49 protein-coding genes and 1 pseudogene (1 of these 50 cut by a window edge) are annotated in these 56,929 nt (G+C 63.7%); 27 read left to right on the top strand and 23 right to left on the bottom strand.

Annotation, left to right across the window (positions count from 1 at the left end):
• Window positions 1-260, bottom strand: partial view of a phosphoenolpyruvate--protein phosphotransferase gene (ptsP, locus tag ACIQTZ_RS20840; protein WP_402983599.1) — the 5' end (the start) only. The gene continues 1,441 nt to the left of window position 1, outside the view; 260 of the gene's 1,701 nt are visible here — the first part of the coding sequence; the start codon lies at window positions 258-260; its stop codon lies beyond the left edge, outside the window.
• 130 nt (window positions 261-390) lie between these two features.
• On the opposite strand from ptsP, the gene ACIQTZ_RS20835 reads away from it, so the two are divergent.
• The 3 genes from ACIQTZ_RS20835 (at window position 391) to ACIQTZ_RS20825 (ending at window position 4,346) form a co-directional block, all read left to right on the top strand.
• On the top strand, window positions 391-1,113 hold the full coding sequence (locus ACIQTZ_RS20835; RefSeq protein WP_397324597.1) for a TetR/AcrR family transcriptional regulator: 723 nt from the start codon (window positions 391-393) through the stop codon (window positions 1,111-1,113).
• Between the two features lie 66 nt (window positions 1,114-1,179).
• Entirely contained in the window at window positions 1,180-3,198 is a 2,019-nt protein-coding gene (locus ACIQTZ_RS20830) for a PTS mannitol transporter subunit IICBA (protein ID WP_402983596.1), read from the top strand.
• Window positions 3,198-4,346 (top strand): mannitol-1-phosphate 5-dehydrogenase, encoded by a 1,149-nt coding sequence (locus tag ACIQTZ_RS20825; RefSeq protein ID WP_402983593.1) that lies wholly within the window; start codon window positions 3,198-3,200, stop codon window positions 4,344-4,346. Before ACIQTZ_RS20830 ends, ACIQTZ_RS20825 begins: the two co-directional genes overlap by 1 nt.
• Window positions 4,347-4,491: 145 nt before the next feature.
• Here ACIQTZ_RS20825 and cycA read toward each other — a convergent pair whose 3' ends face one another.
• The 5 genes from cycA to ACIQTZ_RS20800 form a co-directional block, all read right to left on the bottom strand.
• Entirely contained in the window at window positions 4,492-5,952 is a 1,461-nt protein-coding gene (gene cycA / locus ACIQTZ_RS20820) for a D-serine/D-alanine/glycine transporter (protein ID WP_402983590.1), read from the bottom strand.
• Window positions 5,953-6,124: 172 nt separating this feature from the next.
• Complete coding sequence (locus ACIQTZ_RS20815) at window positions 6,125-6,886, bottom strand: ABC transporter permease (protein WP_402947946.1); 762 nt, start codon at window positions 6,884-6,886, stop codon at window positions 6,125-6,127.
• Window positions 6,883-7,689 carry an ABC transporter ATP-binding protein gene (locus ACIQTZ_RS20810; protein WP_402983587.1) on the bottom strand — a complete coding sequence of 269 codons (807 nt, stop codon included), beginning with the start codon at window positions 7,687-7,689 and terminating at the stop codon, window positions 6,883-6,885. The genes ACIQTZ_RS20815 and ACIQTZ_RS20810 overlap by 4 nt, the downstream gene beginning before the upstream one ends.
• A complete protein-coding gene (locus ACIQTZ_RS20805; RefSeq protein WP_400333408.1) occupies window positions 7,686-8,051 on the bottom strand; it encodes a DUF1048 domain-containing protein in 366 nt (121 codons plus the stop codon). The genes ACIQTZ_RS20810 and ACIQTZ_RS20805 overlap by 4 nt, the downstream gene beginning before the upstream one ends.
• 1 nt (window position 8,052) lies before the next feature.
• Window positions 8,053-8,382: a PadR family transcriptional regulator gene (locus ACIQTZ_RS20800; protein WP_400333410.1), complete on the bottom strand. Its 330-nt coding sequence runs from the start codon at window positions 8,380-8,382 to the stop codon at window positions 8,053-8,055.
• A gap of 105 nt (window positions 8,383-8,487) precedes the next feature.
• Here ACIQTZ_RS20800 and ACIQTZ_RS20795 point away from each other — a divergent pair, with 105 nt between their 5' ends.
• The 3 genes from ACIQTZ_RS20795 to ACIQTZ_RS20785 all read left to right on the top strand — a co-directional run bounded on the left by ACIQTZ_RS20795 (window position 8,488) and on the right by ACIQTZ_RS20785 (window position 10,795).
• Window positions 8,488-8,991, top strand: a complete 504-nt coding sequence (locus tag ACIQTZ_RS20795) for a GNAT family N-acetyltransferase (protein ID WP_402983584.1) — start codon at window positions 8,488-8,490, stop codon at window positions 8,989-8,991.
• Window positions 8,992-9,107: 116 nt separating this feature from the next.
• On the top strand, window positions 9,108-9,551 hold the full coding sequence (locus ACIQTZ_RS20790) for a MarR family winged helix-turn-helix transcriptional regulator (protein WP_402983581.1): 444 nt from the start codon (window positions 9,108-9,110) through the stop codon (window positions 9,549-9,551).
• 20 nt (window positions 9,552-9,571) lie between these two features.
• Window positions 9,572-10,795 (top strand): MFS transporter, encoded by a 1,224-nt coding sequence (locus tag ACIQTZ_RS20785; RefSeq protein WP_402947935.1) that lies wholly within the window; start codon window positions 9,572-9,574, stop codon window positions 10,793-10,795.
• Window positions 10,796-10,852: 57 nt separating this feature from the next.
• On the opposite strand, the gene ACIQTZ_RS20780 is transcribed toward ACIQTZ_RS20785, so the two are convergent.
• Window positions 10,853-12,319, bottom strand: coding sequence for a sugar porter family MFS transporter (locus tag ACIQTZ_RS20780; RefSeq protein WP_402983578.1), 1,467 nt, complete (start codon window positions 12,317-12,319; stop codon window positions 10,853-10,855).
• 399 nt (window positions 12,320-12,718) lie between these two features.
• Here ACIQTZ_RS20780 and ACIQTZ_RS20775 point away from each other — a divergent pair, with 399 nt between their 5' ends.
• The 7 genes from ACIQTZ_RS20775 to ACIQTZ_RS20745 all read left to right on the top strand — a co-directional run bounded on the left by ACIQTZ_RS20775 (window position 12,719) and on the right by ACIQTZ_RS20745 (window position 20,506).
• The gene (locus ACIQTZ_RS20775) at window positions 12,719-13,402 is read left to right on the top strand and encodes an IclR family transcriptional regulator (protein WP_402983575.1); all 684 of its coding nucleotides are present in this window, start codon (window positions 12,719-12,721) and stop codon (window positions 13,400-13,402) included.
• Window positions 13,399-14,505, top strand: coding sequence for an ABC transporter ATP-binding protein (locus tag ACIQTZ_RS20770; protein ID WP_402983572.1), 1,107 nt, complete (start codon window positions 13,399-13,401; stop codon window positions 14,503-14,505). The genes ACIQTZ_RS20775 and ACIQTZ_RS20770 overlap by 4 nt, the downstream gene beginning before the upstream one ends.
• Window positions 14,502-15,152 (top strand): ABC transporter permease, encoded by a 651-nt coding sequence (locus ACIQTZ_RS20765; RefSeq protein WP_402983569.1) that lies wholly within the window; start codon window positions 14,502-14,504, stop codon window positions 15,150-15,152. The genes ACIQTZ_RS20770 and ACIQTZ_RS20765 overlap by 4 nt, the downstream gene beginning before the upstream one ends.
• Window positions 15,113-15,865 carry an ABC transporter permease gene (locus tag ACIQTZ_RS20760; protein WP_402983566.1) on the top strand — a complete coding sequence of 251 codons (753 nt, stop codon included), beginning with the start codon at window positions 15,113-15,115 and terminating at the stop codon, window positions 15,863-15,865. The genes ACIQTZ_RS20765 and ACIQTZ_RS20760 overlap by 40 nt, the downstream gene beginning before the upstream one ends.
• A gap of 78 nt (window positions 15,866-15,943) precedes the next feature.
• Window positions 15,944-16,858, top strand: coding sequence for an ABC transporter substrate-binding protein (locus tag ACIQTZ_RS20755; protein WP_402983563.1), 915 nt, complete (start codon window positions 15,944-15,946; stop codon window positions 16,856-16,858).
• A 46-nt stretch (window positions 16,859-16,904) separates the two neighbouring features.
• The gene (locus tag ACIQTZ_RS20750; RefSeq protein WP_402983560.1) at window positions 16,905-18,683 is read left to right on the top strand and encodes a urocanate hydratase; all 1,779 of its coding nucleotides are present in this window, start codon (window positions 16,905-16,907) and stop codon (window positions 18,681-18,683) included.
• A gap of 374 nt (window positions 18,684-19,057) precedes the next feature.
• The gene (locus ACIQTZ_RS20745) at window positions 19,058-20,506 is read left to right on the top strand and encodes an aromatic amino acid lyase (protein ID WP_402983557.1); all 1,449 of its coding nucleotides are present in this window, start codon (window positions 19,058-19,060) and stop codon (window positions 20,504-20,506) included.
• 206 nt (window positions 20,507-20,712) lie between these two features.
• On the opposite strand, the gene ACIQTZ_RS20740 is transcribed toward ACIQTZ_RS20745, so the two are convergent.
• Window positions 20,713-22,365 (bottom strand): MDR family MFS transporter, encoded by a 1,653-nt coding sequence (locus ACIQTZ_RS20740; protein WP_402947929.1) that lies wholly within the window; start codon window positions 22,363-22,365, stop codon window positions 20,713-20,715.
• A gap of 131 nt (window positions 22,366-22,496) precedes the next feature.
• Window positions 22,497-22,970 carry a ribonuclease E activity regulator RraA gene (gene rraA / locus ACIQTZ_RS20735; protein WP_402983554.1) on the bottom strand — a complete coding sequence of 158 codons (474 nt, stop codon included), beginning with the start codon at window positions 22,968-22,970 and terminating at the stop codon, window positions 22,497-22,499.
• A gap of 156 nt (window positions 22,971-23,126) precedes the next feature.
• On the opposite strand from rraA, the gene ACIQTZ_RS20730 reads away from it, so the two are divergent.
• On the top strand, window positions 23,127-24,431 hold the full coding sequence (locus ACIQTZ_RS20730; RefSeq protein ID WP_402983551.1) for an MFS transporter: 1,305 nt from the start codon (window positions 23,127-23,129) through the stop codon (window positions 24,429-24,431).
• Window positions 24,432-24,436: 5 nt separating this feature from the next.
• Here ACIQTZ_RS20730 and ACIQTZ_RS20725 read toward each other — a convergent pair whose 3' ends face one another.
• From ACIQTZ_RS20725 to ACIQTZ_RS20695, 7 genes are all read right to left on the bottom strand, one after another.
• Entirely contained in the window at window positions 24,437-25,660 is a 1,224-nt protein-coding gene (locus tag ACIQTZ_RS20725; protein WP_402983548.1) for an FG-GAP repeat domain-containing protein, read from the bottom strand.
• Window positions 25,661-25,737: 77 nt separating this feature from the next.
• Window positions 25,738-26,802, bottom strand: a complete 1,065-nt coding sequence (locus ACIQTZ_RS20720; RefSeq protein WP_402983545.1) for an FG-GAP-like repeat-containing protein — start codon at window positions 26,800-26,802, stop codon at window positions 25,738-25,740.
• 286 nt (window positions 26,803-27,088) lie between these two features.
• Window positions 27,089-28,378, bottom strand: a complete 1,290-nt coding sequence (locus ACIQTZ_RS20715; RefSeq protein WP_402983542.1) for an FG-GAP repeat domain-containing protein — start codon at window positions 28,376-28,378, stop codon at window positions 27,089-27,091.
• A 65-nt stretch (window positions 28,379-28,443) separates the two neighbouring features.
• Entirely contained in the window at window positions 28,444-30,291 is a 1,848-nt protein-coding gene (locus ACIQTZ_RS20710) for an FG-GAP repeat domain-containing protein (RefSeq protein ID WP_402983539.1), read from the bottom strand.
• A gap of 39 nt (window positions 30,292-30,330) precedes the next feature.
• The gene (locus tag ACIQTZ_RS20705) at window positions 30,331-32,550 is read right to left on the bottom strand and encodes an FG-GAP-like repeat-containing protein (RefSeq protein WP_402983536.1); all 2,220 of its coding nucleotides are present in this window, start codon (window positions 32,548-32,550) and stop codon (window positions 30,331-30,333) included.
• A 142-nt stretch (window positions 32,551-32,692) separates the two neighbouring features.
• Window positions 32,693-33,835, bottom strand: coding sequence for an FG-GAP repeat domain-containing protein (locus tag ACIQTZ_RS20700; RefSeq protein WP_402983533.1), 1,143 nt, complete (start codon window positions 33,833-33,835; stop codon window positions 32,693-32,695).
• 51 nt (window positions 33,836-33,886) lie between these two features.
• On the bottom strand, window positions 33,887-35,050 hold the full coding sequence (locus ACIQTZ_RS20695; protein ID WP_402983530.1) for an FG-GAP repeat domain-containing protein: 1,164 nt from the start codon (window positions 35,048-35,050) through the stop codon (window positions 33,887-33,889).
• Between the two features lie 206 nt (window positions 35,051-35,256).
• On the opposite strand from ACIQTZ_RS20695, the gene ACIQTZ_RS20690 reads away from it, so the two are divergent.
• Window positions 35,257-35,862, top strand: coding sequence for a TetR/AcrR family transcriptional regulator (locus ACIQTZ_RS20690; protein ID WP_397324630.1), 606 nt, complete (start codon window positions 35,257-35,259; stop codon window positions 35,860-35,862).
• Window positions 35,863-35,877: 15 nt separating this feature from the next.
• Here the strand turns inward: ACIQTZ_RS20690 and ACIQTZ_RS20685 are convergent, their stop codons facing one another.
• Window positions 35,878-36,738, bottom strand: a complete 861-nt coding sequence (locus ACIQTZ_RS20685; RefSeq protein WP_402983527.1) for an alpha/beta fold hydrolase — start codon at window positions 36,736-36,738, stop codon at window positions 35,878-35,880.
• A 328-nt stretch (window positions 36,739-37,066) separates the two neighbouring features.
• On the opposite strand from ACIQTZ_RS20685, the gene ACIQTZ_RS20680 reads away from it, so the two are divergent.
• The 4 genes and pseudogenes from ACIQTZ_RS20680 to ACIQTZ_RS20665 all read left to right on the top strand — a co-directional run bounded on the left by ACIQTZ_RS20680 (window position 37,067) and on the right by ACIQTZ_RS20665 (window position 40,952).
• The gene (locus ACIQTZ_RS20680) at window positions 37,067-38,254 is read left to right on the top strand and encodes an NADP-dependent malic enzyme (protein WP_402983524.1); all 1,188 of its coding nucleotides are present in this window, start codon (window positions 37,067-37,069) and stop codon (window positions 38,252-38,254) included.
• A 168-nt stretch (window positions 38,255-38,422) separates the two neighbouring features.
• Window positions 38,423-38,923: a DUF456 domain-containing protein gene (locus ACIQTZ_RS20675; protein WP_402983521.1), complete on the top strand. Its 501-nt coding sequence runs from the start codon at window positions 38,423-38,425 to the stop codon at window positions 38,921-38,923.
• 27 nt (window positions 38,924-38,950) lie between these two features.
• A pseudogene (locus ACIQTZ_RS20670) lies at window positions 38,951-39,085 on the top strand (guanylate kinase); the annotation flags it as partial.
• Window positions 39,086-39,182: 97 nt separating this feature from the next.
• Window positions 39,183-40,952, top strand: coding sequence for an HNH endonuclease (locus tag ACIQTZ_RS20665; RefSeq protein WP_402983518.1), 1,770 nt, complete (start codon window positions 39,183-39,185; stop codon window positions 40,950-40,952).
• 62 nt (window positions 40,953-41,014) lie between these two features.
• Here ACIQTZ_RS20665 and ACIQTZ_RS20660 read toward each other — a convergent pair whose 3' ends face one another.
• Window positions 41,015-41,998, bottom strand: coding sequence for a polysaccharide deacetylase (locus ACIQTZ_RS20660; RefSeq protein ID WP_402983515.1), 984 nt, complete (start codon window positions 41,996-41,998; stop codon window positions 41,015-41,017).
• 19 nt (window positions 41,999-42,017) lie between these two features.
• Complete coding sequence (locus tag ACIQTZ_RS20655) at window positions 42,018-43,559, bottom strand: purine-cytosine permease family protein (RefSeq protein WP_402947896.1); 1,542 nt, start codon at window positions 43,557-43,559, stop codon at window positions 42,018-42,020.
• A gap of 107 nt (window positions 43,560-43,666) precedes the next feature.
• On the opposite strand from ACIQTZ_RS20655, the gene ACIQTZ_RS20650 reads away from it, so the two are divergent.
• Entirely contained in the window at window positions 43,667-45,136 is a 1,470-nt protein-coding gene (locus ACIQTZ_RS20650; protein WP_402983512.1) for a PucR family transcriptional regulator, read from the top strand.
• An 85-nt stretch (window positions 45,137-45,221) separates the two neighbouring features.
• Here the strand turns inward: ACIQTZ_RS20650 and ACIQTZ_RS20645 are convergent, their stop codons facing one another.
• The gene (locus ACIQTZ_RS20645; protein ID WP_402983509.1) at window positions 45,222-46,652 is read right to left on the bottom strand and encodes an MFS transporter; all 1,431 of its coding nucleotides are present in this window, start codon (window positions 46,650-46,652) and stop codon (window positions 45,222-45,224) included.
• A gap of 117 nt (window positions 46,653-46,769) precedes the next feature.
• A complete protein-coding gene (locus ACIQTZ_RS20640) occupies window positions 46,770-47,393 on the bottom strand; it encodes a GntR family transcriptional regulator (protein ID WP_400333465.1) in 624 nt (207 codons plus the stop codon).
• Between the two features lie 191 nt (window positions 47,394-47,584).
• Here ACIQTZ_RS20640 and ACIQTZ_RS20635 point away from each other — a divergent pair, with 191 nt between their 5' ends.
• The 7 genes from ACIQTZ_RS20635 (at window position 47,585) to ACIQTZ_RS20605 (ending at window position 55,378) form a co-directional block, all read left to right on the top strand.
• Window positions 47,585-48,361 (top strand): FadR/GntR family transcriptional regulator, encoded by a 777-nt coding sequence (locus tag ACIQTZ_RS20635; RefSeq protein ID WP_400333468.1) that lies wholly within the window; start codon window positions 47,585-47,587, stop codon window positions 48,359-48,361.
• A 1-nt stretch (window position 48,362) separates the two neighbouring features.
• A complete protein-coding gene (locus ACIQTZ_RS20630) occupies window positions 48,363-49,085 on the top strand; it encodes a cache domain-containing protein (protein WP_400333470.1) in 723 nt (240 codons plus the stop codon).
• A gap of 238 nt (window positions 49,086-49,323) precedes the next feature.
• Window positions 49,324-50,709 carry a protoporphyrinogen/coproporphyrinogen oxidase gene (locus ACIQTZ_RS20625; RefSeq protein ID WP_400333473.1) on the top strand — a complete coding sequence of 462 codons (1,386 nt, stop codon included), beginning with the start codon at window positions 49,324-49,326 and terminating at the stop codon, window positions 50,707-50,709.
• Between the two features lie 42 nt (window positions 50,710-50,751).
• Window positions 50,752-51,654 (top strand): 4-hydroxy-tetrahydrodipicolinate synthase, encoded by a 903-nt coding sequence (gene dapA / locus ACIQTZ_RS20620; RefSeq protein ID WP_402983505.1) that lies wholly within the window; start codon window positions 50,752-50,754, stop codon window positions 51,652-51,654.
• Between the two features lie 3 nt (window positions 51,655-51,657).
• The gene (locus ACIQTZ_RS20615) at window positions 51,658-53,145 is read left to right on the top strand and encodes an alanine/glycine:cation symporter family protein (RefSeq protein WP_402983502.1); all 1,488 of its coding nucleotides are present in this window, start codon (window positions 51,658-51,660) and stop codon (window positions 53,143-53,145) included.
• 27 nt (window positions 53,146-53,172) lie between these two features.
• Complete coding sequence (locus ACIQTZ_RS20610) at window positions 53,173-54,660, top strand: aldehyde dehydrogenase family protein (protein WP_402983499.1); 1,488 nt, start codon at window positions 53,173-53,175, stop codon at window positions 54,658-54,660.
• 85 nt (window positions 54,661-54,745) lie between these two features.
• Window positions 54,746-55,378, top strand: a complete 633-nt coding sequence (locus ACIQTZ_RS20605) for a LysE family translocator (protein ID WP_402983496.1) — start codon at window positions 54,746-54,748, stop codon at window positions 55,376-55,378.
• 94 nt (window positions 55,379-55,472) lie between these two features.
• On the opposite strand, the gene ACIQTZ_RS20600 is transcribed toward ACIQTZ_RS20605, so the two are convergent.
• Both ACIQTZ_RS20600 and ACIQTZ_RS20595 read right to left on the bottom strand, forming a co-directional pair.
• Window positions 55,473-56,342 carry a substrate-binding periplasmic protein gene (locus ACIQTZ_RS20600; protein ID WP_402983493.1) on the bottom strand — a complete coding sequence of 290 codons (870 nt, stop codon included), beginning with the start codon at window positions 56,340-56,342 and terminating at the stop codon, window positions 55,473-55,475.
• 80 nt (window positions 56,343-56,422) lie between these two features.
• The coding region (locus ACIQTZ_RS20595) for an ABC transporter permease subunit (protein ID WP_402983490.1) at window positions 56,423-56,929 on the bottom strand (507 nt) is incomplete at its 5' end.

The following is a 56,929-nucleotide window of genomic DNA, read 5'->3' as shown; positions in this document are numbered from 1 at the left end:
TTCAGCAGCATGGTGTCCTTGGCCATGAGGGCCGTGGCTTCGAGGACTGCCTTGCCGTCGCCGGTGGCGATGTCCGCGCGGCCCTTCAGTTCGTCGTGGACGGACTGTGCGGCGGCCTTCAGACCCGCGACGGCGTCTTCCGGACTGGTGTCCGCGGCGAGCCGCTCGCCCGACGGCGGTTCGCTCACCGGCTTGGGCATCTGACGGACGGAACCGATGATGCGTCCAGGGCTTACCCCTACTCCTTGGAAATTCTGCACTGAATCCTCTGTTCCCTGCTTGTTGGATCGGACCCACCGGCAACGGCACCTTGGGCCTGTGGAAATAGCCTACAAAATTCTGTTGTGAGCCACTTCATATAGCAACGCTATAGGTGCTAGGGTAGCGGTTATGAGTTTCGATGACCAGCTTCCGCCGAAAATTCGGTTGCTTCGCGCAGCTGCCGAATTGCTGGCGAATTCGGAGGGGTCAGCGGTCTCAACGCGCCAGATCACCAAGCTTGCGGGGGTTACGGCGCCCACGCTCTACCACCACTTTGGCGACAAGGAAGGCCTGTTCGACGCTGTCGTTTCGGCCGGCTTTGAAGAGTACGTGGCAGGGGAGCGCGATTTTGCACCGTCCGGGGAACCCTTGGAGGACGTGCGGCGGATGTGGGACAACCACGTCCAGTTCGGCCTCACCCAGCCCCATCTGTACCTGGTGATGTTCGGCAATATCCGTCCGGAGAGCCGCCCAGCCATCGTGGCCGATGCTGAAGCACTCCTCGAGGAAATGCTGAACAAGGCCGCCATCTCAGGTCAGATCAATGTGCCGCCCCGCGAGGCGGCACGCAGTATCCTCGCGGCCAACGTGGGCGTCACGCTCATGCTTATCGCCGAACCGGTGGAAGACCGGAACCTGGAGCTCTCAACCATGACCCGGGATTCCATGATTTTCGCCGTCTCCACGGACACAGCCCGTGGCGCCGCAGCGGAGGACTCCGGTAAGTCCTCCGTGGTTGTTGCGGCAATCGCCCTGAACGCGGCACTGCAGGCCTCGCATTCAGATCAACTGTCCAGCTCTGAACTGAAGCTCTTCCTTGAGTGGCTTCACCGCATTTCCAGCAGCTCCTAAAGCTGTCCTCTCTCGATCTATATCGACTGACCCCGCGCCGCCGCGGGACACACGTTAGGAATTCACATGGCAACAGAGACCGTTGCGAAGCCCCGCACCAGCCTGCGCGTTGGCGTCCAAAAGTTCGGAACCTTCCTGTCCGGCATGATCATGCCCAACATCGGGGCATTCATCGCCTGGGGCCTCATCACGGCCCTCTTCATTGAGAAGGGCTACATCCCCGTGCCCCAGCTCGGAGGCTTCGGCACCAACGCCGAGGGTGTTGCCAATGTGGGCCTGGTTGGCCCGATGATCACGTACCTGCTGCCGCTGCTGATTGCCTACACCGGCGGCAAGATGGTCTACGACGTCCGTGGCGGCGTGGTGGGTGCCATCGGAACCATGGGTGTGATCGTCGGTGCCGGTATTCCGATGTTCATCGGCGCCATGATCATGGGGCCGCTGGGTGGCTGGACCATCAAGCAACTCGACCGCCTGTGGGACGGCAAGATCCGCCCGGGCTTCGAGATGCTGGTCAACAACTTCTCCGCCGGTATCTGGGGAGCGGCCCTGGCCCTTCTCGGGTTCTACGGCATTTCGCCGCTGGTCTCCGGATTCAGCAAGGGCGCCGGCAACGTGGTCCAGTTCCTGGTGGACAACGGCCTCCTGCCCCTGACCAGCATTTTCATCGAGCCCGCCAAGGTCTTGTTCCTCAACAACGCCATCAACCACGGCGTGCTGACACCGCTCGGTGTCCAGCAGTCCCTGGAGCAGGGCAAGTCCATCCTGTTCCTGCTCGAAGCCAACCCCGGCCCTGGCTTGGGCATCCTGCTGGCCTACATGTTCTTTGGCCGCGGTGCCGCCCGGGCTTCGGCTCCGGGTGCCGCCATCATCCACTTCCTCGGCGGTATCCACGAGATCTACTTCCCGTACGTCCTGATGAAGCCGATCCTGATCCTCGCAGCCATCGGTGGTGGCATGACCGGCATTGCAACCCTGGCCCTGACCAACTCAGGCCTTGTGGCTCCAGCTGCCCCGGGTTCCATCATCGCCGTCATTGCCCAGACCGCCCGGGACAGCTACTTCGGCGTGATCCTGGCGGTGGTCCTGGCCACCACGGTCTCGTTCCTGATCGCCTCGCTGATCCTGCGTACCTCCAAGAACAAGGGCGAGGATGACCTCTCCGCCGCAACGTCCCGCATGGAAGCCATGAAGGGCAAGAAGAGCTCCGTTTCCTCCGCCTTGGTAGGCGAAGGCGGCGGCCGCAGCGACGTGGCCGTGCTCACCCGTCCCGTCCAGAGCATCGTGTTCGCCTGCGACGCCGGCATGGGTTCCAGCGCCATGGGAGCCTCGGTATTGCGCAACAAGATCAAGGCAGCGGGCTTCCCGGACGTCAAGGTCACCAACTCGGCCATCGCCAACCTGAGCGATACCTACGACGTTGTGGTCACGCACCAGGACCTCACCGAACGTGCCCAGCCGAAGACCTCCAGCGCAGTGCACTACTCCGTGGACAACTTCATGAACAGCCCCAAGTACGACGAAATCGTGGAGCTCGTGAAGACCAGCAACACCGACGGACCCGCAGCCGCACACCCAAGCAGCGCTGCCGAAGCGGAAGCAGCCCCCAGCCACGGTGCGCATGCCGCTGAGCCGGGTGCCGCCGTCGGAGGCAAGGGCGTGCTCTTGGCCGAGAGCGTCACCCTGAACGGCACTGCCCGTGACCGCGATTCCGCGATCGACGAGGCCGGCCAGCTCCTGCTGGACCGTGGCGCCGTGGACGTCAGCTATGTCCACGCCATGCACGAACGCGAGGAATCCGTGTCCACGTACATGGGCAGCTTCCTGGCCATCCCGCACGGTACCAACGACGCCAAGGACCACATCAAGCACTCGGCCGTTTCGATCGTCCGTTACCCGGAAGGCATCGACTGGGGCGGCAAGCAAGTGAAGTTCGTGGTCGGTGTTGCCGGCATCAACAATGAGCACCTCCACATCCTGTCCTCCATCGCGAAGATCTTCACCAACAAGGCCCAGGTTGCCCAGTTGGAGGAGGCCACCACGGTTGAGGAAGTCCTGGAGCTGTTCGGAAAGGTCAACGCATAGTGAAGGCAGTCCATTTTGGGGCGGGCAATATTGGACGAGGATTTGTGGGGCTGCTGCTGCACGAGGCCGGCTATGAGGTGGTGTTCGCGGATGTCGCAGACGCCCTGATCAGCCAGCTGGCCTCGGCGGACAGCTACCAGGTGCACGAGGTTGGCGAGAACGCCGCGGTGAAGACCGTGGACGGCTTCCGTGCGCTGAACTCGAGCACCGAGGAAGCAGCCGTCGTGGAGGAAATCTCGACGGCGGATGTGGTCACCACGGCGGTGGGGCCGCACATCCTGAAGTTCGTGGCCCCCGTGATCGCCCGCGGGCTGGCCGCACGGCCCGCGGACCTGCCTCCCCTCCAGGTGATGGCGTGCGAGAACGCCATCAACGCCACGGACCTCCTGCACGTGGAGGTCCGGGCGGCCTGGGACGATTCCGCGGGGGACTTGGACTCCGTGGCCGTTTTCGCCAACACTGCCGTGGACAGGATCGTTCCCAACCAGGATCCGGGCCAGGGACTGGACGTCACGGTGGAGACCTTCTACGAATGGGTCATCGACCGGACGCCCTTCGGCGCCAACCCGCCCGTCATCCCGGGCGCGACGTTCGTTGATGAGCTGGGACCGTACATCGAGCGCAAGCTGTTCACGGTGAACACGGGCCACGCATCGGCGGCCTACTTCGGCTACCAAGCTGGGCTGGAAAAGATCTCCGATGCCATGGCTGATCCGTCCGTCGCCGCGAAGGTCCGGGCTGTCCTGGAAGAAACCAAGGAACTGCTGGTGGCGAAGCACGGCTTCGTCGAGGCCGAGCAGGAAGCGTACGTGCAGAAGATCCTGTCCCGCTTCACCAACCCGCACCTGCCGGACACGGTGGTTCGCGTTGGCCGTGCTCCTTTGCGGAAACTGGGCCGGCACGAGCGCTTCATCGGTCCCGCTGCGGAGCTCGCCGAGCGGGGCGTGACTCCTTCGGCACTGCTTGAGGCCATGTCCGCGGCCCTCCGTTTCGACGACGGGTCCGATGACGAGGCCGTGGAGCTCGCCAACCTCCTTGCGGAACTGGACGCGGCCGCCGTCGTCGAACGGGTCACGGAACTGACGCCGTCGCACCCGCTGTTCCCGGCAGTCCAGAAACTGGTGGAGGACCGCAAGGCAGAGCTCTAACGCTCTCTCACCTTCCGCCCGTTTTTCCTGGACGCTCTCTCACCGAACGTCCCGTTCTGGGGGATGCTCTCTCACCGAAGCGCAAGAAAGCCCGACGTCGCCACTCAAGTTGAGTCCCGACGTCGGGCTCTTCTGCGTGCTGGACTTAGCGCGCTGCCGCGGTTTCGCGCTGCGCCATCGCCTTCCACTCGGCCACGCGGGCCTGGTGGAGGGGTGAGCGGCGGACCACGGCGTAGGCAATACCGAGGATCGCGAACCACGCGGGGGTCACCAGCAGGGCAGTCAGCGTGTCAGGCTGCGTGGTCAGCGCCCAGACCAGGAAAGCGAAGAAGGCGAAGACCACCCAGACCATCACCACGCCGCCAGGCATCTTGAACGGCGAGGCCGCATGCTGCTCGGGGCGGCGCTTGCGGTACACGAGGTAGCTGGCCAGGATGATCGACCAGACGAACATGAAGCAGACGGCGGACACAGTGGTCACCATGTCGAAGGCTGCCCCCACGTCCTTGCCCAAGTAGAGAAGCGCGACGCCGGAGAGCAGCAGGACGCAAGAGAGGAACAAGGCGTTCTGGGGTACCTTGCGGCTGGAGAGCCTGCCGAAGACCTTGGGGGCGTCGCCGTCGTTCGCGAGGCCGAAGACCATGCGGGACGTGGAGTAGATGCCGGAGTTGGCCGAGGACATGGCGGAGGTGAGAACCACCAGGTTCACCACCGTGGCAGCCATGCCAAGGCCTGCAAGGGAGAACATGGCGATGAACGGGCTGTGCCCGGCCTTGAACTCTGTCCAGGGGGTAACGGACATGAGGATGATGAGGGCGCCGACGTAGAAGAGCATGACGCGCAGCGGGATGGCGTTGATGGCGCGGGGAAGGTTGTGCTCGGGGTTCTTTGTCTCGGCTGCGGCCGTGCCCACCAGTTCAATGCCCACGAACGCGAAGACGGCAATCTGGAAGCCGGCAACGAAGCCCATGAATTCCTTGGGGAAGAACCCGCCGTGGCTCCAGAGGTTGGTGAAGCTGGCCGTGCCGGCGGGGGACTGGAAACCGGTGAAGATCAGGACCAGGCCAACCACGATCAGTGCAACGATGGCCACGATCTTGATGAGGGCGAACCAGAACTCGGTCTCGCCGAACGCTTTCACGGTGGGCAGGTTCAGCAGCAGCAGGATGACAATCGTGGCGAGTCCGGGGATCCACAGGGAGATGCCCGGCCAGAGCTCGTTCGCGTAGCCGGCGATGGCGATCACGTCGGCAACACCGGTGACCACCCAGCAGAACCAATAGGTCCAGCCGGTGAAGAAGCCGGCCCACGGTCCCAAGAGGTCGCCGGCGAAGTCGCTGAAGGACTTGTAGTTCAGGTTGGACAGCAGGAGTTGCCCCATGGCCCGCATGACGAAAAAGAGCATGAAGCCGATGATCATGTAAACGAAGATCACCGAGGGACCGGCCACCGAGATGGTCTTGCCGGAGCCCATGAACAGCCCGGTGCCGATCGCGCCGCCGATGGCCAGGAGTTGGATATGGCGGTTGCTGAGCGAGCGTGACAGATGGGGCTCGGCGTCCCTGCTGGAGGCAGCGCGCTGCCCGGTTGTTGTCTGGTCGGACATGAGTGTTCAAGAACCCTTCGGCAGAACCGTCAAAATGGTGACGGCCGTTACAAATTTGGTTCTGTAAAGCTATAACTTATGTCTGACAAATGGCGAATCGGTCTGCATGGCGAAAGCTCCCGCTGTGGACAGGGGAGCTAAGCCGTTGGTTCCTTTGTTTCACTTCCGGAGATCAGGAGATCTTCCGCCGGTACACCCTTGCCGCGAACGCGTAGGCCAATACCAGGATCCCCAGGCACCAGGCGAGGGCTACCCAGATGTCCGTTCCCACGGGTCGCAGCGCGAAGATGTTCTGGATGGTGTTGACGATTGACGTGACCGGTTGGTTCTCGGCGAACCAGCGCACCGGGCCCGGCATGGTGTCCGTGGGAACGAACGCCGAGCTGATGAACGGCAGGAAGATCAGCGGGTAGGAGAACCCGCCAGCGCCATCAAAGGACTTGGCCGTCAGCCCGGCGATTATGGCGATCCAGGTCAACGCCAGGGTGAAGAGTGCCAGTATTCCGGCCACGGCCAGCCAATCCAGCACACTCGCCGAGGTCCGGAAGCCCATGAGCAGGGCAACGCCCACGATGATCACCAAGGACAACCCGTTGGCCACGAGCGACGTCAGCACGTGGGCCCACAGGACGGAGGACCGCGCGATCGGCATGGACTGGAGCCGCTCGAAGATGCCGCCCTGCATGTCCGAAAACAGCCGGACGGCGGTGTAGGCGATCCCCGAGGCGATGGCGATCAACATGATGCCCGGCAGGAGGTAGTTGACGTAGTTTTCCGTGCCGGTCCTGATCGCGCCACCGAAGACGTAGACGAACAGCAGCATCAGGGCGATCGGTGTGATGGCGGTGGTGATGATGGTGTCCACGCTCCGGAAGATGTGGCGCATGGAGCGACCGGTCAGGACGGAGGTATCTGCGAGGAAGTGCGTGCTCATGACCGTTCCTTTGCTGTTTCGTGGCTTTCCGCGACGCCGCTGGTTCCCACCAGTGCCAGGAAGATCTCTTCCAGCGTGGGCTGCTTCTCGACGTACTCCACCGTGGCCGGTGGCAGGAGCTGCTTCAGCTCCGCGAGGGTTCCGTTGGCAATGATGCGCCCTTGGTGAAGGATGGCGATCCGGTCCGCAAGGTGCTCGGCCTCGTCCAAGTACTGAGTGGTCAGCAGGACCGTGGTTCCTTGCCTGGCGAGGTTCTTGACGATCTGCCACACGTCAAGGCGTGCCTCCGGGTCGAGGCCCGTGGTGGGTTCGTCCAGGAAGATCACCCTGGGGCTGCCAATCAGGCTCATTGCGATGTCCAGCCGGCGACGCATGCCGCCGGAGTACGTGGCCACTTTTCGGCTGCCGGCTTCCGTGAGGTTGAACTGCTCCAGCAGCCCATCGGCCACTTGCCCGGGGTCCTTGAGGTGCCGCAGCCTGGCCACGAGCACCAGGTTCTCCTTTCCGGAGAGGATCTCGTCCACGGCGGCGAACTGTCCGGTGAGGCTGATGGACTCTCGCACCTTGAGCGGTTCGGCCGCAACGTCGAAACCTTCGACGGCGGCAGCCCCGGCATCCGCTGTGAGGAGCGTTGACAGGATCTTGACCATGGTGGTCTTGCCGGCGCCGTTGGATCCCAACAGGGCGAAGATGCTGCCCGGGGCCACCTCGAAGTCCACTCCCTGCAGCACATGCAGGTCCTTGTAGGATTTCTCGATTCCCTGCACGCGGATGGCCGGTGCTGCCTGGACTGCGGTAGTCATGACTCCTTCTCCTTTGCCTTGTCAACGGCTTTGATGAGGCGGTCGCGTTCCTTGTCGATCCAGCGCTTCCCGCCGTAGGCCTGGGCGAACGCTTCTGCGAATTCGATGGGGTCTTCTCCCACGATGTCGCTCACCGGGGTACCGTCGATCGCGGCGCGTTCCCAGAGGTCAGCGAGGTCGACGAACATCTGCACCATGGTGTCGCCTTCGGTCACGCCGCCGTAGTACATGAGGTACCGGTTAAAGGCTGTGGCTACGGTGACATATGGCTCCGGAAGGGCTTCCAGCCGGGCCCTGGCCTGCTTGAACTGCTTCTTCTGTTCGAGTGATCCGGTGACCAGTTCGATCCATTTTGCTGCCATGTCAGTTTCCTTCCTTGCGGAGTTCTTCGAGCCGTTCGGACAAGAAGCTCCAGGTGTTCCAAAAATCGTCCAGTTCGTTTTCGCCCTTGGCGTTGAGCGTGTAGACCTTGCGCGGCGGGCCCTTTTCGGACGGGCGTTTCTCCACGTCCACCAGGCCTTTCTGCTCGATCCTGACCAGCAGGGCGTAGACCGTGCCTTCAGCGATCTCGGTGAATCCCTGCGCCCGGAGGAGCGTGGTGATTTCGTATCCGTACGCCGGTTTCCCGGTCAGGAGGGCCAGGACAATGCCCTCCAGTGTCCCCTTGAGCATCTCCGTCATTTGCTTGCCCATCGGACACCTCCTCACTACTCGGTATTACTGACTACCACTACATAGTAGAACTGAGTACCGGTACTTAGCAATACTGAGTTGAAACTTAAATGGCATGCTGGGGAAATGACCACCAACCCTGCCGCCGTGCCCGCTTTGATGACTGCCGCCGTCGACTCCGGAACCTTCACGCTTCGCCGCGCAGCCAAAGGTGACCTGCCCGCCATCCTGCGCCTCCTTGCGGACGACCAGTTGGGTGCCGGTCGCGAGAATGCCGACGATCTGGCGCCATATGAGGCCGCCTTTGACGCGATCGACGCCGATCCGGCCCACCTTCTTGTGGTGGGGGAGTTGTCCGGCGAGGTAGTGGCCACCTTCCAACTCAGCTATCTCCCCGGCCTGTCCCGCAAAGGTTCCTGGCGCTCGCAGATCGAGGCCGTAAGGGTTTCCGGCGAACTGCGCGGGCAAGGGGTTGGCGCGCTGATGATCCAGTGGGCCATCGACCAAGCGCGCGAGCGTGGCTGCACCCTGGTCCAGCTCACCACTGATAAATCCCGCACGGCCGCGCACCGCTTCTACGAACGGCTCGGGTTTGTCTCAAGCCATGAGGGCATGAAGCTCACCCTCTGAACCCAACTGAGTCGCAGTTGTGCGCGTTTTGACCGCTGAAAACGCGCACTAATGCGATCCAGATGGGTGCGGTGAGACTTGACTATTAGGTACCCTAACTATTAGGCTACCTAAGCATGACGAAGGCATTTGATCCCCGGCTTCTCGATCTCGCGCGGGACTTCCGCGAAGCCCTGCGTTTGGGCGTGTACATGTTCCGCCGCCTGGATCCCGAGGGCGAACTTACGGCAGCCCAGCTCAGTTTGCTGTCGATGATTTCCGACGGCGGTCTCCGCGTCGGGGACATCGCCAAGAACCTGGGGATCAAGGTTCCGAGCGCCACGGAGCAGATCATCAAGCTTGAGCGCGGCGGCCTCGTCAACCGCCAACCGGACCCGCACGACTCACGTGCCGTTCAGGTGGTCACCACAAAAGCCGGGCTTGCCGCCGTCGAATCCGCCAACCACCGGCGGAACGCCATGGTCGCCGAACTGTTGCAAGAGCTCACCTCCGACGAAATCGAACAGCTCACCGCGGCACTCCCCGTGATCACCAAGCTCAACAACTCATTCCAGAATTAGTCCGATAGGAGCACAACCGCATGTCACGCCAACTGGCTGACGCAACAAGCGCCGAAAACACCCTGGAAGCCGAGAAGGTTTCCTTCCTCAAGCAGCCCAAAGCCGTGTGGGCCACCGCCCTCGCCGCCGTGTTCGCGTTCATGGGCATCGGCCTGGTGGACCCCATCCTGCCCGCCATCGCCAAGAACCTGCAGGCTTCCACCAGCGAGGTCTCGTTGCTCTTCACCAGCTACTTCCTGGTGACGGCCATCGCGATGTTGATCAGCGGATTCGTGTCCTCGCGCATCGGTGGCAAGAAGACCCTGCTGATCGGGCTCGCCGTGATCGTAGTGTTTGCGTCGTTGTCCGGGCTCTCCGGCAGTGTTGAGCAGTTGGTGGGGTTCCGCGCCGGTTGGGGACTGGGTAACGCCCTGTTCGTCGCTACAGCGTTGGCCGTTATTGTCGGTGTGGCCAGCGGTGGCACCGGGACGGCGATCATTCTCTATGAAGCCGCCCTTGGCCTCGGTATCTCCCTGGGCCCGTTGCTCGGCGCACTCCTGGGTGGCTGGCAGTGGCGCGCTCCGTTCTTCGGAACTGCCGTTCTCATGGCTGCGGCCTTCATTGCCCTGCTTGCGCTGCTCCCCAAGACTCCAGCCCCGGCGAAGAAATCCCGGCTGAGGGATCCGCTTTTGGCACTCGGGCACAAAGGCCTCAGCACCACGGCTGCCAGCGCACTCTTCTACAACTACGGCTTCTTCACCATCCTGGCCTTCACGCCCTTCATCCTGGGCATGGACGCCTATGGAATCGGCGGAGTGTTCTTCGGCTGGGGCGTGGCTGTCGCTGTGTTCTCGGTGTTCGTCGCGCCGGTGCTGCAGAAGCGATTCGGCGCCGTCAGGGTCCTGACCGGCACGCTGTTCGTCCTCATGCTCGACCTGATCGGGCTCGGACTGGCCGCGGGGCACTCGGTGCCTGCCGTCGTCGTGCTTGTCATCGTGGCGGGTGCCCTGCTGGGCATCAACAACACGATCTACACCGAACTGGCCATGGGCGTCTCGGATTCACCGCGCCCCGTGGCGTCGGCTGGCTACAACTTTGTCCGCTGGATGGGTGGCGCGCTGGCGCCGTTCGCCGCGGCCCAGCTTGGCGAGCACTTCGGCCCGCAGGTTCCGTTCTTCGCCGGTGCCGTGGCCATGGTCATTGCGATCCTGGTGGCCTTCGGCGGGCGCAGCTACCTGAAGTCGCACGAACCGCACTTGGTGTAGCCCAACTGAGTCGCAGTAGAGCGCGTTTTGAGCCGTCAAAACGCGCTCTGCTGCGACTTACTTGGGTTCCTCGCCGGTGGGCAGCGGCGAAACCTGCGCACCCTTCGGGACGAACAAAGTCTCGGCCTGCTCCAGGGACATGCCGTTGGTCTCGGGCACCTTGAACATGACAAAGAAGAACGACGCCGCAGCGAACGCCGCGTACATGGCATACGTCAGCGGCAGCGAACCTGCCGCCATGACGGGAAAGCTGAGCGTGATGGCGAAGTTTGCGATCCACTGCGCAGCCGCGGCAAGTCCCAGCGCCCGGGCGCGGATCCGGGACGGGAAAATCTCGCCCAGCAGCACCCAGACCAACGGACCCCATGAGGCGCCGAAGCTGATCACGAAGACGTTGGCCGCAACCAGCGCCGCAGGTCCCCAGCCACCGGGCAAAGTGATCTCCGAGCCTGTCCCGGTTGCGGAGGAGAACGCCACGGCCATGACACCCAGCGAGACGGCCATGGCGATGGAGCCGGTGAGCAGGATCGGGCGGCGGCCTACGCGGTCAACCAGCGCAATCGCAACGAGCGTCACCAGGATGTTGGTCACCGACGTCGCAACGGAGATGGTGAGGGAGTCCTTCTCCTGGAATCCCACGGCCTTCCACAGCGTGGTGGAGTAGTAGAAGATCACGTTGATGCCCACGAACTGCTGCAGCACGGACAGGATGATGCCGATCCACACCACGGGCTGCAAGCCAAACGCCTTGCCGCGCAGGGAGCCTTTCTTGCTGGAGAGTTCGTCCTCGTGGATAGATTCCTTGATCTCGCGGATGTGCCGGTCGATGTCGTCGTTCGGCATGATGGCCTTGAAGACGGTCATGGCTTGCTCATCTTTGCCGTTGAGCACCAGGAAGCGCGGGGACTCCGGCAACCTGAAGGCAATCAATCCGTACACCGCGGCCGGAACGGCGCAAGCGATGAACATCCAACGCCACGCCTCAATCCCGAACCAGAAGGTGTTTCCGGCGCTGCCTGCCGAGTTGGCCAGCAGGGCGTCGGACAAGAGTGCGGCGAAGATGCCGGTGGTGATCGCGAGCTGCTGCAGGGATGCCAGCCGGCCACGGACATGGCGGGGCGAGATCTCCGAGATGTAGGCCGGGGCAATCACGGACGCGAGGCCGATGCCCAGGCCGCCCACCAGGCGCCAGAAGATCAGGTCCCACACTCCGAAGGCCAAGCCGGTGCCAATGGAACTCACCAGGAAGAGAAGTGCACCAATCTTCATGGCAGGAATACGGCCGTAGCGGTCAGCGACCTTGCCTGCGAGGTAGGCGCCCAGCGCACAACCGAGCAAGGCGATGGCCACGGCGAAGCCGGTGACGGCCTCGCTCAGCAGGAATTCATCCTTCATGGCATCCACGGCGCCGTTGACCACGGAGGAGTCGAAGCCGAAGAGGAAGCCACCTACCGCTCCCGCAACAGCCAGTCCCACCACTTTTCGGGAGACTGGGGGCACGCCTTCGGTGCTTGAGCTCGACATGGTTCTCCCTTGCGGCAGTGGAATGGGTTTCACAGTGCGGGACGTCGTCGGCCGGCCCGACGGGTCGCCGGTGCACGCGCGCTACACAGTGTGGCACGTCATATCGGGCAACTTCCAGTCATAGGCGGTGACATGACATGCATTCACTTTCTGAACCCAAGAAGCATTGAGGGTCTATCCATGGCCCGATGCGGGTGCAAATGACGTCTGAAGTGGCCCTTTGATTGAACTTCTTTAACGCAAGTTCCCGACGGCGGCAGGCGGCGCGGGCGCCTAAGTCGGGTAACGCCGTCGTCATCTTCAGCTGGGTCACTCATCGACCATTGCCATTTAATGAAAATTGGTTTTTACTGAATGGCAAGAGCAAATGTGATGGGGACCACGAAGCGAAGGTATGTGATGGCGGATTCTTCCACCCGGACGGTAGAGCGGGCGCTGGCCCTGTTGGCAGCGGTTTGCTCGGAAGGCGCCCTCGCCCTGAGCGACGCCGCGAGGGGCGTGGACCTGTCGCCCAGCACGGCGCTGCGACTGCTCCGAACGCTCGAAGGCAGCGGCTTCGTCTCCCGCGACGACGACGGGAATTTCCGCCCGGGCGCGTCCATCATCCAGCTCGGCGCGCTCGCGCTCGGCAAGGAATCCCTGGTTGCTTTGTGCACGCCCGCCATGAAGCACCTGGTCGCTGAGACGGGCGAATCCTGCTATCTGAGCATTCCCGGGGTGGGGGACACGGGAATCTACATCGCGATCGTTGAGGGTACCCATTCGATCAGGCACTCCAGCTGGGTCGGGCGGAGCATCCCGCTCGAAGGTACAGCTTCCGGCCATGTCCTCAAGGGTGAACAGCCCGATCGTGGATTTGCCGTGGTGCGCAGCGGTGTGGAAGACGATGTCACAGCCATCGCCGCACCCGTGGTCATGGGAGGAAGGACGGTGGCTTCCTTGAGCATCGTTGCTCCCAGCTACCGCGTGGACGAACTGAAGGCCCTCAAGATCGGCCAGCAACTGGTGGAGGAAGCGGACGGCATCCTCACCCTGAACACCCAAATTTCTGAGCTACCCCAGGAAAGCATGGAAGCAAAATGATCAAGTTTGAAAATGTCACCAAGGCCTACCCCGATGGCACTGTCGCCGTCGACGGCCTCAATCTGGAAGCTCCCACCGGCAAGCTGACCATCCTGGTTGGTCCTTCCGGTTGCGGCAAGACCACGTCCCTCCGGATGATCAACCGCCTCATCGAACCCACCAGCGGCACCATCTACCTCGACGACGAAGCAACATCCGGCATGGACGCAGCGCTGCTCCGCCGCCGGATCGGTTACGTCATCCAGCATGCCGGCCTCTTCCCGCACAAGACCATCGTGGACAACGTGGCCACCATGCCCCTGCTCCTCGGAGCAAGCCGGCAGCAGGCGCGGACCAAGGCGCTCGAACTCATTGAACGTGTTGGCCTCCCGGCCAGCTTCGCCAAGCGCTACCCGTGGCAGCTTTCCGGCGGCCAGCAGCAGCGCGTCGGTGTGGCCCGCGCATTGGCTTCGGACCCGGCGTTCATGTTGATGGATGAGCCGTTCAGTGCTGTGGACCCGGTGGTCCGTGGGCAGTTGCAGGACGAATTCCTCCGGCTGCAGCGTGAGATCGGCAAGACGATCATCATGGTCACCCACGACATCGACGAAGCGCTCAAACTGGGCGACCAGGTTGCCGTGATGCGTGTAGGTGGAAAGCTGGCCCAGATGGCGTCGCCGTCCGAACTGCTCACCTCGCCGGCGGACGAGTTCGTTGCCGACTTCGTTGGCCGCGACCGTGGCTACCGTTCCCTTGGATTCACCAAGACGGCCGGCAACGTGGCCATCGGCGAAGAGTCCGTGGTCCAGCTCGGGGCTACCGCGGAGGAGGCCCGCGCCAAGGCGTCGGGTGCATGGGTCTTGGTGCTCGACGGCGGAAGGAAGCCTTTGGGATGGGTCCAGCCGGAGCTGTTCACGGGTGAGTTGAAGCGCGAACACTTGAACCTCAGCGGCATTCCGGCAGTGGTTTCGGGCACCATGCGGCAACTGTTGGACGCCGCCCTTTCCTCGCCGAGCCGCCGCGGCGTGGTGGTCAATGAACAAGGTGAACTGCTGGGTACCGTGACCGCGACCGACGTCGTCAAGGCGATCGAAGCTGAACCACACCTGGAGACGGCGCGATGAATTTTGAGTGGCTCGGACGCCAGTTCGACAACATCGTTTTCCTGCTCGGCTGGCATGTCCTGCTCGCCGTCATCCCGCTGATCCTGGGCTTGCTCATCGCACTGCCCCTGGGCTGGTGGGCGCACCGCAGTCGAAGGATCTACCCGCTGTTGGTAGGCGTTGCGGGCCTGCTGTACACCGTTCCTTCCCTGGCGCTGTTCGTGCTGCTGCCGCTGGTCCTGGGCACCAAGATCCTGGATCCGCTGAACATCGTGGCGGCACTGACCATCTACACCGTGGCGCTGTTGGTCCGCGTGGTAGCGGATGCGCTGGATTCCGTTCCCGAGGACACCGTCCAGGCCGCGAAGGCCATGGGGTACCGCGGCTACCAAAGCCTGGTGAAAGTGGAACTTCCCGTGGGCGTGCCTGTTATCTCGGCGGGCCTTCGCGTCGCAGCCGTGTCCAACGTGAGCCTCGTTTCGGTGGCCGCGCTGCTCGGTATTCCGCAGCTCGGATCGCTTTTCACCCAGGGCTTCCAGCTCCGCTTCTTCACCCCGATCATCGCCGGCATCATCCTCTGCGTTGTCCTGGCCATGGTCCTGGATGCGCTGATCATTCTCCTCAACCGGTGGCTCACACCGTGGACCCCCAAGGTGGTGGCATCGTGAACTACTTGTTCGACCCCTCGCATTGGAGCGGCGCCGACGGCATCCCAACCCTCATCGGCGAACACCTCCTTTACTCCCTGATCGCGTTGGCCGTGGCTGCCATCATCGCCATCCCCTTGGGCATCTACATCGGGGTAACCGGCAAGGGCGTGTTCATGATCGCGGGCCTGGCCAACGCACTGCGGGCCCTGCCCAGCGTTGGACTGCTGATCCTGCTGGTGTTGCTGCTTTCGCCGGCCTTCCCGTCCCGCATGGGCTACATCCTCCCGAGCCTCATCGTCCTGATCCTGCTCGCAGTTCCGCCTATCCTGACCAACACCTACGCCGGCGTGCGTGCGGTAGATGCTGCCGCCGTCGACGCCGCCAGGGGCATGGGTTTCCGGCCCATGAAGATCCTGACGGATGTCCAGCTTCCGTGCTCGCTTCCGCTGGTTCTGTCCGGCATCCGCAGTGCACTGCTGCAGATCATCTCGACGGCGACCATCGCCGCATACATTTCGCTCGGCGGCCTTGGTCGTCTGCTGATCGATGGCAAGGCACAGAACGACTACAGCCAAATGGTCGCCGGTGCGGTGCTCGTCGCCCTGCTGGCGTTGTTCTTCGACCAGCTGCTCGCGTTCCTTACCCGCTGCGTCGTCTCACCAGGACTGACCCGACGGACCATCAAATCGGCTGTTGCGGCCGAGCCCGTGAAGACCCCCGTCACGGTCTAAGCACCAACCCATTCCTATCTCCACCTACCCCCACTTGGCCGCCGCATGCCCTGCGCGAGCCCTTCCAGGAGAGTCGACATGAAGAAGTACCTGACCGGTTTCACCCTCGCGGCCGTTGCCGCCATCACCCTGAGCGGTTGCGGCGGGGGAGACCCGCTGAGCTCGTCAAACACCGCTGCTGCAGGAGGCTCGGGAGACAGCATCATTGTTGGTTCCGCCGACTTCCCGGAGAGCCAGCTCATCGCAAAGATCTACGCCGAGGCACTGAAAGCCAAGGGCGTGGCCGTTACCGAGAAGCCGAGCATCGGCAGCCGCGAGGTCACCATCCCGGCCCTCAAGGACGGTTCCATCGACCTGATGCCGGAGTACGGCGGCGCCCTGCTCCAGTACCTCGATTCCGCCACCAAAGCTGTCTCCTCCGACGAGGTCGCCGAGGAACTCACCACCAAGATCCCGTCCGGACTGGCAGTCCTGGAAGCCTCCGACGCGCAGGACAAGGACGTCCTGGCCGTCAAGAAGGAGACCGCGGACCAGTACAAGCTGAAGACCATCGAAGACCTCCAGCCCGTGGCCAAGGACCTGGTCCTGGGCGGCCCGCCCGAGTGGAAGACCCGCCTCAACGGAGTGGCCGGCCTGAAGTCCGTCTACAACCTTGAGTTCAAGGAATTTTCAGCGCTCGACGCCGGTGGGCCGCTGACGCTGAACGCCCTCCTTTCGGGCCAGGTACAGGTGGCGGACCTGTTCAGCACGGATCCCGCACTTAAGGACAACAACCTGGTGGCCCTGGAGGACAACAAGAACCTCTTCCTGTCCGAGAACATCGTTCCTGTGATCAACCAGAAGAAGTCCACGGCCACCGTCAAGGAAACGTTGGACAAGGTCTCTGCGGCCCTGACCACCGATGACCTCATCACCATGAACGGTCGTGTTGCCAAGTTCGAGGACATCGGAGAGATCGCCAAGGAGTGGCTGAAGAGCAAGAACCTGGGCTAGTCCCTCCCGGTTGGTTTTTAGAGGTTTGTTTTAGAGGAGTAAGAGAATGACTGCCGATTTCACTACAGGAGCCCGCCCGGTTCGCGCCGCACGAGGGACCGCCCTGACCGCTAAGTCGTGGCAGACTGAGGCGCCGTTGCGTATGTTGATGAATAACCTGGATCCGGAGGTTGCTGAGCGTCCGGATGACCTGGTGGTGTATGGGGGTACGGGTCGTGCGGTGCGTTCGTGGGCTGCGTTTGATGCGATCACCCGGACCCTGGAAACGATGGAGAAGGACGAGACCCTGCTGGTGCAGTCGGGTAAGCCGGTGGGTGTGTTCCGCACGAATGAGTGGGCGCCGCGGGTGTTGCTGGCGAACTCGAACCTGGTGGGGGACTGGGCGACGTGGCCGGAGTTCCGGCGCCTGGAGGCTGAGGGTTTGACGATGTACGGGCAGATGACGGCCGGGTCGTGGATTTACATCGGCACGCAGGGCATCCTGCAGGGCACGTATGAGACGTTCGCCGCGGTCGGTGAGAAGCTCAAGGCCGACGGACGCCACCCTGCCCCCTCGGCTGAGGGCTCCACGGAGGGGCCGTTGGCGGGGACGCTGACGTTGACTGGTGGGTGTGGTGGCATGGGCGGCGCCCAGCCCCTGGCGGTGACGCTGAACGACGGCGCGTGCCTGATCATCGATGTTGATGAGACCCGTCTGCGCCGCCGTGCGGGGAAGCGTTACCTGGATGAGGTCGAAACGGACCTGGACACCGCGATCGCCAAGGTCACCAAGGCCAAGGCCGAGCGCCGTGGCTGGTCGGTCGGGTATGTGGGTAACGCCGCCGAGGTCTTCCCCGAACTGCTTCGTCGCCACAAGGCAGGCGAGCTGACCATTGATGTGGTCACGGACCAGACCAGTGCCCATGATCCGTTGTCGTACCTGCCCGAGGGCATCACCGTGGCCGAGTGGCACACCGAAGCCGCAGCGGACCCGGAAGGGTTCACGAAGAAAGCCCAGGCCTCCATGGCCCGCCACGTGCAGGCGATGGTGGAGTTCCAGGACGCCGGGGCCGAGGTCTTCGATTACGGCAACTCGATCCGGGATGAGGCCCGCAAGGGCGGGTATGACCGGGCGTTCGAGTTCCCCGGCTTCGTCCCGGCCTATATCCGTCCGTTGTTCTGCGAGGGCCTGGGCCCGTTCCGGTGGGTGGCGCTCTCCGGTGACCCGGAGGACATCCGCGTCACGGATGAGGCGATCAAGGAACTCTTCCCGGAGAACAAGCACCTGCACAAGTGGATCGATGCCGCGGCCGAGCGGGTGGAGTTCGAGGGCCTGCCGGCACGGATTTGCTGGCTCGGGTACGGCGAGCGGCACCAGGCCGGGCTGTTGTTCAACAAGCTCGTTGCCGAGGGCAAGGTCAAGGCCCCGATCGTGATCGGTCGTGACCACCTGGATTCGGGTTCGGTCGCGTCCCCGTACCGTGAAACCGAAGCGATGAAGGACGGTTCGGACGCGATCGCTGACTGGCCGCTCCTGAACGCCCTCACCGCCGCGTCCTCGGGTGCTACCTGGGTGTCCATCCACCACGGCGGCGGCGTCGGAATCGGCCGGTCCATCCACACCGGACAGGTCTCCGTGGCCGACGGCACCGACCTGGCCGCAGCGAAACTGACAGCGCTGCTGACCAACGACCCCGGAATGGGCGTCATCCGCCACGCCGACGCCGGCTACGACCGCGCCATCGACGTCGCCCACGAACGCGGCGTCCGCATCCCCATGGAAACCGCTGGCTCCCAGCCTTCGCAGGCTCAGGCCGCTACCGGCACGGATCCGGAGACCGAATAATGACCGTGTCCACGAGCCCCCAAGACTTGCTGGTCGGCCAAGACCCGGGCCCGGAAGAGGCAGGGAATGCCCAGGCCGGAACTGCGCAGACGGGATCTGTGCAGGCCGGAACTGCCCAGGCTGGTTCGGCGCAGACCGGGTCTGTGCAGGCCGGAACTGCCCAGAGCAGAGCTGCGCATGGCGGAAGAGTGCAGACCGGGTTCGGCCTCGGGGCCGACACGGCCGCTTGCCCACGGGTAGCCGCCCGGCCGGTTTCTGCGCCCTGGAACCCTATCCGCTTCGCTCCGGAAACCGACTGACTCGCAGTTGTGGTTGTTTCGAGCCTTCATAGCAACCACAACTGACAGTCAGTTGGGAAATGAAAGGATCGGTCCATGATTGAGATCGACGGCAGGAACCTGACTCTCGCGGAAATCGTGGCGGTTGCCGACGGAGCTTCCGTTGGCCTGGCTGCCGAGGCTTTGGAACGCATCGATGCATCACAGGCTTCGGCTGTGGCCACTGCTTCCCGGCGTCCCGTGTACGGACGTTCCACGGGAGTGGGAGCAAACAAGACAGTTGCCTTGGCCGAGTCCGGGGATGCGGACACCCACGGCCTCAAGCTTCTGCGGAGCCACGCCGTTGACGCCGGCAACCCACTTGACCGCAGGACGGCCCGGGCCATGATGGTCATCCGGCTGTCCCAGCTGGCCGCCGGCGGCTCGGGAATCAGTCCTGTCATCGCCGAGGCCTTGGCAGGCATGATCAACGCGGATGCGGTTCCTGAAGTGCGGGAATTCGGTGGCATTGGAACAGCCGACCTCCCCGCCCTCGCGGGAACTGCACTCACCATGCTTGGGGAACGCATACCCCTGGGCGGCGGCGCGGTTCCCTTTGTGCTGGAAACGTGGGCCACTTCGGACGCCCTTCCCTTCATCAGCTCCAGTGCCCTGACCATTGCCCAAGCAGTCCTGGCCCACCAGAAGGTGGCACGGTTGTTGGACAACGCCATGGCAGTAGCGGGCCTGTCCTTCGTCGCAATGTCAGGAAACACCGAAGCGTTGAGCCCCGCCGTAGCAGCGGCAGCCGACAGTGCATCGATTACGACGGCGGCAAACACCTTGCGTGCCCTTGTTGAGGGAACGGTGGGCGAACCGGCGCGGATCCAAGACCCGTATTGCCTGCGGACCTTGCCGCAGATCTTCGGTTCCCAGGCCGAGGAGCTCCATGCTCTGGGTGCATTGCTTGAGCGGCTAGTGGTGGCCGGGAACGAGAATCCGCTGGTCCATGGATCGCAGGGCGACGGCAGTAACGATGTTGCCCATCATGGGCTGTTCCAGATGACCAACCTCGCCCGTCGGCTGGACACCCTGAACCTGGCCATCGGAGCTGCCTGCGCCACCCACCTGCGCCGGATCGACCTCCTGTGCGATCCCTCTTACACCGGCCTGCATCCGTTCCTGGCCGAAGACGGCTCCGGCCAGTCAGGCGTCATGATGCTCGAGTATGTGGCGGCAGCAGCCGTCGGCAGGATCCGTGCCAACGCCCAACCGGCCAGTCTCCAGACGGTCGTTTTGTCTCTGGGCGCGGAGGAGGATGCCAGCTTCGCAAGCCTTGCTGCCGCACAGCTGACGTCCACGGTCGACGCCCTGGCGACCGTAACCGGCGTCGAACTTGTTTGTGTTGTCCGGGCGCTGCGGCAACAAGGCAAGGTACCGCAAGACTTCCCGAACAGCATGCTGCGGAACCTCCTCACCGCAGGGTTTGAATTGCCGGCGGGGATGGGCGATCGCGACCTTCGGGGAGATCTGGAGCAGGCCATCCGTTTGATCGGGGAAGGCTGACCACAGTGCCCTCGCGGATACCGGCGTGGGCCAGCCAAGCATGGTTGCTGGGTCCAATGCGGCCCTGCTTGGTAGTTGGGTCCCGTGCGGCAGTGAGTTGGCGCCGGGACCGCCCAGTCGCCATCCTGCGCTGAACACAGGAACGGCAGGCAGTCCACAGACTGCCTGCCGTTCTTTATTGCGAGCTGCTGCCCTGTTGCGCTGAGTTAGTGCGCTGCCACGGATTCCTTCGCCGCCGACTTGGGGTCGGTGAGCTTCTTGTTAGGCAACGCGAAGCTGATCAGGAACGCGATGACCATCAGGCCCGCCGCGGTAAGCATCACGGTGTCAATGGCCTGTGCGAAGCCTTCGGTGATGGGGCGGGTCAGCGTGCTGTTGGCCGCGTGCAGCCAACTGGTGTCGTTAAGGGAATCGTTGGTGGCGCCGTTCTTGAAGAAGTCGAACAGCTTGGCGTTTGCGGGATCGGCGGCCACAGCCGGATCCTTCAGCACGGCCTGGTAGTCCGGGCTGGAAGAGGCGGTCTTCATGCCGTCCGCGATCTTGTCCGCGGCAAGGCTGAACAGCATGGAGATGAACACTGCGGTGCCCACGGCTCCACCCATGGAACGGAAGAACGCGGCCGTTGAGGTGCCAACGCCCATGTCCTTCGGCGGTACGGAAACCTGCATGGCGAGCGTCAGCGGCTGCATGCAGAAGCCCAAGCCAACACCGAAGAACACGGCGATCAGGCCGGGGACCCAAAGCCCGGTGTCGACGCCCAAGACCAGGCCCATGACCACTGCCGCTGCGGCCAGGGTGAAGGTGCCCAGAATCGGGAAGACGCGGTAGACGCCCGAGGACGAAATGGTCCGACCGGCCGTGATGGAGCCGAACAGGATGCCCACGGTGAACGTGATCATCATGAGGCCGGCTTCGGTAGGCGTGAGGCCCTTGACCAGTTGGAGGTACATGGGGAGCATGGCGATCGCGCCGAACATGCCGATGCCGATGATGAAGTTCAACAGCGAGGAGAGCCCGAAGGTCGCGTTCTTGAAGAGGCGGAGCGGGATCAGGGCGTAGTCGCCGGCGCGCTTCTCTGCGAAAAGGAAGGCAACGATGCCGAGGACACCGAGTCCGTAGCAAAGCCATGAACCACCCGAGGTCCAGCCCCACACGCGGCCTTGTTCAGCAACAAGCAGGAGCGGAACGATGGCGAGCGTGATGGCCGCCGCGCCCCAGTAGTCGATCTTCTGTTTCACGTGCCGGGCCGGCAGGTGCAGGAACAGGAACACAACCACCAGGGCTGCGAGGCCGATGGGGAGGTTGATGAAGAAGACCCAACGCCAGCCGTCGAAGCCCAGGATGTTCGAGGCGCCGGCGAAGGCGCCACCAATAACGGGCCCCAGCACGGACGAGATGCCGAAGACGGACATGAAGTAGCCCTGGTACTTGGCGCGGTCCTTCAGCGCCACAATGTCGCCGATGATGGTCAGCGCCAGAGCCAGCAGGCCACCGGCGCCCAGGCCCTGGACGCCGCGGGCGATCGCCAGTTCGGTCATGGAGTGGACGGATCCCGCGTACAGGGAGCCAGCGAGGAAGATCAGGATGGCAGCCAGGTACAGCGGGCGGCGACCGAAGATGTCGCTGAGCTTGCCGTACAGCGGAGTGCTGACCGTGGAGGTAATGAGGTATGCGGTGGTGGCCCACGCCTGGAGGGACAAGCCGTCGAGGTCGTTGGCAATGGTGTAGATGGACGTGGACACGATGGTCTGGTCCAGCGAGGACAGGAACATGCCGAGCATGAGTCCCACCATGACGGTGAGTGTCTGACGATGCGTCAGCACCTCACCGGCGGCCCGGACGGGCGCAGAGTTGGACATATCTTCTCCAAGAGAGGCAGGCGTGGGTTTTAAGCAGGATAGTTGCTTTCAGTAACTATCCTAATGCCTGTTTGATTCCCGGGTCACCAAACTTTTTTCGAACTCCCCGTAAATCACGTCCGGGCAATGCATCACCGTTCCACGAGGATGCCGTCCGGATCGCTGTAGATCATGACTCCGGGCTGGATCCGGACGCGGTCGATCACCAGATCCACATCAACCTCACCAATACCTGTCTTGGCGCTCTTCCTGGGGTTGCTGCCCAAGGCTTTGACACCAAGCGGCAATCGCCCCAAGGCCACCCGGTCCCGGATAGCGCCGTTGATAATGACGCCCGCCCATCCATTGGCCACGGCGCTCTCGGCGATCATGTCCCCCATGAGTGCGGTGCGCAGCGAGGAGTGTCCGTCCACCACCAGGACGGCTCCCTCGCCCGGGGTGTTCAGGATGGTCTTCACCAAGGCATTGTCTTCGAAGCACCGCACCGTTCGTACTGGGCCGCTGAAATGGGACTGTCCGCCGAGATTCTGGAATTGCACTGAGATCGACTCAAGTTCCTCTCCGCGTTCGTCGTAGAGGTCGGCGGTGTTTACATGCTCGCTCATGGGCTTCTCCTTTAGGGTTTGAGACCACACTAAGGCCCGCCTCCAGAGCCCCGCACGGCCTGTCCACGCTATGTGGATAAGGCCGCCACAAAGGGTTAGGTAAGCGGTCGCCGCGCTAGGCTGAATCCAAGCATCCAGACCTAGGGGGAACCTGCCATGAGCCTGTCCGACCTGCCTGGGCCGGTCCCTGATCCGGCCGTGGTACGCGCCAACACGACGACGGCACTCGCCGAGCCGGTACAACGTGTCCGCTCGCTGTGGGTAACCGGCGTAGTGCTGGTCAACCTCGGCATCAACGCGGCCTTCTTCGGCCCCCTCCAAGTGCTCCTGGGCCAACAGGCGGCACATTTTGACGACGGCCAGAAGGAAGCCATCCTTGCGCTGGTGACGGGCTGTGGCGCAGCCGTTTCAATGGTGGCCAATCCCTTGTTCGGTGCCTTCAGCGACCGCACCACGTCGAAGTACGGCCGCCGGGTGCCATGGGTCCTCATGGGAGCGATCCTTGGCGCAGTGGCCCTCGTGGCACTGGCCGGCGCCCCCAATGTCGCGGTCATGACCGTGCTCTGGTGCCTGGTCCAGGCCGGTGCCAATGGAATGTATGCCGCCATCACGGCAGCCGTCCCGGATCGCGTCCCGGTGGCGCAGCGCGGTACCGTCGGCGGACTTGCCGCCATGGGGCAAACGGTGGGCATCCTGGTCGGCGCGGTGATTGCCGCCGTCGTTGCTGGAAACTTCGGGCTCGGCTACTGGCTGTGCGCGGCGGCGCTGCTCGCCGGCGTCGTGCTTTACCTCTTTAAAAGCGACGACGAGCCCCTCGCCGCACAGGACCGGCCGCCGTTCAGAATCGGCGCTTTCCTCAGGGGCTTCTGGGTGTCGCCGAAGCGCTTCCCGGATTTCAGCTGGGCTTGGCTTACGCGGCTTTTAGTGAGCACGGGCAACCATATGGTCACGCTGTATCTGCTCTTTTTCCTCAGTGACGCCGTGCACCTGAAGGAGACCGAGGGCATTGATCCTGCTTTCGGCGTCCTGATCCTGACGGGGCTATACGCTGTGGCGGTGATCATCACGAGCGTGCTCGGCGGCCGGTTGAGCGATCGGATGGGCAAGCGCAAGCCCTTGGTTATCGCCTCGTCCGCGATCATCGCAGTGGCGTCGCTGATTCTCGCCTTTGCACCGACCTGGATCGGTGCGCTGGCCGGAGCGATTGTCCTCGGGATTGGATTCGGCGCCTACTTGGCCGTGGATTTCGCCTTAATCACCCAGGTCCTCCCCACGGCATTGGACCGTGGAAAGGACCTGGGGGTCATCAACATCGCGAACTCGCTGCCGCAGGTGATCGCGCCGAGCATTGCGTTCCCGTTTGTTGCCTACTGGGGCGGCTACGTCTCGCTGTACATAGCCGCCGCCGTCATCGGGCTTTTGGGCGCGGTGTTCGTGGTGAAGATCAAGAGCGTCGCGTAGTTGGTTTAGAACACGGCGGTGAAGCCGCCCCAGCCCCAACCGACTGTTTCCTGGCCCTTCCAGTAGCCACCAGGCAGGCCGTTGGCCAGGTAGTCCGCGCCATTTCCGTAGTACATATTGAGACTGCCGCTCCTGTCTATGGCGAACACGTCGATGTTCTCGTCCCCGTTGAAGTCACCGCCGGAGCCTATGGTGGTCAGGGCTTCCCAGCCCCATCCGACGCTGACCCCGGCAAATCGTTCGAACCAGCCGTCCCTGGGAGTTTCAAAGACGTTGAGGTTGCCGTAAGGGCCGCGGGCTGCCACCGCAAGATCGCTGCGGCCCTGGAAGTGCCCCACGCTGAAGATGGAGTCGAACCGGCCCCAGCCCCAGCCGATGGTGTAGGACGGCAGCCACCCGCCCCGCCCATTTCCCGGATAAAGGACGAGGTTGCTGGAACTGTCCTTGGCGATGAGATCGTTGGTGCCGTCGCCGTTGAAGTCCCCGGCACCGGAAATCGCCGTGAATCCCTGCCAGCCCTGCCCGACTTGGATCGCCTTCTTCCAACCGCCGGCGCCGTTCCCCTGATAGAGGAACAAACGACCTTGGGCGTCGCGTCCCATGACGTCCACGGTGCCGTCGCCGTCAAAGTCTCCCGGAGAGAAAAGGTGGTTGAAAGTGTTCCAGCCGGTCCCGATGACCTGGGCAGTTTGCCAGTGTCCCCGGCCATCCGTCGGGTAGAGCAGCAGGCGTCCCGCGGAGTCCCGGGCGAAAATATCCATGGTGTTGTCCGCATTGAATCCACGGGCACGCGGCTTTGCGGCGATTCGCAGTGATTCGCGCGCTTGCAGGGTGAGCGTTGAGTCCGCGTCGTAAGTGACAGTCACGACGGCTGTAACGACGCGACCATAGTCCGCCATGGTCGCACGGTACGTTTGACCCGTCGCTCCAGGAATAACTTGGCCGTCCCGCGTCCATTGGAAAGCAAGCGATGGAGAGCCACCCTCAGGAACCACCATCGGGGTGGTCCAGCTGAGGTCGGCCTTGAGCAGCCCTCCGACCGCTGGCTCGCCGGTCAGTTCCGGCGGTGCCATATAGACCTGACGCATGGGTGCGGCAACGGTTGGAGCTGCCGCTTGTGCGGGTAGCCCTGATGCCAGGAGACCGCAGGTCAGCGCTGCAGCAGCAATGGTTGATAAAGGACGACGGCGGCGCGGCGCCTTGGAGCGCTCAACGGCAAGAGAGTTCACGTGTTTTCCTGTGGAAAGAGGCCCGTAGGGGCGATGCGAGAGTGGGCAGAACGGCCAGAGGCAAAGGCGGATCGCGCTTAGAAGACGGCGGTGAAGCCACCCCAGCCCCAACCGACGACGGATTGGCCGCTCCAGCGGATCCACGGCTGGCTGCTGGCCAGGTAGTCCGCCCCCTTGCCGTAATACATGGTCAGACGACCCGAAGTGTCGACGCTGAACACGTCGACGTTGCCATCACCGTTGAAGTCGCCGCCAGAGCCCACGAATGGAAAACCGTTGAACCCCCACCCAATGCCGCTGCTCTGGGTATCAAACCAGCCGCTGCGAGTGGTCTCGTGCAGTGTCAGGTGTCCGTGGATGTCTCGGGAGACAATCCCGAGCTTGTTCGTACCACCGAAATGTCCAACGGTGAAAACGGCATCCCTATTGATCCAGTAAGTGTCCACTCCGTACGGCTGGAGCCAGCCACCGCGCCCGTTTCCCGGGTAAAGGATTGCTTGGTACCAGCGGTCGACGGCAATGATGTCGTTGTTGCCGTCTCCGTTGAAGTCGCCGGCCGCCGAGATGGTCCGGAAATCCTGCCAGCCCTGGCCAATCTGGAACGCCTTCTTCCAGCCGCCCGTGCCGTTCCCTTGGTAGAGGAACAACCGGCCCTGTCCGTCACGACCGATAACATCCACCGTGCCGTCGCCGTCGAAGTCGCCAGGTGAGAAAAGCGTGTTGAAGACATTCCACCCCGTTCCCAGCACCTGGGCCGGGCGCCAGTTGCCCCGACCATCAGTGGGGTAGAGCAGGAGCCTTCCGGCGCTGTCACGGGCAAAGAGGTCATGTGTCCCGTCCCCGTCGAAACCTCGTGCCCGCGGCTTGGCGGCAATCCGGAGTGGGTAGTCGGCCTGAAGGGTCAGCTTGGATTCGGAGTCGTAGGACACCGTGACTGAAACAGCGATCACACGCCCCAAGTCCGTTTGCGTGGCCCGGTACGTCGAAGCGGTGGCCCCGGGGATGACCTGGCCGTCACGCGTCCAAACATAACTGAAGCTTGGCGTCCCGCCCTCGGGTATGACGAACGGGGCGTAGCCGCCGAGCTCTGCCTTCAGGAGGCCTCCGACGGTCGGATCGCCATTAAGCTTCGGCTGGCCCATGTACACCTGTCGTGCCGGAACCAGGGCGGGCGCGGCATGAGCACGTGAGAGTGCTGGGCTTGCGTCGGCGGAGGCCGCTGGGACTGCAACCAGACCGGCCGCACCGGCGATGGCTGCAGTCGTCAGGAATGAAACGAAACGCTGCCGATGGCCGGTCGACGGCGAGTGCGAGGTAGCAAGAAAGCCCACAGGATTTCCCCCATTCAGGATCCAGCTGCACGAGCCGGTGCGGATAGTGAAATGTCGGATCCGCCCGGCGTTGGGCGGATCCATTGCATGTTGGAGCCTAGAAAACTGAGTTGAAGCCGCCCCAGCCCCAACCAACAACGCCAAAGCTCTTCCAGCCGCCTGATCCGTTGCCGTAGTACATGCGCATCTGGCCGGAGGTGTCGATGCCCCACACGTCGTTGGCGCCGTCGCCGTCGAAGTCGCCGGCCCCGCCGAGTTTGGCAATGGCGTTCCAGCCTTGGCCAATGACCCGGCTGGAAGTCCAGCCGCCCGCGCCGTTGCCGCCATAGAAGACCAGGTTGCCGGCACTGTCGCGCGCCAGGACGTCAGGCTTGCGGTCGCCGTCGAAATCGCCGGGAGAGAAGATCGACGTCATGCCGTTCCATCCCCAACCCACGGTGGAGGATGCCAGGAAGCCGCCGCGGCCGTTGCCCGGGTAGAGCACCAGCTCTCCGTTGGTCTTGCGGGCGAGCAAGTCATTGTGGCCGTCGCCGTTGAAGTCTCCGGCGGCGAAAATGCTGCTGAAGATGCCCCAGCCCCAGCCGATCTGCTGCCGGGGATACCAACCGCCTTGGCCATTCGCGGGGTAGAGGAACAAGGAGCCCGCGCTGTCGCGTGTAATGACGTCGTTCTCGCCATCTCCGTTGAAGTCGCCAGCGGCCAGCATGGTGTTGAAGATTTGCCAACCGGTTCCTACCTGGCCGGCCTGCAACCAGGTCGCTTTCCCGTCGGTGGGGTAGAGCCCAAGGCGGCCGTCGGACAGGCGGACGAACAAGCTCATGCTGTAAGGGGTTGCCAGCAGATATGGCCGGTAGAAGCCGCTCGTATGCGGGCGGTCGATGTCGAACGGAGTGTTGTAGTTAAAGTCCAGGCCTGCCAGGGAGACAGCCAAGGTCCCGGATGTCGGAACCGCCCCCGGATTATGGACAAGGGATCCGTCCCTCAGGTATCCGAACTCTTGGCCCGCGGAGTTGGTGAACTGCAGAAACTCGGCTCTGTAGGTACCCGGTGCTGTGTCAGATGGTGGAAACACCACGTTGAAGGAGTACGTGGAGTCGGCCTGATTGAACGCACCCTGCGTCAGCCCCCGGTGCCATTCGCCTGTGACGGTGTTCCTGAAGAAGACGTAGAAGTCGCTGATCGGAACGGATGTCTCGAACGTGACCCGTGACGTTGCCTGCCCGCCGGCCCCGATTGATTCCGGCGTTGTCGATACAGACACAGGAACCGGAGCGAACGCGTCATCGGCGTGCGCTGCCGGGGCGAGGCCCAGCCCTCCGAGCAGGACGATGCCGGCTACAACTGAGGCCAGCCAACTGCGCACCCGGTGCAGAGGAGTGCTCCCCATGATTCCCCCATTCAAGCCGGGCTTTTGACCGGCGGATTGATCTGAATTCGTGTACTCAGGCAAGATCAGAACACTGCCGTCAGGTAGCCCCAACCGCTGCCGGGATCTTGCGTTAGGCGGTAGTAGTTATAAAGTTCGGAGCCCATTTGCTCTGTCCTGAACACACCTTGGTCCGTGACGCTGAAGAAGTAGTTGTACGGGTCCGAGGTGTTGAAGCCGCCCAAGCCACCCATGTAGAGGCTTGAGGAGTAGTTGCCCCTCACCGTCCTGGACCCCGCCCAACCGCCCGTGCCGTTGGGGTAGTACGCATGGAGACTGCCGTCGGTGCCGCGGGCCAGTAGGTCGGAGACGCCATCGCCGCTGAAGTCACCCGGGCTGAAGACCCTGTTGAAACCATTCCAGCCCTGTCCCACCTGCGAGGAAGGCAGCCAGCCGCCACGGCCATTGCCGGGGAAGAGGAAAAGACGTCCCTGCGTGTCCCGGGCAAGGACATCGCTGGTCCCGTCACCATTGAAGTCGCTGGCAGGGATGATTTCCGTGAAACCTGCCCAACCCGTTCCAACCACGGAAGAGCCAAGCCAGCCACCTTTTCCGTTGCCGCGGTAAAGCCATAATTGTCCGGACTTGTCCCGGGCCATGACGTCCATGTTTCCGTCACTGTCGAAGTCACCGGGAGACAGCAGCGCCGTGAAGTTGGCCCATCCCCATCCGACATCCTTGCTGCCGCCGGTAAACGTGCCGTAGGTGCCGCCGGAGAAGAGCGTCAGCGTGCCGTTCGGCTGTCTTGTCAGGACGTCGGGCCTGGAGTCACCATCGAAGTCGCGGAGCATGGAGTGGTATTTGACCACGATTGAAGAACCGGGGCTGGTCAGGAGGCCGACAATGCTGCCTGCGTAACGAATGATGACCGCGACGCCGAGTGGTTTCCCTGCGTCCGACGGCCTCGGGGAGTAGGTGGCTCCCGTGGCGCCTGGGATAGGCTCCGTGTTGTTCAGGAGCCATTGATAACTGAATGTCGGTTTGGCTCCGGCAGGAAGGCCCTTGATCGTGGAGGCGTCAAAACTGGCTTTTACGGTGCCTTTGACCACTGGGTTTCCCGAGACCACAGGATTCGAAGCGCTGACCAGGTAGAACGGCTTGGTTTCGACCGTTTCCGGCAGATGCCCGGCTGCGAGTGCTGTCAGCTTGAGAGTCAGGCCCGAACCCGTTCCGGCAACGCTTCGGGGGACTTCAAACCCCCCGGAGTTGTCGCGAACGCCGTCGCGGAACCACTCGTAATCGTAGTTCGACGGCGGTGCGGCCCAAGTGCCGTAGCGGACTTCATACTGTGGCGAGGTGTAGCTTGATTCTCCAATGGTGAGCGATGGCGGCGTCTCGGCGGAGTTCGGGGCCAGCATTCTGGTGGGATTGTTCACCGCAAAATCCAGCGATTCCCAAGCGACGGGGAATGGATAAGTATCGGTGCTCCCGCGGAAGTAGGTCACCTCCCGCCGCCATTCACCGTCGCCGTACGTGACGAAGACGCTTTGAAGAGTATGGGACCCGTGGAACACGTCGGCGGGCAGCGTCAGGGTTGCGCTGGCGGTCAGCGGCCCCGCTGCGGGCGTTCCCGTCCACACAACCTTGTGTTCCGTGACCCGGGACTCGTCCCTGTAATTGAATTCGACGCGTTGCGCCCGTTCGGCCAATTTGAACGTGAGTTGTACTTTGGCTCCCGGGGCAACCGTAGCGGCAGACAAGCGTTGAACCCACGTCAGCTTTGGAGCTTGTGGTTCCGCCGCGGAAGCTGGTTCCGCTGCCACGAGGTGTCCGGAGGCCAGCACGACGCCAGCCAGGGCGAGTCCCATCAGGGCGGAAAGAGCGCGAAGCAGAACAGGCCGGTGCCGGTGGCCCGCAGCTTGGGTAGTGGTCAAGGTGTCCCCCGTGTCATGTGGTGGTATTGCAGCCATGGCCTAGAAGACCGAAGTAAATCCGCCCCAGCCCCAACCGATGGTTGCCTGGCGCTTGAGGGCTACGCGACCCAGCCCGTAGAACATGGTGAGCCGCCCATCGGAATGTATTCCGTACACTTCCGGAACCTCGTCGCCGTCAAAGTCACCGGGTGCGCCGATTCTGCTGAATCCTTCCCAGCCATAGCCCGCATAGGCGCTGAAGGCGTTCGGCGTCCAAGCGTTGTCGTGGAAGTATCCATTTCCCGAGCCGGAATACATCCGGAGATTGCCCGAGTTGTCCCGGGCAAAGATGATGCGCGAATCGGGCGAGACGAAGGCGTTGAATTCCTGCCAGCCCCCCTCTTGGTAGCCCCGGCTGAGCACGTAGGGAGTCAGGAACCCGCCACGGCCATTGCCTGGGTAAACCCACATGATGTTGGACGCATCGCGTGTGATCAGGTCGGCCGTGCCGTCGTTGTTGAAGTCCCCGGGAGCCACGATGTCCTTCATGGATCCCCACCCTTGGCCAACCTGGTAGGAGCGGATCCAGCCACCCTGGCCGTTGCCCTGATACAGGAAGAGCCTGCCGGAGCCGTCCCTGGCCATGACGTCAACGTTGCCGTCGCCGTCCCAGTCGCCCGGTGAAAACAGCGAGTTGAAGGTGTTCCAGCCTTGGCCGATTCGCTGGGCCGGGAGCCAGCCGCCGGACCCGTTGCTGGGATAAAGCCAGAGGTTTCCTGCGCCGTCACGGGCGAAGATATCGCCAGTCCCATCCGCATTGAATCCTTTGCCGCGGGTTTTGTCTGCCAGTGGACCTATGAGGTCCACTACCTCAGTCGCTACAGATCCTGCGTCAAACCGTGCAGTCACTCCGGCCGTGATGATTTTGCCCTTATCCGCCAGGGACGGTCGGTAATCCCGCGATGTTGCGCCCGGAATGGGAGTCCCGTTGCGCTTCCAGACGTAGGTGTAGCTTGCTTGTCCGCCTTCCGGGTCGGCCCGCGCAGGGTCGTGGTTCAACCAGAGATGTCCGCCCACGCTGGCATCACCTGTGATGCGCAGGTTGATCACCGAGACGCGGCGCGGCATGGGCCCGAAGGCCGCCGTCGAAGCGCTGGTCGGCAGATATCCCGGTGCCCGGACCGTCATTTTGACCCACACCAGATTGCCGGGGTCCGTGGTCATGTTGGACTGGTAGGTATCACCCTGGGCGTAGTCGATGGGTGTTCCGTTGCGGTACCACTGGAAGTCAGAGAAGGTGGGTTCACTCGGCCATGTTCCGCGGTTGATCGAGAGCGTGGTGTTGTAGAACAGCTCACCCTGAATGCTCGGAGCAACCGAGGAAGTGAGCTTTTGAAGAACCTTCGCGGGGTTGTTCACAGCGAAGTCGCCCGCGGGAAGTGCGGCCCGTGCAACGGAACCCAACGGAACCGGTGCAGTCCTTTCGACAGTACCGTCGCGGAGATAGGTGTCTTTGGCGCGGCCATCGAAGTAGCTGATAACCACTCGGTCCAGCTTGTAGGAACCGGAGGCCTGCGCTGCAGTGACGGCACCGCTGGCTACGACGGTTAGAGGGCCGGGTGCTGGGTTGCCGGTCCACGCAAGCTCAAAGGTGGTGACCTCGGAGGCATCGCGGTAAATCAGCCGTACGTCCTGTGCCACCTGCGAGAGCTTTACCTGCACTTGGGCGTTTTGGCCGGGGGCGAGGGTGGCTTTCACTGGCGTCAGGGCCGTGGGAACGGACGCGGCATAGGGCAGCAGCGGGTTGTTGATCTTGAAGTCCCGGGTTGCCGGATCCCCGAAAGGGGAAGCGCCCGTACCTGGTGGGTAGACGCTGCCTCCACGGTAATAGACCTGTGAAACCCCGGCAGTGGTGATCACCTGGACGAAGCTGACCTCGATGATTCCGTTCGGCCATGAGGAAGCCGATGCGACGCCACTGACGGTCCCTTTGGTGTCGCCTGCGGCAGAGGTCCAGGCCAGGGTGTGCGTCCCTGCCGCGCTGTGGAGACTGACCTCAACGCGCTTTACCGCGACGGAAGTCGTGAATGCGAAACTGACTGGCGCGCCGGCGTCGACGGTTGCAGAGGAAGTGCGGGCGAAACTCGAGAGGATCGGCGCCGCGGCTTGGGCCGGCACGGCTGGAGTCAACAGCATGGCCACCAGGGCGATAACCATCCCGGCAAGAAGCGTGCGGACAGGCGTAGACGCAAACAGAAAGCGCACAGGAGTGCTCCCCATGGTTCCCCCAATTCGAGCCGGCCACAGACAACCGGCGGGTGTAAGTGACTAGAGAGTACATGGAGGAATGAGAAAGCTGGGAATTCGCTGGCAAAAATTCACGGGAAAGACAAGTCAAGCCCGAAAAGCAACCGAAATCGGCTTAGAAAACTGCGTTGAACCCGCCCCAGCCCCAGCCGATGGCGGCGGAACCGTTCCAGCCGCCGTCGCCGTCGCCGTAGTACGCCAGCAGTTGTCCGGAACCGTCCACCGCGAAGACATCCATGTTGCCGTTGCCGTCGATGTCGCCGGCGGCAGCGATGTTGGACAGGCTGCCCCAGCCCCAACCGATGGTGGCAGATCCGCTCCACCCGCCGTTGCCGTTGCCCTTGTAGAGGCGGAGGTTTCCAGAGGTGTCGCGGGCCAGGACGTCCACGTTGTTGTCGCCGTTGAAGTCGCCGGGAGTGATGATCTGGTTGAGGACGTTCCAGCCGGTACCCACCAGCGAGCGGTTCAACCAGCCACCGTTGCCGTTGCCGGGGTACAGGTAGAGGTTTCCGGACGAATCACGGGCCAGGACGTCATTGTTCCCGTCGCCGTTGAAGTCGCCGGGGGAGACGATGGCAGTGAACCCGTTCCAGCCGCTGCCGATCTGGCGTCCGGCGCGGAAGCCGCCGTCGCCCGTTCCTTCATACAGGAAAAGCCGGCCGGAGGAGTCGCGGGCCAGGACGTCGTTGGTGCCGTCACCGTTGAAGTCGCCGGGGGACAGGACGGTGGTGAAGCCGTTCCAGCCGGGGCCCACGGTGCGGGCGGATTCCCAGGCGCTGTTAATCCGCGGGTACATCATGAGCGTGCCGTCGGAGCGGCGGGCCAGCAGCTCGAAGGCGCTGCGCCCGGTGAAACCGTTGGCGCGGTGGGAGGCGGAGACGGGCGCTGTTTCATCGCTGGAGACTTCCACGGGATCGCAACCATTTTGGCTGGCCACGAGGTGGGCTGCGATGGTGGCACCGCGGTCTGCTTCGGTGACCACGTAGTTCGGCCACTGCCTCGAGGAAAGGACTCCGTCACGGGTCCAGTAGATGCTGTAGTCCGGTCCGGCGGCCGCACCGCAACCGCTGAACGAGCCCTGTTCGATCTCGACCGTGAGGGTCGAACCGACGAACGGAGCGCCGTGCACCACCGGCTGGTCGGGGTCCATGGTTGCCATGGCGGGTGCGGGTGCGAAGGCGGCTGCTGCGATGAATGCGGCGGCGATTCCGGATAGCGCTCGGCGCACGCCGGACGTCGGGCGTGATGAAGCGTACATGGTGTCCTCCCCAGACTTTATGCGGTTAATGGTACCGCGGCTGGGATATACCTAGAAGATCGCTGTGAAGGCGCCCCATCCGTTACCGGCCACTTCCGAGCCGCGCCACCCGGTCCTGCCATCGCTGTAATAGACCACCAACCGGCCCTGTTGGTCCACCCCGTAGACGTCCGGATTGCCGTCCTTGTCGAAGTCGCCGGCGGCCCCTGCGGCCTTGAGCGTGTTCCATCCGACGCCGATCAACCAGGAGCGCGTCCACCCGCCGGCGCCGTTTCCACCATAGAAGTACAGGTAGCCGCTGCGGTCACGCGCCAGGATGTCCACCTTGCCGTCACCGTTGAAATCGCCGGGTGCCAGGAGCGCGTCCATCACCTGCCAGCCCTGCCCGACGGCGGTGCGCGGCAACCAGCCACCGGAACCATTGCCGGGGTACAGATAGAGGGCGCCGCCGGGCTCGCGCGCCAGAATGTCGTTGTTACCGTCGCCGTTGAAGTCTCCGGGGCTGACGATGGAGTCGAAGATGTTCCAGCCCTTGCCGATGGTCTGTCCGGGCTTCCAACCCCCGGTTCCGTCACCCGCATAGAGGTACAAAGTGCCTGCAGAGTCGCGGGCAATTACGTCGGTCTTGCCGTCGCCGTTGAAGTCGCCCGGGGAGAGGACCAGAGTGAAGATGTTCCAGCCCCAGCCCACGGTCCGGGGAGCGTCCCAGGCGTTTCCGGTGCGGCCGAAGAGCGACAGCGAACCGTCGGTTCCGCGGGTCAGGAGTTCGAAGGACCGCCCGGTGAACCCGGCTGCGCGATTGACGGAGCCCACGGGTGCGGTCTCGTTGCTGTGGAGGGTTTCGCCGGAGCACGCGGTCTTGCTGGCGGTCAGGTGGGCAGCCATCCTTGAACCGGCGTCGTCCTGCTGCAGCACGTAGTTCCTGCCCGTTTCCCCTGCCACGAGGAAGCCGTCACGGGTCCAGTAGATGCTGAAGTCCGGCCCTTTGCCGCCGCCGCAACCGTAGAACGTGTACGGCCCGATGTCGGTGGTCAACGTCTTGCCCACGAACGGTTGGCCGTTGACCACGGGGTCGGGTCCGTTGCTCGGGGCAGCCGACGCCGGCAGGGGACTAAGTGCCATGGCCGCCAAAGCGGCGCCCATCAGCGTTGCCGCCACCCGGCGTCGTACGTTCCCCATCAGCGTTGCCGCCACCCGGCGTCGTACGTTCCCCATCCGTGTTCCTCCCGTGTGCAGACCTGAAACCTCACTGAAGTTTAGGGGTACGCTCGGGGGAATCCTTGGAACGCTGCGTAAGCCTTGTTCGCGGCGGCATTCAGGAAACGGTCATTTTGCTCCCGTATCATTGATCCGATCGGCCAGCCGTGGGTTCCATCCTCGACCGGCCGCTTCCTTGCCAGCTTCCCAAGAGATCGCCGGAGATGTCTGCAGCAAATTCACTGGAACCGTACTCCCTGGATCTGACAACAGGGCTGCCCCGCATGGCTGCCGCGCCCACCACTCCGCGGCAGTTGTTGCGCTATGCCCGCATCCTGAAGACCGCGGCCGGGTTCGCTCAGCGCCAGTTCGATACGCTGAGCCTGTCCGATGTTGCGGCCCGGGCTGATGTGCCCCTCGGCACCTTGTACCGCTACTTTCCCTCTACCGCGCACCTCATGCTGGCCGTGTACCGGCAGCAGTTGCGGGAACTGCGCGACGGCGTCCGCCAACGCCGGGGCAAGGGCCAGTTGGCGGGCCTCATGATGGAGATTTTCCACCTCCGGGTCATGCAGCCGGGAGTTGAACACTGCCTGATCCGCCCGGCGGGCAAGGACACCGATACCGCGCAGTTGCTGCGTGAGATCGATTCCCTGTCCCAGGAAGTGGTGGGATCCCTGAGCGAGGATTCCGGTAAGGACCCCGTCAAGGCCCGCATCCTGTTGCACCTGGTGAGCGGCTTGGTCCAGGCCGTCCGGTGCCGGAGGCTGTCCCTCTTCGAAGCGGAGAAGGACCTCAAGAAGGCCTGCAGCCTGCTGACCGGAGAGTGACTGGCCCGCAGATGGTCAGCGGCTAAGGAACTGTCGGATGGCCTGCGCTGCCTTCTCTTTGCCGGGTCCAATCCACAGCAGGTGGGAGGGCGAATCCAATTCCACCAGCGTGGCGTTCGGCAGCCGCGATGCGAGATCCCTGGCATGTTCAAAGGCCACCCCGGCGTCCAGGTGGGATGCCGTCACCAGCGTGGGACATCGCACGCCCGTGATGAGGGCGCGGCGGGATGCCGAGCGTTCGGGCTTCGCCTGCCTGAGGTCGTTGGTGAAGCCCCGGTCGGATCGCATGGTCCCGAAGAACCGCCGGGCCTCGGCTTTATCCGCTGGTGCCAGCATGCCCATCAGTGTGCGGCGCGGCAGGCGGGACAACTGGGCCATCATCAGGCCCAGGCCGGTGTCCGTCCGGACCATGAGCCTGACCAGCGACCACGTGAGCATCTCCGCCCATGGGGAGAAAACCACCGGCCCCATCAGCGTCTCCGCGCGCGAGTCCGGATACGGCAACGTGGATGGGGCGCAGCTGTGAAGCACCAGGCGCTGCGCCTCGATGCCGTCGTCGCCGGCCACGGCCATCGCCTGAAGTCCTCCGAAGGAAACGCCAACCACCACAGGGTTGGTAATCCCCTGGCCAAGGCACACTTCCCGTACCAACGGCGCGAACTCGCCCGCGGTGAGGTCACCGACGTCGGTGGCGCCGTAGCCGGGCCGCGAGAAGGAGAGGACCCCGAGGCCGCGATCCGTGTAGAGGCTCCAACCGCAGTCGCTCACGGCTGAGCAGTGCCCGCCGGGGAAGAAGAGGACGTAGGGCTGGTTTCCAGGCACGTTGACTATCTCCACCGGGCCTCGGGACGTTGGAACCATCATGCGTTCGGCCACGGACGTCATTCTGCCTCATGTTGGGCGGGCCGAGACCCCTTGAGGGCGGTATCTGAGGTGGTGGTCTAGACCGATGGGTACCAAAAGTGCCCAAATTAGCGTGAGCTGAGTCACATATTTGGCTGGTTGAACGTTTTACTCTCGAATCATCTCTTTAGGTATTGAATCTTGTACCCCCGCAGCTTCCCTAGGCTGGAAATACCGAAGCGGCTAGCAGCCCATACCTGCAGACTCACCGCCGGGCCAGCCACCCTTGGTCCGAACCCGCAGTTCTGTTCCTGCCATTCATCACGCCGTGGGTCCACGGCTAGCCTGAGGAGACAAAGACGTGTCCATTGAGACAACTGAAGCCACTGAGAACCTGGTCCTGACTGAAGAAGAAATCTTCAAAGCCCACGAGGGTGGCAAGCTGACCGTTTCCAGCACGGTTCCCTTGAACGACAAGCGCGACCTTTCCATCGCGTACACCCCCGGCGTTGCACAGGTCAGCCGCGCCATCCACGCCGACCCCAAGCTTGCCCGCACCCACACCTGGGCCGAGCGCCTGGTTGTTGTGGTCAGCGACGGCACCGCTGTCCTGGGCCTGGGCAACATCGGCCCCAGCGCCTCCCTTCCGGTTATGGAGGGCAAGTCTGCTCTGTTCAAGACCTTTGGCGACCTCGACTCCATCCCGCTGGTGCTCAACACCACCGACGTTGACGAGATCATCGAGACCCTGGTCCGCCTCCGCCCGAGCTTCGGCGCGGTGAACCTCGAGGACATCTCGGCACCGCGCTGCTTCGAACTCGAAGAGCGGCTCATCGAAGCCCTGGATGTACCTGTCATGCACGATGACCAGCACGGCACCGCCGTCGTAGTCCTTGCGGCCTTGACCAATGCCGCCAAGGTGACCAACCGCGCCATCGAAGGCTTGAAGGTTGTTGTTTCCGGCGCCGGTGCGGCAGGCATCGCGATCGCCGAGATTCTCCTGGCTGTGGGTGTCGAGGACGTCATCCTGCTCGATTCCAAGGGCGTCATCAGCGCGGACCGGGCGGACCTCGTTGCGGACACCGGCAGCGTCAAGGCCCGATTCGCCCAGCGAACCAACCCCCGTGGCGTTACCGGCGGACCGGCTGAGGCCCTCACCGGCGCGGACGTCTTCGTTGGCGTTTCCTCCTCGAAGCTCGCCGAAGAGCACCTGAAGCTGATGAACGATCAGTCGATTGTCTTCGCGCTGTCCAACCCGGACCCCGAGGTCCTGCCCGAGGTTGCCCGCAAGCACGCGGCCGTTGTTGCCACCGGCCGCAGCGACTTCCCCAACCAGATCAACAACGTGCTGGCCTTCCCGGGCATCTTCCGCGGTGCCCTGGATGCCGGCGCCCGCCGCATCACCTCGGAGATGAAGATCGCGGCTGCCCGTGCCATCGCCGAGCTCGCCGCGGAGGATCTCTCTGCGGACTACATCGTGCCGAGCCCGCTGGATGCCCGCGTGGCACCCGCCGTCACCGCGGCTGTGGCCGCAGCCGTCACCAAGTAGCGGCTACTGACGCAAGAACGACGACGGCGACGCTCCCCTTCCGGGGGCGTCGCCGTCGTTTCTTTTCCAACGCGGGGTCATTTACGGCCCATGTTTATCGGCGGAATGGGCCGTAAATGACCCCGCGTTGCTTCTGGCGGGGCCGCACACCGGACCTACACTGGGGCCATGAATGCCGAAGTGATCGTGACCATCCTGTGCGGCTTGGCGATTGCTGTTGGCGTCGCGGGAACCATCATCCCTGTGCTGCCGGGCAGCATTCTCATTGGTGTGAGCCTGCTGGCGTGGGCCATTTGGGGCGGCGCGGGCACGCTGGGCTGGGTGGTGTTTGGCATCGGCTTGGTGTTCGTCGTCGCGGGGATGGCGGCCAGTGCTGTGTTGACTGGACGCAAGCTGAAGCAGCACGGGATTCCCAACCGATCTGTCCTGGTGGGTGTGATCGTGGGCGTCGTGGGGATGTTCGTCATTCCTGTCGTGGGACTCTTTGTTGGCTTCGCGCTCGGCCTGTTGTTGAGCGAAGTTGCGCGGACCCGGGACTTCCGCTCAGCGGTCCGATCGAGCCTCGCTGCCCTCAAAGCAACCGGCATCGGCATCCTGGTGGAGTTCGCCCTGGCCTGCGCAGCGGCGAGTACGTGGGTGATCGGCGTGTGGATCAATGCGGTGACCTGACTTTTCTCGGATCCCAGCCAAACCGGACTGACTGTCCTTGGAGGCCCAACTGCTGTTGGCAAGGGAACCGTATGCACCTTCATCAGGGACAACTATCCAGAGGTTTGGCTGTCAGTACCAGCCACGACCTGCGCGGCCCGGCCCGGAGAGAAGGATGGCGTCACTACTTCTCGTTGGGGCTTGAGGCTGCTTCGTGGGGTTTTCCACATAGGGCAATTGAGGCCTTATTCCGGTGTTTCTGGGCTGGAAGAGTGGGGGTATGGACGGGTTTTCGGGGCAGGTGGGTGGTGGCGTTGGTGGCGCTGCCGGGGTTGCTGCTGCCTTCGGTCATGTGTCTGTGGAACGCTCCTTGGCGGCGGGCTGGTCGATTGCGGATTTGATCGCAGTTGTTGGTGCGCTTGAGCCCGCGGGCGACAGCGGGGCGTTGGTTGATCAGTTGCGGGGTTTGGAGGATGTGAAGTCGGCGGTGTCGGCGGCGCAGGCGAGGGTGGCTGTGGCGTTTGATCTGGCCCAGCGCAGGGAGCAGGCGGAGGCGGGGGTTCCGGTGGCGGAGCGGGGTAGGGGTGTGGGGGCGCAGGTGGCGTTGGCGCGGCGTGAGTCCCCGAACAAGGGGGCCCGGTTGTTGGGGTTGGCGAAAGCACTCGTGACGGAGATGCCGCGGACGTTGGCTGCGTTGGAGACGGGGCGGTTGAATGAGTGGCGGGCGACGTTGTTGGTGCGGGAAACGGCGTGTTTGTCGGTGGAGGACCGGGGCGCGGTGGATGAGGAGTTGGCTGCGGATACGGGCACGTTCGACGGGCGGGGTGACCGGGCGATTGTGGCGTTGGTGAAGGCTGCGTCGTATCGGCGGGATCCGGCCTCGGTGACCCGGCGGGCGGCGTATGCGGTGAATGAGCGGACGGTGGGGTTGCGTCCTGCGCCGGACACGATGACGTATTTGACGGCGTTGTTGCCGGTGGCTCAGGGGGTGGCTGCGTATGCGGCGCTGACCCGGGCCGCGGGGACGGCCCGCTCTGTCGGTGATGCGCGGTCCAAGGGGCAGGTGATGGCCGATACTTTGGTGGAGCGGCTGACCGGGACCCCGGGTGGTGTCGCGGGGGTGCACGTGGAAGTGGTGATGACGGATCGGACGTTGTTGCAGGGTGATAGTGAACCGGCGAGGTTGAAGGGCTACGGCATCGTCCCGGCCGGCTGGGCGCGGGAGTTGATCAAGCACGGCCCCGACAACGACCCAGCCACACTAGCCGGGCAGGAAACGGCCGGCGACCCGGCAACACGTGCCGGGCATGAGGTCAGCGACCCGGCCACCCACGCTGGGCGGGAGACGGGAAGTGACCCGGCCACACTCGTCGGGCGGGAAGCCGGCAATGGTCCCGAAAGGCCTCCCGGGCCATCCGGGCCTGCCGGGTCTGTCGGGCCGCCCGTGGCTGCCGCGAGTGAGCCGGGCGCCGGTGGTCCTTCAGGCCTCCAGTCCGATTTCGATGTCTGGATCCGGCGGCTGTACACGGCGCCCGGGACCAACGAGCTGCTGGCCACTGATTCCAAGGCCAGGCTGTTCCCCCAAGGGATGCGCAGGTTCATCCAGACCCGTGACGACACGTGCCGCACACCCTACTGCGACGCGCCCATCCGCCACTACGACCACGTCCTGGCCTGGCACTCCGGCGGAAAGACCACCCTGGCCAACGGCGCAGGGCTCTGCGAAGCGTGCAACCACACCAAAGAAAACCCCGGCTGGAACACCAAGCGACTCCACGATGCGCACAAGGTGGACCTGACAGCTCCGGCGGGTGGGGCAGCTCCGGTGGGTGGTGCAAGGCAGTCGCTTCAGCCACGCAGGGTCGGCCAGTCCACCCAGCGAAAGCAAACAGTCCTGTCCGGCCAGGCCGGCCGGACCTTCGAGATACAGACACCCACCGGCCACCGGTACACGTCCATGTCCCCGCCGCTTCCCGGCTACTTTCAGGAGGCCGTCGCCCTGGCAACGGTTGACCGCTTCACCCCGATGCCAGACGGGGCATCGAGGTGAAGGGTGGTTGGAATCGGGTGTTCGTGCGCGGCTGCGTGGCATTCCGCACTGCGTTGATTCGTCTAGCCGAGTGCCGGAACCTTGACCTGGGCCGGGCGGAACGTCGCCCCGGCTCCGGGGAACAGCGGTACGTCGATCCTTGCGAGAGTGTGGATCTCCTGGACTGTGGCCTTGGTGTGGGCAGCGATCTCAGCGAGGGTGGTGACCCACATGCCGTCGAGACCTTTGACCCGCTCGATCAATTGTTCCAACGCGACTGCCCTGGACGGCCTACCGGAAATGAAGGGGTGGTTGGTCAGGACGAAGCAACTGCCCTGGGCATGGTGGGCTTCGGCTTCAAGCGTCCACATTTCCAAGGCCTTGGCAGGGCTCTCGATCACACCGCTGCCGGTGACGCCAGGGTAGAAGCCGTATTGCTCCCAGTCGTCCAGTGCCCAGTCGACGGGAATCTCCACGATGTCCCGGGAGTCACCGACGTCCCGCGAGTAACTGTCGCCCCGGGAGCCGCCATCGGCGACGGCCAGGCGGTAGGGGGCATCGCCGTCGAGCAGGCTCGAATCATAAAGGAAGCCGCGGTCCGCCAGCAGCGCCGGGGTGTGCCAGTTGAGCTCCCACCAGGGAGCCCGATAGCCGAGGGGCCGGACTCCGGCAACCTTGTCCAGCGCCTCCAGTCCGCGATCGAGGTAGCTGGCTTCCGTCGCGGCGTCGATGCCTTGCATGGGTTCGTGCAGGTATCCGTGGTGGGCGATTTCGTGGCCGGCGTCGGCGATCCGGCGGACGATGTCCGGGTAGCTCTCCGCCGTGAATCCGGGGATGAAGAACGTGGCCTTGATGACCTGGCGGTCCAGGATCTGCAGCAATCGCGGCACGGCGATCCGTGGGCCGTAGGACTGGTGGCTCATGAGCGACATACGTCGGGTGCTGGTGGGGTCGTGGGCGATGGTGCAGGATTCGGCGTCCACGTCGAAGGTGAACGAGGCGGCCGCCCTGAAGCCTTCCGGCCAGGCGATCGGATGCAGGGAGTCTGCGAATGCGGGCTTGTTCATGAGGTGTCCTTCGCGATAGTCAGGCTGCCGGTTCCGGCGTGGAAGCCGGCGCGGGCTGGGTGGCTGAGACGTGGTTGGAATCTGCCAGCAGGAACTTCCGGTGGGCCTTCGGTCCCAGGAAGGCGTAGGCGGCGGCGCTGGTCAGGCCACCGGCAAGCCAGGACAGGTCCCAGCCGCCCAGGGCAACGGCGATGGGTCCCTGCATGATGGGGATCAGGCCGTACATGAAGAGCCAGGTGGCGAAGATGCCTGCGAGGAGGGAAACGATGCCGGCCCAATTGACCACGGGCAGTCGGTGGGTTCCGACGGGATCGAAGAGGCGTTCCACTTTGGCCGGCCAGCGCTTCTCGAGCCAGAAGTAGTGCACCAGCATCACGCCGCCCCATGCGGCAACCCAAGCAACCAGGCCGATGAGCCAGGCGTCCAGCACGGCGGCGAAGTCCTCTTGGAAGATGAAGAAGATGACGGCCGCCAGGGAGAAGACGCCCACGAAGAGGTTCAGCTTGCGCCGGTTGATGTTGATGTCCAGGGCCTGGGTAGCTACGGAGAACGTGTAGATATTGAGGATGTTGGTGGCAATGGGTCCGTGCAGCACCATGAGGAGGACAGGGAGTGCCAGGACGCCGAAGTTCTGCACGATCAGCTTGCCGGGGTCGATTTCGCCGCTGTTCGTGGCCAGGCTGGCGCCGAGGACGCCGAGCCACACCACGGGGATGAACTGGCCCAGGACCGATGCGAGGTAGACTTTGCGCTTGGGGACCGAGGTGCTGACGAAACGGGAGTAGTCGGCGGCATAGGTGAACCATGTGATGCCCCAGCCGATGCCGATGGCCGTCATGACCGCACTCATGGCGGCAATCCGGTCCGATCCCGTCAGGATGTTGCCGGCAGGCCCGGCGTAGCCCCAATCGATCTTCATTCCGAACCAGGCCACGGCGGACATGACGGCGAGGATGAGGATGGTGGGCGGAACGGTCCAGCGCTCGAAGGCGGCGATGGCCTTGTAGCCGAACCAGGCGATGGCCACCTGTGCGGCCATGATTGCCGTGGCGACGCCGATCTTCCATCCGTAGTTGTGGGCAGCGGGATCCACCCACCCAAGGGTTCCGAAGAGGGCCATGACCAGGTCCAGGATGATCCACGTGTTGACCGCGCACCAGCCGATCACCAGGAGTGCCTGGATGGCCGCCGGGAGGTAGTTGCCGCGTCGGCCGAATGCGGCGCGGGCAAGGACCATGCCAGTGGCCCCGGTTTTCTGGCCCAGGAGGACAAAGCATCCGAACAACAGCATGCCAATGAGGTTGCCCAGCACCAGGACGGTCACGGTGTCCGCGAAGCCCAGGCCCAAGTGTATGCCGAGGGCTCCGAGCACCCAGTTGATGGGCGCGAGGTTGGCGCCGGCCCAGATCCAGAATTGCCCGGAGACCCTGCGGGTGCGGTCTGCTTCGGGAATGGGTTGGAGCCAGGCTTCGCTGTCGTGGCCCGGCGCCGTTGCCGGACCTGACTGCGCCTGGCCAGGGTTTACTGGTTCCGAGTGCGCGGGGGAGAGGTTGTCTTGCATGGGAGAGCCTCCGTGTGTGAAAGGGACACTCTCAGATTATGTGCGCCACATCACAGCAACAAGATACGATGTGTCTAAAGGAATTCCATCATAAGTGACGGAGTGTCATGTCAGTTCTGCTGGGCGAAGCGCTCACCTACGCAAGCCTCAAGGCCGCCGAACCCCTGGTCCTTAACGACGTCCCCGGAGCGTTGGACCGTCCCGTACGCTGGGTCCACTCCAGCGAAGTCCTGGACATCGCACCCCTCCTGAACGGCGGCGAACTGCTCCTCAGTGGCGGGCAGGCGCTCGCAGGAGTCACAGCGGAGCGCCAAGCAGGGTACGTCCGCGACTTGGCGGCACGGGGAATCTCGGCGCTCGCACTGGAGACAGGACCGGCCCTGCCCGGCGTCCCGCAAGCGATGCTGGACGAGGCCCAGGCGGCAGGGCTTCCCGTCATCGAGTTGCGCCAAGTGGTCCCGTTCGTTGGCGTCATGCAGGAAATCAATTCGCTCCTTGTCAGTGAATCGGTGGAGCAACTGCAGCGCGGCGACCAGGCCAGCCACGCGATGGCGGCTGAGCTCGCCCACGGCGGCGGGCTGGACCAATTGCTCGCCGTTTTGGCAGAAAAGGCCGGGGTGGGCGCGAGGCTGGTATCGCCGTCGGGCCTGACACTGGGCGCTGCCGGTTCGCTGGCGACGGACGACGTCGGCTCCGTCACCACCGTGGATGTGCCGGTGCGGGGCGTCCTGGCGGCCCGCCTTGAGCTGCACGTGCCCGACGACGGCGACAGCGGCTTGGCGCGCGTGGCGGGGGAGCGGTCCGTGGACATCCTGGGGCTGGCCCTCATGCAACGCATGCCGCCGGGCTTGAAGGAACTTGCCGGGACCGAACTCATGCGCGCCATCAAATCCGGAAGCCAGCCGTGGCAACTGCAGCAACTCGGTCCGGCCGCGGGCTTCCCTGCGGACGGTGCGGTGGCCGCCGTCGTGATCCGTACGTCGGGTGCCGGCCACCTGCGTTCCGCCGTGGACGAGGTGCTGAACAGATGCGTCGCGCACAGCGCGAGCTATGCGGACAATGCTGAGCTGATCGCTCTCGCGGCCCTGCCAGGCGACTCCGGGGCTGCCCGGAATGCGCTGCTCGAAGGGCTGCGTTCCCTGGAGGTGCCTGGGGGCTCGGCGCTTTCCGTGGGGCCGCTCGGGATGGGGATCGAGAATGCGCCGTGGTCGCTCGCGGAGGCGAGGCGGACGCTCGACCTGCCCTTCCTCGTCGCTGGCGTTGCGGATGCGGAGGCCTACGCTGTGGAACTGCTCGCGGGCGCGTCCCTGGACCCGGCCATTCGCGAAGGGTTCGTGCAGCGGCAGTTGGGCGCCGTCGTCGAGCATGACCGCTTGAGGCGATCCGGGCTCCTGGCGACGCTGACCGTATGGCTCGATTCCGGCTGCAACACAGCCCAGGCGGCGCGTGAGATGCATCTGGAGCGACAATCCATGCACCATCGCCTGCAGCGGATCTTCGAGCTGTGTGGCGGAGACCCGCGCGGTACAGGCCGGCTCGTGGCGCTGCATCTGGCCACGCGGATGGCGAGGTCGTAGCCGCCGCAACGCGAAAGCGCGGGTCCACTACCCACGACGCCGTAAATGAACAGCGAAGGTGCAGCGGACCCGCGAAGTGGAGGAACTAGACGGTTTCCCGGACCGGCGCCTTCTCCTCGGCAGTGGGCTCGCCGCCGGGCTGGGCTGTGGGCTCGCCGCCGGGCTGGGCTGTTGGCTCGCCGCCGGCTTGGGCCAGCGTCATGCCGCGGGTCTCCTCAGCGAGGAAGAGGCAGAGGAAGAATCCGGCGGCGGTGACTACGGCAGCGATCACCATCGTGGGGCCAATGCCCCAGGCATCGATCGCGAAAGGAAGCCCGAAGGTGCCCAGCGCGGCGCCGATCCTGCTGGCAGCGGTAGTGATGCCGACGGCGCTCGCCCGGACATTGGTGGGGAACAACTCGCTCGGGTAGGCCCATTCGAGAATGCTCGGTCCGCCGGAGAAAAGAGCGTAGGCGCAGAAGCAGGCAATGATGACGCCCACCGGAGCCGACGGTGCGAAACCGAGGATGAACAGCGGGATGGCCATCAGGGCGAAGCACCAAATGATGAGCGGGCGGCGGCCCCACGTCTCGATCAGTTTGAGGGCAGGGATGCAGCCGGCCAGGAAGACGAGGTCGATCACCACCGAGCCAAGGTTGGAGGCGTTGCCGTGGCCGAGTCCGAAGGACGCAAGGATGGTGGGGCCGAAGGTGTAGATCGCGAACAGCGGACCCACCTGCAGGGTGTAGAAGCCGCTGCAGAAGATGATGCGCTTGAGGTAGGGACGCTGGAGGAGGACCCGGAGGTTGACCTTGCCGGTTTCCGTGGCGGGCTTGGCTTCCGACTCGAAGACCAGGTGCTCAACGCTGAGCTGGTCTGCGAGGGCTGCCCGGAGGGAGGCCTTTGCTTCTTTGGTCCGGCCATGATGGAGGAGCCACCGGGGAGATTCGGGGGTGCCCAGTCGGACGAGGAGGACGATGGCGCCCAGGAATGCGGACGAAACGAGCATCCAACGCCAGGACTCGCCGCCGAAGAGTTCGAACATGGCGTAGCCCACCAGGGATGCCAAGGCTGCGCCGATGAACCAGCCCACCTGGAGGACGCCGAGCATTTGGCCGCGGCGCTTTCGCGGCAGCCATTCGGCCAGCAGGGAGTTGGCGATCGGGTAGTCGGCGCCGATGGCCAGGCCCATGATGAAGCGGGCGATGATGAGCTGGGTGGGGTCCTGGACGAAGAACTGCAGGACCGAACCGATGACCAGGACCCAGAGATCGATGGTGTACATGAGCTGGCGGCCGATGCGGTCAGTCAGCGGGCCCAGGAAGACGGCTCCAAGGAAGATGCCCACCAGCGCTGACGCACCGATGAGGCTGGTTTCGAGGGCGCTGGTGTTGAAGTCGGCGGAAATGCCGATGAGGGCGATGGCGATGATGCTGAGGATGTAGCCGTCCAGAATGGGGCCGCCCATGCAGGCGGCGACAAGTTTCTTGTGGAACCGCGTGAAACGCGCTTCATCAATGGCGACGTGGATGTCCATTGAGCTCCTTTGACATGCGGGCGAGTGATGGCCCGTGTTGTTGTCAACAGCCTGACGACAGTTGATATATCAAAGACTAGAATGTGATCCACCGCACGGTCAATGGATAATCCAGTGTTACCTCTGGCTCGCGACGAACTCGTTGAAATGGTGCACGTGGTCGTCCATCAGTGACTGGCTCAGTGCGGAATCCTTGGCGATGATCGCGCGGGCGATGCCGGCCAATTCCCGGGTCTGCTCCACGACTGGCGGGCGTCGCTCGAGGATCTGTGACCAGATGCGGGTGGAGAGGTGGGCGTAGCGGACCAGCGTATCCGCGAGGTGGACGTTTCCGGCGATCTCGTAGATCAGATGGTGGACTGCCAGGTTCAGGCGCATCAACTCGTTTTGGTCCACCGTCCGGCTGTCCAAGGAATCGAGGAGGGGGAGGAGCTCCTGCAGCTTGTTGGCTCCGTCAGGACGGATGTTTCCTGCGGCCAGCCCCGCCGCCAATGGCTCCAATGCCTGGCGGATCTGGGCCACTTCGAACAAATCGGTGAGGTTGATGGGAGCGGCGAAGGAGCCCTTTCGTGGTTGCGTGACGACGAGCCGTTCGCTCTCGAGCTTGCTGAGCGCCTCACGGATGGGTGTGCGTCCCATCTGCATTTCCTTGGATAGCTGGGACTCGTTGATGGCCTCATTGGGGCGGATGTCCAGCGTGATGATCCGGTCCGCGATCACCCGGTAGGCGAGGTCGGCCAAAGATTCGATGAGCTGCTCACCCCGTTCCGATTTTAGGCTCAGGAACTCAATGTACCGGCTGGTGCCGGGTCGGCGTGCGCGGGGGATAATGTGAACGCTTACGTACCTCCGGTAAATGTGAAAAGATTCAAGGAAATAGCGAATGGGCCATTGCCCTTGCCGCCCCTAATCGGCCATAGGAGGGTGTGTTCATGGAGAGTACGGCGCTCTCGACCCGTGCCCTTGACCTGCTGCTCCTGTTGCGTGGCAGTGAACCCGAAGGTCTTGGCCGGGCAGACCAGGTGTCCTACCAGATTGAAACCGCCATCCTCATGGGAATCCTGACGGAAGGCGACCGGCTTCCCACGGAATCGGTACTGGCGGCGGAGCTTGGCATTTCACCGATCACCCTGCGTCAGTCCCTGGCGGCATTGCGGACCAAGGGACTGATCGAAACGAGCCGCGGACGCAGCGGGGGCAGCGTCATCAGGGGCCAGATCGAGCTGACGGACACGCAGCTCCAGCGGAAACTCAAGGAGGCCAGCACGGAATCGCTTCGCGACCTGGGCGATCTCGGGGCCGCGGTTTCCTCCATGTCCGCCAGGCTGGCGGCCAGCCGCGCCGACGCTCAAAATGTGGCCCATCTTGACGAGCTGGTACAACGCCATCGGGATGCCAAGGATGCGCGGACCCAGCGCCGCCTGGACAGCCGTTTCCATGTGGCCATCAGTGTGGCAGCGCAATCGAGCAGGCTGACGTCGGCTTCCCTCCAACTGGAGGCCGAACTGATGACGCTCTGGTGGGGCCATCCCGAGGAAGCCGGGCATCTCGAGGCACTGGTTGAACAGCATGTGGCCATCCTGGACGCGATCCGTGACCGTGACGCTGACCGCGCGGGGACCGCTGCCGAGCGCCATTCCCGGACCGAGACCGAGTACCTGATAGCCCAGCACCTGAGATTGACGATGGAGTCCGACGGAAGTGCATGACGTGACGGTTGTACATGAAACCCTCCAGCGAACCGCGCAGGCAATCTCCACCAGTGTCGGAGGAGTCTTTGAGGGCCTTGAAGAAATCGCGGCGTCGGTTTCCGCGGTGGCCGCATCGGCGCCGGGTACTCCCCGCCGCAGCGCCTACTCCTACTTGAAGGCAGACTTTGCTGCATTTATCAGCAGTCACTCTGCGCTCATTGGCGGAGCCGGGATTGCGTACGCACCCGGCAGCCTCCCCGAGGCGCATCTCTGGCTGGAATGGTGGCGGGCCGGGCAAGGTGCGGGGGAGCCCCGGTTCGTGACGCACGACCTCAACTCGGAGTCGCTGAATTATTACGACTACACCAGCCGGGAGTGGTTCACGGCTCCGTCGGAGAGTGGCAACTCCGTGGCGGTGGGACCGTATGTGGACATCGGCGGGATCAACGTCAACCTCATCACGCTCAGTGCGCCCGCACCGACGCCGCAGGGGACGCACGTCCTGGGCTGCGACCTTGCCCTCGCAAAACTCGAAGGCGTGTTCCTTCGCGCGCTGAAGCTCCGGGATCCTTCCGTCATCCTCCTGGGTCCGAATGGTCGGGTTATCGCTTCCAATGATGCTGGAATCGCCTCCGGCACCCTGCTTCTGGAGGAGGACATGGAACGCGTGGATCTCTCCCTGGATATCGCTTCAGGCACGCCAGCCAGGCTGCCATGGAAGTTGATCTCGCTGAAGCGGTAACCCTCTCCGCAGACATCCCCGCCAGCGCCCCGCGCGCTTGGCGGGGATTTTTTTACCCAAAAGACCTATTGCATTAATCATACAATGATGTATCTTTTATATGTGACCAGGCGCACAAGGCTCTGGGATGCACCTCATAGAAACCTCTCCAGGAACTGGCGGAACCGATCTCCAGCTGCCGAGGAAGACAGCACAAGGGTCCGCGCACCGTGATCCCCCAACAAGGAAGTTCAAGCTCATGAAAGACGTAGTTATTGTCGGCGGCGGTCTCGCTGGTCTCTCGGCAGCGTGGCGGTTGCGGCACTGGGACACCCTGGTGCTCGAGTCGGAACACCGCGTTGGTGGCCGCATTCGCTCTGAACGCCGCGGAAACTACTGGTTGAACTGGGGCGGCCACGTCTTCGCTGGTGCCGGTTCCTCCACGGACTCCCTGCTCAACGAGGTTGGCGTCACCGCGGTGCAGATTCCCGGTTCGCTCCAGGCTTTGTCCATGAACGGGAAGTTCATCAAGAAGGGGCACATCGCCACCTACCCGTTCCGTATTCCGATGTCCCTGTCCTCCCGCTTTGACACGCTGAAGGCCGGCATGAAGGTTGTCAGCGGAGTGGCCAAGTACACGGGCGTGGTCCGCAAGCGCGCCGGCGAATCCGGTGCCATGCGCCAGCAGCGCATCTACGACTTCGAGAACTCCGCCTCGTTCCAGGACTTCATCGGCGATTTGTCCGAGGATGCTGCGGCGTTGTTCAAGACCACCGTGACCCGCTCCGCCGGGGACATGGACCAGATTTCCGCAGGTGCGGGCATCGGCTACTTCAGCCTGGTCCTGGGAATCGGACAGGGACTGAGCCAGGGCATCGTGGGCGGCCCGTCCACCCTCACCGAATCCATTGCCGCGGCACTGGGTGACCGGGTCCAGCTGGGTGCCACCGTCAACGAGGTAGTCCACAAGCAGGATTCCGTAGTGGTCCGTTACACCCAGGGCGGAGTGGACCGGGAAGTGGAAGCCCGCACAGTGGTTCTCGCAACCACGGCGGATGTCTCCAACAAGATCGGCGTGGACCTGCCCGAGGAACTCCGTGGCGCACTGAGCCAGATCAAGTACGGCCCGCACGTCAGCACGGCCTTCCTGACCAACGAGACCTCGGCACGTCCCTGGGATGACATCTACGCCATCGCGGCTCCCAAACGTTCCTTCGCCATCGCCCTGAACCAAGCCAGCATTGTCCGTGGCACGGAGACCGTCCGCAAGCCAGGCGGCAGCTTCATGACGTTCTCCCCGGCGGCGCTCGGCAAGGCCCTCCTGGACAAGAGCGACGACGAGGTCATCAAGACCCACCTTGCAGACCTCGACCAGGTCCTGGGCGGCGGCTTCGCCGACAGCGTGGTTGAAGCCCAGACCGACCGCTGGCGGGTGGCATCCCCGTATTGCTTCCCGGGCCGCGCCAAGCTCCAGTCAACCCTGATGCGTGGCACCAACCGCGTCTTCCTGGCCGGCGACTACCTGGGAACGCTCTACACCGAAAGCTCCATCACCACCGGCTTCTCTGCCGCACAGGAAGCAGCCAGCGTGCTCGCCACCCACCGCCAGGCACCCCCGGCAACAGGCCTCTCGGTCGTCGCCTGAACCCCTGAATACCCACAACACACGTACTGAAACGAGGAATCCATGTCCAAGGAACTTCGCGGCGTTCTGACCGCTCTCTCCACCCCCTTCAACCAGGACGAGACGATCGACGTCGAAACCCTGCGCAAGATTGTGGACCGCTCCATTGATGCCGGCGTCGACGGCGTCGTCGCGGCCGGCTCCACCGGTGAAGTCGGGGCCCTGTCCTCCGAGGAGCGCCTGCTCCTGATCAAGACGGTCATCGAGCAGGCCAATGGCCGCGTCCCCGTGATCGCCAACACCGGTGCCACCTCCACGGCCGAGGCCATCCGTCTCTCAAAGGCTGCCGAACAGCTGGGCGCAGACGTGCTGATGCTCATCACGCCCTACTACGAGCCGCTGACCCTCGAAGAGACCGTCACCTACATCAAGGACGTCGCACGCTCGGTGAGCATCCCTGTGATGCTCTACAACATCCCGCCGGTTACCGGCGTCAACCTGGACCCGGCAACCGTCCGCTCCCTTGCCGAGGAAGTGGAAAACATCCTCTACATCAAGGACTCCAGTGCCAATTGGGAGCAGGCACTCCAGCTCATCCACCACCACAGCGATGTGATCGGCACCTTCATCGGCTGGGACGCGTACCTCTACAGCGCCCTCGTCGAAGGCGCAGCAGGCGTCATGGCCGGCACGGCCAACGTGGTTCCTGACGAGATTGTTGCCGTCACCCGCCGGATCAACGAAGGCGACCTTGCCGGTGCCCTCGAGCTGTGGAAGGCCGTCTACCCGGTCATCGACGCGCTGCTGTCCTCGCCGTTCATTCCGGCCGTCAAGGCCGGCCTTACCCTGCAGGGCCTCCCTGCGGGATCGCCGAAGCGTCCCACGGCAGACCTCGACGCCGACCAGCTCGCCAAGGTGGAGCAGGCGCTGTCGAAGTTGGCCTCGATCAAGCAGAACATCGGATAACGCATGGGTGACTTCGACTTCGCGGAGTTCTTGTCAGGCGTTTCCGACGCGATCTGGGCGCCCATGGCCTACGTTGTTCTTGGACTGGGCATCGCCTACTCGGTGGCCACCAAGGGCATCCAGTTCCGGCGGATTCCGGATATGCTGCGCCAGCTTAAGGAGTCCGAACACGGCGATGGCGGCTTGTCCTCCTTCCAGGCTTTGGTCCTCGCCTTGGCCAGCCGTGTTGGCGTGGGCAGCATCGCCGGTGTGGCCACGGCCGTCAGTGCAGGTGGCCCCGGCGCCCTGGTCTGGATGGCCATCACCGGTTTGGTTGGCTGCACCGTTGGATACGCGGAAGCCGCGCTGTCCCAGGCTTTCAAGCGCCAGGTCCTTGATGAGGACCGCAAAAAGGCCAACGAGGACATCGGCGGCATGCCGTACTACATCAAGTACGGCCTGAAGCTCCCGAAAGTCGGCGCGATCGTCGCAGTCCTCGGCGTGATCGGGTACGGATTCGTCTTCCCCGGCCTGCAGGTGAACACCATCGCTGCCAGTGCGGAAAAGGCGTTCAGCCTGCCCACCTGGGCTCCGGCGATCCTGGTGACCGTGTTGATCGGCCTGGTCATCATTGGCGGCACCACCCGCGTCGTCAAGGTCACCCAGGGCCTGGTTCCGGTCCTGGCCATCGGTTACCTGCTCCTGGCCTTGGCGGTCATCGCCATCAACGTGGACAAGGTCCCGGATGCAGTGGTCCTGATCTTCCAGTCGGCCGTCGGCATCCACCCCGTCATGGGTGGCATCGCCGGTGCAGCAGTGGCCTGGGGCGTACGCCGTGCAGTCTTCGCTTCCTCGAACGGCCTCGGTGAGGCTACGTTCGCGGCCGCCGCGGCACGTACCTCGCACCCCGGCAAGCAGGGCCTGGTCCAGACCTTCAGCATCTACATCGATGTCCTGCTGATCTGCATGGCCACCGGTTTGATGATGGTGGTTTCGGGCAAGTACAACGTCTCCGATGGCGCCGGCGGATTCCTGGCGAACAACCTCCCGGGCGTTCCCCCTGGAGCCAACTGGGTCCAGGAAGCCATCGATACGATGCTCCCGGGCTGGGGCGCCGGCTTCGTCGCCGTCGCGGTCTTGCTCTTCGGGTTCACCTGTCTCCTGGCCTACTTCTACGTGGCCAACTCCAACCTCCTGTACTTGCTGGACGGCCGGACCGGGACTGGCTGGAAGAACGTCCTGAAGATCGGAACCATGGCCATCGTGTTCATCGGATCGATCGTCAATGCAAAGCTCATCTGGGCCGCGGGCGACATCGGCTTGGGCCTCATCGCCTGGGTGAACCTCATCTGTCTGGTGTTCCTGTTCCCGCTGGTCCGCAAGATCTACCGGGACTACGAACGCCAACGGAAGCTCGGCCTGGATCCCACCTTCGATCCGAAGGCCTTGGGCATCGAGGGAGCCGATTTCTGGGAACACAAAAAAGAAAAGTCCGCCGCTGCCGTCAAATAGCCCCAACGCAAAGGAATTGAGCACATCATGACAACCACAGAAACATCCTTGTTCACTGTCCGTCGCGGGGGCGCCTTCCCGGCCCCGTCGCTTCCGCCCTTTGGCCAGTTCATCGGCGGCAGTTTCGTGCCCTCCACCTCTGAGGAAACGGTCGACGTCGTCAATCCGGCTACCGAGGAAACCATCGCTCAGGTGCCGGCTGGCTCCCTGGAAGACGTCGACGCCGCCGTGGCGGCTGCCGTCGCAGCGAAGGCGGAGTGGGCAGCGAAGACGCCGAAGGACCGCTCCACGATCCTGCTTCGGATCGCGGACATCGTTGAGGAAAACCGTGAGCTCCTGGAAAACCTGGAGGCTGCCAACACGGGCAAGCCGGCCGCCGTGGCAGAGGACGACGTCTCCAGCGCCATCGATACCTTCCGTTTCTCCGCAGGCGCTGCCCGGGCCTTCACTGCGCTGGGCGCCGGTGACTACGTGGAGAACCACACGTCCGTGGTGTTCCGCGAGCCGGTGGGCGTGGTGGGTGTGATCACGCCGTGGAACTACCCGTTGCTGATGGCTGTCTGGAAGATCGCACCGATCCTTGCTGCGGGCAACACCTTGGTACTCAAGCCCTCGGAGCAGACACCGCTGACTACGCTGAAGCTCGCTGAGCTGATCGCGGGCGAGGTTCCTGCCGGCGTCGTCAATATTGTCACCGGCCCCGGCCGGGTGGTGGGCAACCGCCTGTCCGAGCACCCCGATGTCGACCTCGTGGCCATCACCGGCAGCGTCGGCAGCGGCCAGAAGGTGGCCGCCAACGCAGCCTCGACAGTGAAGCGCGTGCACCTTGAGCTCGGCGGCAAGGCACCTGTTGTGGTGTTCGACGACGCCGACCTGCAGGCAGCTGCCGAGGGTGTCCGTTCAGCGGGGTTCTGGAACGGTGGCCAGGAATGCGGCTCGGCTTGCCGCGTGCTGGTGCATGAGTCCGTTGCGGAGAAGTTCACCGAACTTCTGGTGAAGGAAATCAGCGCCATCACCGTAGGTGCTCCCGGGGCCGACGTCGAAATCGGCTCCATGATCTCCAAATCGCACTACGAGCGGGTCCTGGCAGCACTGGAGGACATCCGCAAGGATGGCCACACCATCGCCGTTGGCGGCAACGCCCTGGAAGGGCCGGGCTACTTCATCGAGCCCACGGTGGTGACCGATGTGCCTGCCGGTTCCCCGATCACGTACACCGAGATCTTCGGGCCGGTGGTTTCCGTGGAAACCTTCAGCACCGATGAGGAAGCCGTCACCCGCGCCAATGAGACCGTCTACGGCCTGGCGGCGTCGGTGTGGACCAACAACGCACAACGCACGCTGACCGTGCCGCGCCAGCTCGACTTCGGAACTGTTTGGGTGAACTCGCACCTGGTCATCGCCAACGAGGTTCCCTGGGGTGGCTTCAAGGGCTCCGGCTACGGCCGCGACCTGTCCATCTACGCCCTTGAGGACTTCTCCCGCACCAAGCACGTGATGTACAACCGCGGCTGATTCCGTCCCGAACCGTAAAGCGTGCATCCCGGATAAACCCGGGGTGCACGCTTTTTTCGTGGCAGATCAGGAGTAGTGTGCCTTCATGGTCCCCATCGATAACCTCCTTGCGTTCGCCCTCGCATCGGTGCTCATCATCGTGGTTCCCGGCCCAAGCGTGCTCTTCGTTATTGGGCGCTCGATCGCCCTGGGACGTCGGGCAGGCCTGCTGAGCGTGCTCGGAAACGCCCTCGGCACGGTGCCCGCTGTTATTGCTGTCGCCTTCGGGGTGGGCGCGATTGTCGCCTCATCGGTGGTGGCGTTCACTGTCATCAAGATCGCAGGCGCTATCTATCTCGCATACCTGGGGATTCAGGCGATCCGCCATCGGCACGATCACGCACGCAGTTCTCCGCGCGCCCCGTCCTCCTCATGGAAGCTTCTTCGGCAGGGATTCATCGTGGGAATCTCCAACCCGAAGACCATTGCGTTCTTCGTGGCCGTCCTTCCCCAGTTTGTCGACCCAGGTGCCGGCGCGGTCTGGGCCCAGCTTCTGTTCCTCGGATTGATCTTCCAGGGCCTTGCCCTCGCCTGCGATAGTGTGTGGGCCCTCGCCGCCGGGACAGCGCGCGCGTGGTTTGCCAAGTCGCCCCGCCGGATCTCCACGCTCTCCGGCGCCGGCGGCGTCATGATGATCGGGCTCGGCGGGACGCTTTCCGTCACCGGCTCCAAGTCCTGACCGCTGTTTTTTCGCCGGAACAACCGGAACAAAAGGAACGACGCCGGGCGGTTGCCCGGCGTCGTTCCTTTTGTTTTTGTTCTGGCGCCTGATGTCAGAGGAGGCTGGGTTCGCCCGGCTCGCCGACGGAGGGGTCGATTCCGTACTTCTCGAGGATCGACTTGATGGTGCCGTTTTCACGGAGCTTCTTGATGTCCTCGTCCAGGGCCTTGCCGAGGGTGTCATTGTCCAAGGCGGACGGCAGCATGACCTGGCCTACAGTCGCGAACTGCGGGACGTTGGCGTTCGGCTTGACGTCCACCACGGTGGCCCCTTCGATGGGGGCGTCCTTGAAGCGGCCCTTGGCGGAGGCTGCGGAGGCCACCAGGGCGTCGATGCGGCCTGCCTTGAGGTCGCCGTAGATGGATTCGTCATCCTGGTAGATCTTGAAGTTGTCGCCGAGCCACTTCTGCATGGAGTCGTTCCAGAGGTTGCCCGCCACGGAGCCGATCTTCTTGCCCTGCAGGTCGTCGCTGGTAAGGCCGGTCTTGGACACGATGGCCTGCGGGTCGCTCCAGAGCGGCGTGCTCAGGTAAACGATCTTGGTACGTTCCTTGGTGCGGAGCCAGTTGCCGGATCCGATGTCCACGCGCTTGGACTGCACGGACGGAATGACTGCGCCTGCGCCGCCGGAGGTGCTGACGGTGACCTTGAGGCATTCCATCTTGGCGATCTCCGCGATGAGGTCGCCCTCCATGCCGGTAACTGAGTCTCCGTTCAGGATGGTGGCCGGGGCGTAGTCGTAGCTGGCCACGGTGAGTTCGCCCTGGGTGAGGGTCTTGAGGTCCTTGTGGGCCGGGGTGCAGTCGCCTGAGCCGGCGGAGGCGTCGCCGCTGCCTCCGCAGGCTGCGAGGGAGATGGCGACCAGGCCGGCGGCGGTGCCGGCCGAAAGTACGCGCACGAGGGAACGGGTTGTTCGCGACATGGTGACTCTTTCTTTTGCTGGGGTTGTGACCCCGGGGTGGGCTGATGCGAAACGGTGGGGCCTGGTGTGTGGTGCGGGTGTTAGTTGCGTTGGAGGTGGCGGCCGAGGCGGTTTTCGAGGAGTTTGACGGCGCCGAGGAAGACGAGGGTGAGGGATCCGTAGATGATGGCGGTGAGGGTGTAGACGGAGAGGTATTCGAAGGTGATGGAGCCGATTTCGAAGGCTTTTGACATGAGTTCGGGGACGGCGATGACGAAGGCGAGGGCGGAGCCTTGGAAGACGAGGACGGCGAGGCCTGCCAGGGGTGGGGTGGAGATGCGGAGGGCTTGGGGGAGGATGATGAGCCGGAATCCGGTCCAGCCTCTTAGGCCGGTGGTGAGGGCTGCTTCTTTTTGGCCCAGGGGTACGGAGGCGATGCCGGCGCGGAAGTATTCGGAGGCGTAGGCGCCGGTGTTCCAGGTCAGGGCGATGATCGCGGTGGTCAACGAGGTGAGGGTGATCCCGGCGTCGGGGAGGCTGAAGTAGAGCAGGTAGAGCAGGACCAGGGCGGGCAGGCCGCGGCCGACTTCGACGAAGAGGAAGCTGAT

Origin of the sequence: Paenarthrobacter sp. NPDC090520, from assembly GCF_044769205.1 — a bacterium.
Lineage (GTDB): Bacteria > Actinomycetota > Actinomycetes > Actinomycetales > Micrococcaceae > Arthrobacter.
The sequence above is the reverse complement of the archived record's forward strand: the minus strand, read 5'-3'. Positions and strand labels throughout refer to the sequence as shown.

Coding starts and splice junctions, on each gene's coding strand:
- ACIQTZ_RS20790 (WP_402983581.1), top strand. CDS start 9,108: ATGACGAAGGCATTTGATCCCCGGCTTCTCGATCTCGCGCGGGACTTC.
- ACIQTZ_RS20815 (WP_402947946.1), bottom strand. CDS start 6,886: ATGAGCACGCACTTCCTCGCAGATACCTCCGTCCTGACCGGTCGCTCC.
- ACIQTZ_RS20785 (WP_402947935.1), top strand. CDS start 9,572: ATGTCACGCCAACTGGCTGACGCAACAAGCGCCGAAAACACCCTGGAA.
- ACIQTZ_RS20665 (WP_402983518.1), top strand. CDS start 39,183: ATGGACGGGTTTTCGGGGCAGGTGGGTGGTGGCGTTGGTGGCGCTGCC.
- ACIQTZ_RS20655 (WP_402947896.1), bottom strand. CDS start 43,559: ATGCAAGACAACCTCTCCCCCGCGCACTCGGAACCAGTAAACCCTGGC.
- ACIQTZ_RS20805 (WP_400333408.1), bottom strand. CDS start 8,051: ATGGCAGCAAAATGGATCGAACTGGTCACCGGATCACTCGAACAGAAG.
- ACIQTZ_RS20615 (WP_402983502.1), top strand. CDS start 51,658: ATGGGTGACTTCGACTTCGCGGAGTTCTTGTCAGGCGTTTCCGACGCG.
- ACIQTZ_RS20745 (WP_402983557.1), top strand. CDS start 19,058: ATGATTGAGATCGACGGCAGGAACCTGACTCTCGCGGAAATCGTGGCG.
- ACIQTZ_RS20690 (WP_397324630.1), top strand. CDS start 35,257: ATGTCTGCAGCAAATTCACTGGAACCGTACTCCCTGGATCTGACAACA.
- ACIQTZ_RS20770 (WP_402983572.1), top strand. CDS start 13,399: ATGATCAAGTTTGAAAATGTCACCAAGGCCTACCCCGATGGCACTGTC.
- ACIQTZ_RS20810 (WP_402983587.1), bottom strand. CDS start 7,689: ATGACTACCGCAGTCCAGGCAGCACCGGCCATCCGCGTGCAGGGAATC.
- ACIQTZ_RS20835 (WP_397324597.1), top strand. CDS start 391: ATGAGTTTCGATGACCAGCTTCCGCCGAAAATTCGGTTGCTTCGCGCA.
- ACIQTZ_RS20600 (WP_402983493.1), bottom strand. CDS start 56,342: ATGTCGCGAACAACCCGTTCCCTCGTGCGCGTACTTTCGGCCGGCACC.
- ACIQTZ_RS20765 (WP_402983569.1), top strand. CDS start 14,502: ATGAATTTTGAGTGGCTCGGACGCCAGTTCGACAACATCGTTTTCCTG.
- ACIQTZ_RS20635 (WP_400333468.1), top strand. CDS start 47,585: ATGGAGAGTACGGCGCTCTCGACCCGTGCCCTTGACCTGCTGCTCCTG.
- ACIQTZ_RS20755 (WP_402983563.1), top strand. CDS start 15,944: ATGAAGAAGTACCTGACCGGTTTCACCCTCGCGGCCGTTGCCGCCATC.
- ACIQTZ_RS20645 (WP_402983509.1), bottom strand. CDS start 46,652: ATGGACATCCACGTCGCCATTGATGAAGCGCGTTTCACGCGGTTCCAC.
- ACIQTZ_RS20775 (WP_402983575.1), top strand. CDS start 12,719: ATGGCGGATTCTTCCACCCGGACGGTAGAGCGGGCGCTGGCCCTGTTG.
- ACIQTZ_RS20695 (WP_402983530.1), bottom strand. CDS start 35,050: ATGGGGAACGTACGACGCCGGGTGGCGGCAACGCTGATGGGGAACGTA.
- ACIQTZ_RS20650 (WP_402983512.1), top strand. CDS start 43,667: ATGTCAGTTCTGCTGGGCGAAGCGCTCACCTACGCAAGCCTCAAGGCC.
- rraA (WP_402983554.1), bottom strand. CDS start 22,970: ATGAGCGAGCATGTAAACACCGCCGACCTCTACGACGAACGCGGAGAG.
- ACIQTZ_RS20675 (WP_402983521.1), top strand. CDS start 38,423: ATGAATGCCGAAGTGATCGTGACCATCCTGTGCGGCTTGGCGATTGCT.
- ACIQTZ_RS20625 (WP_400333473.1), top strand. CDS start 49,324: ATGAAAGACGTAGTTATTGTCGGCGGCGGTCTCGCTGGTCTCTCGGCA.
- ACIQTZ_RS20610 (WP_402983499.1), top strand. CDS start 53,173: ATGACAACCACAGAAACATCCTTGTTCACTGTCCGTCGCGGGGGCGCC.
- ACIQTZ_RS20605 (WP_402983496.1), top strand. CDS start 54,746: ATGGTCCCCATCGATAACCTCCTTGCGTTCGCCCTCGCATCGGTGCTC.
- ACIQTZ_RS20800 (WP_400333410.1), bottom strand. CDS start 8,382: ATGGGCAAGCAAATGACGGAGATGCTCAAGGGGACACTGGAGGGCATT.
- ACIQTZ_RS20740 (WP_402947929.1), bottom strand. CDS start 22,365: ATGTCCAACTCTGCGCCCGTCCGGGCCGCCGGTGAGGTGCTGACGCAT.
- ACIQTZ_RS20730 (WP_402983551.1), top strand. CDS start 23,127: ATGAGCCTGTCCGACCTGCCTGGGCCGGTCCCTGATCCGGCCGTGGTA.
- dapA (WP_402983505.1), top strand. CDS start 50,752: ATGTCCAAGGAACTTCGCGGCGTTCTGACCGCTCTCTCCACCCCCTTC.
- ACIQTZ_RS20715 (WP_402983542.1), bottom strand. CDS start 28,378: ATGGGGAGCACTCCTCTGCACCGGGTGCGCAGTTGGCTGGCCTCAGTT.
- ACIQTZ_RS20720 (WP_402983545.1), bottom strand. CDS start 26,802: ATGGGCCAGCCGAAGCTTAATGGCGATCCGACCGTCGGAGGCCTCCTG.
- ACIQTZ_RS20830 (WP_402983596.1), top strand. CDS start 1,180: ATGGCAACAGAGACCGTTGCGAAGCCCCGCACCAGCCTGCGCGTTGGC.
- ACIQTZ_RS20700 (WP_402983533.1), bottom strand. CDS start 33,835: ATGTACGCTTCATCACGCCCGACGTCCGGCGTGCGCCGAGCGCTATCC.
- cycA (WP_402983590.1), bottom strand. CDS start 5,952: ATGTCCGACCAGACAACAACCGGGCAGCGCGCTGCCTCCAGCAGGGAC.
- ACIQTZ_RS20780 (WP_402983578.1), bottom strand. CDS start 12,319: ATGTCGAGCTCAAGCACCGAAGGCGTGCCCCCAGTCTCCCGAAAAGTG.
- ACIQTZ_RS20660 (WP_402983515.1), bottom strand. CDS start 41,998: ATGAACAAGCCCGCATTCGCAGACTCCCTGCATCCGATCGCCTGGCCG.
- ACIQTZ_RS20795 (WP_402983584.1), top strand. CDS start 8,488: ATGACCACCAACCCTGCCGCCGTGCCCGCTTTGATGACTGCCGCCGTC.
- ACIQTZ_RS20750 (WP_402983560.1), top strand. CDS start 16,905: ATGACTGCCGATTTCACTACAGGAGCCCGCCCGGTTCGCGCCGCACGA.
- ACIQTZ_RS20705 (WP_402983536.1), bottom strand. CDS start 32,550: ATGGGGAGCACTCCTGTGCGCTTTCTGTTTGCGTCTACGCCTGTCCGC.